The following is a 56,375-nucleotide window of genomic DNA, read 5'->3' on the forward strand; positions in this document are numbered from 1 at the left end:
CCACCACGGCGTGATGTCCGGCGGCACGCCCTTGCCGCGCGGCGACGGCCGGGCGCGCACGGCGAACCGGCCGTCGAGGTGGGCGCGGGCCGTGCTCGACACGCACACCTCGCCGGGCCCGGCCACGTCCGTGATGCGGGCGGCGATGTTGACGTCGCGGCCGTAGTAGTCGCCGCCGAGCTGCTGGGGCCGCCCGACGTGCACGCCTGCGCGCAGGTGCAGGTGGTGGCCGTCGACCTCGAGCCCCTCGACCGCGTCGCGGGCCGCCAGCGCCGCCTCGACGGCGTCCTCCGCGGTGGGGAGGACGGCCATCAGCCCGTCGCCGAGGCGCTTGACCACCCGGCCGCGCCGGCGCACGAGCGGCTCGACCTCCGCACCCACCCGGCGCAGGGCCCGCACCGCGACGTCGTCGCCGACCTCGAGCGTCCAGTCGGAGAAGCCCGCGAGGTCGGTGAACAGCACGGCGAGGTGCTCGTCGCTGGGTCGCTCGTCCACCCCGGCGTGCGCCTGCCACACCTGCAGCGCGGTGAGCCCGAGCTCGCGCAGCACGCTCGGGCGGGTCGCGGCCAGCGGCGCGAGCTGCGCGGCGAGGCGGCCGACGGCGTCGTCGCCGGTCGACAGCGGGTCGCCGTAGCCGCTGTCGCCGGGCAGCCACGCGCGGGCCCATTCGAGGGCGGCGAGCAGGCGCGGGTCGCTGTCGAGACGGTCGGCCAGCCGGAAGCGGCGGCGCACCGGATCCCCGTGGCGACCGATCACGTTACCGACGGTAACAGCTACTGCCGGGCGAACCGGGCCACGACGGGGGCCTCGTGAGGGAGGACACCCGGCATCAGGTGGCGTCCGGGTCCAGCGGGGCGACCTCGCCCGGGCCGAGCGGGCGGCGGTCGCGGGCGGGCGGGGACGCCGGGGTGGTGGCCGGTGCCCCGGGTCCCGAGGTCGCCGGCAGGGAGGTCACCGGCGTGCCGGTCGTTCCGGGCGTGGGCGACCCGCTCCACGTGCCGTCGTCGGGCGGCTCGGTGAACAGGTGCTGGCGCACCGCGCGCCGGGGGTCGAGGTCGCGCACCGACCGCAGGTCCTCCAGCGGCTTGCGCAGGTCGTCGAACTCGGGCCCGAGCTCGGAGCGCAGCTGGTCGCGGGCGCCGGTGGCGTAGTCGCGGATGGTCCGCACCGTGTTCGCGACCCACGCCGCGGCCGCCGGGAGCCGTTCCGGCCCGAGGACGAACAGCCCGACGAGGGCGAGGACGAGCAGCTCCGGCCAGCCGATGTTGTCGAACACCCGACCTCCTAGAGCGTGACCTGCAGCGCCAGCGGCCGGCCCTCCCGCACGACGCCGAGCGTGACCACCGACCCCGGCCGGTGGTCGCGGACGGCGACGACGAGCTCGTCGGCCGAGGCGATCGGGCGGTCGTCGACCCGAAGGACCACGTCGCCCTCCAGCAGCCCGGCGCGCGACGCGGGTCCACCCTGGCGCACGTTGAGCACCTGCGCACCGTCCGCGGCTCCGTCCGTGACGGACTTCGCGTTCACGCCGAGGTCGCTGTGGGTGTAACCGCCGGTGCGGATGATCGACTCGGCGATCACGCGGACGTCGTCGATCGGGATCGCGAAGCCCAGCCCGATCGAGCCGCCCTCGCCGCCGCCGAGCGTGCGGATGGCGGTGTTGATGCCGACGACCGCGCCCGAGGTGTCCACGAGCGCGCCCCCGGAGTTGCCCGGGTTGATGGCCGCGTCGGTCTGGATGGCGTCGATGACGGGGTTGGCCTCGGCGGACTCGGCGTCGAGGCGCACCGGGCGGTCGAGCGAGCTCACGATGCCCTCGGTGACCGTGCCGGCCAGGCCCAGGGGCGAGCCGATCGCGATGACGCCGTCGCCCACGCGCAGGGCCGACGAGCGGCCCAGCTGCGCCACGACGGGGTTCGCCAGGTCGACCTTGACCACGGCGATGTCGGTCTGCGGGTCGCGCCCGACCACCCGCGCCGGCGCGCGCAGACGCGAGGCGAACACCGCCTCGAGCCTCGCCCGCGGGTCGGTGGCGGCGAGCTCGACGACGTGGTTGTTGGTGACGATGTAGCCGTCCGGGCTGAGCACGACTCCCGAGCCGGTGCCGCCGCTCGTGCCGGCCTGCAGCTCGAGGGAGACGACGGCCGGGGCGACCCGCCCGGCGACCTCGGCCACCGACCCCGGCGGGCGCTCCCGCCCGGGCTCGACCGGTGTCAGCGTGGCGCCCGGGTCGACGAGGCTGTCCGCGCCGCCCGCGACCGCCCAGCCGGTGACGCCGCCCACCGCGCCCAGCAGCAGCGCGACGACGGCGAGCAGGGCCAGCGCGGTGGGCTGCACGCGCCGGCCGAGGATCAGCTCCCGCGCGGAGAGCCGGGGCCCGACGGGCGGGGTGCTGCTGCGGGTCCGCTGCTCCCCCAGCGCCGGGCCGCCGAGCTCGGCGGCCGCGTCGGGGTCGCGCCACGGGTCGGCGGACGCGGTCCCGCCGTCCCAGAAGTCGCCGGGCTCGTCCTCGCGGTCGGCCCGGCGGTCGGCACGACGGTCGGCGGGCCGGTCGGGGCGCTGCAGCGAGGTGGCGGCGCCGCCCTCGGGCCGCCCGAACGCGGCCACCAGCGCCGGGGCCGGGGGCTCGCGGCGGACGGGCGGTGGGTGGCGCACCGTGTCGCTCGGGGGCCCGCCGAAGGCGCCCTCCACGCCCGCCGGGCGCCCGAACACCGCGGCCAGCTCACGCTCGCCGGCGCCGTGCCCGTTGGTCTCGTGCCCGTTCGTCTCGTGCCCGTTCGTCTCGTGCCCGTTCGTGAGGGCACCGTTCGCCTCGTGCCCGTTCGTCGGGGCACCGTTCGCGGAGCCACCGTGGGCGGGGACACCGCCCGCGACCTGCCCGGTCGCGACGTGGCCGTTGCGGGACGGCCGCGCGGGCGTGCCGTGCCCGTTCGTCGCCTCGCCCCGGTCGTCGGTGGGTCCGGTCATCGCGCCTCCCGGACGTCACCCGGGGTGGACAGGCTCGTGGTGCTCATGGCCCCTCCACCGTAGAGCCTCGCGGCCGGACCCGCGTCGACACGGTCACAGCCTGCGACCGTGGGGGTGAAGGAGCCGTCAGCGGTGTGCCGGTCTCAGGGCGCGCCGGGTCCGTGCAGCGCCGGGCCGGACGCCGGTGCCGGGGCGGGCGTGGGGGTCGGGGCGGGCGTCGGGGCCGGCGCGCCGGCGGACACCGGGGCCACCGGCGCGGCGCCGCCGTCCCGGCGCACGGTGAGGTCCGTGGCGGCCGCGGTCGAGCTCGGACGCACCGACGCGCCGGCGGGCGCCCCGTTGCTCGAACCGCCGGCCACCACGGCCGGCCCGGTGATCGCAACCAGCGCCGCAGCGCCGACGACCACCCCGGAGCCGACCGCGACCGGGACGCCGAACCCGCGACGGCGACCGCGGCGGCGCCGGCGGGCGTCGGCGCTCCCGTCGGGGGCGCCGACCGGCACCACGAGCGAGCCGTCGGAGTCGACCGAGAGACCGGCGGGCGGCTCGGGCAGCGGCGCGGCGTCGGGGATCGAGCGCAGGGCGGTCAGCAGGCCGCTGGGCACGGACGGGCACTCGGCGGTGCGCACACGGCGACGCGCCTGGCGCTGGGCGGCGACCTCGCCGGCGCAGGACAGGCACCGATCGACGTGCGCCGCCGCGCGGTGGGCCGGCCCGGGCGGGAGCTCGTCGTCGACGAAGGCCACGACGGCGTCGAGCGCGAGGTGACCCGCATCGGTGAAGCGGCGCGACCAGCCGGAGCCGCCGCGTCCGGCGATCACGTCGCGCTCCCCGGTGCGGCCGACCTCTCGGCGGCGCGGGCCTCGAGCGCGGAGCGCAGCGCCTGGCGCCCACGGTGGATTCGGCTCCTCACGGTCCCCAGTTTGACACCGAGCGTCGCTGCGATCTCCTCGTACGAGAGCCCTTCGACGTCACAGAGCACGACGGCGGCGCGGAACTCGGGGGCGAGCGCGTCCAGGGCGCCCTGCAGGTCGGGGTCGAGGTGGGCGTCGGACCACACCTGCTCGGGGTCGGGCCCGCCGCCGGGCAGCCGGTCGGTGTCCTCGGGCAGGCCCTCCATCCGCAGGCGCGCGCGGCGGCGGACCATGTCGAGGAAGAGGTTGGTGGTGATGCGGTGCAGCCAGCCCTCGAACGTGCCGGGCTTGTAGCCGGCCAGCGAGCGGAAGACGCGGATGAAGGTCTCCTGCGTCAGGTCCTCCGCGTCGTGGGCGTCGCCGGTGAGGCGGAAGGCGAGACGGTAGACGCGGTCGGCGTGCTGCCGCACGACGTCGTCCCAGGTGGGCGGCACCCAGGGGGTCTCCGCCTCGGGACCGTCGTCGGCGTCGACCGCGTCCTCCCGCTCGAGGAGCGCGGTGGCCGTCCCCCGCGCGGACGGTCCGTGCCCCTCCGGCGCGGTGCCGGGGAGCGCGTCGGCGGCAGGGGCGGGGCGGTCGGCCATCGGCGTACGGGCTCCTCGCTCGTGCGGGCGTCGGTCGGGGCGCCGACGTGGCCCCCACCCTCTCGGGCGGGCATGTCACCGAGGTGAGGTCGGCCTGAGAGGCGGCTGAGTTTCCGGAGGAGCCGGGGTGTGGCCCGACCGGGTCATCGGCGTGTCGGCGCGGCACGCCGCCCCGGGCCCGGGGACGATCTAGCCTGCCCTGATGGCGACGGGACGCCCGGGCGGGCGCGGGGGGCACGGGGGGCGAGGCGGGAGCCTGCGCGGCACGCCCCGGGCCCTGCGCGCGGTCCGCCGCCCTGCCGACGCCGACGACCCCGCGGACGTCCCGGCCCCCGAGGTCCCGGTCGGCGACGACACGCGGGCGGCCACCCGCGTCGCGGAGCGCGCGTCGTCCTTCGTCGAGGAGGACGAGCTGCTCGCACGCCTGCGCGAGCGCTCGGTCGCGGCGGGGGTCGTCCCCGTCGCGCCCGCGACCGCGGCCGCGCTGACCTTCCTGGCCGCGTCCACGCGGGCGCGCGCCGTCGTCGAGATCGGCACCGGACTAGGGCTCGGCACCGTGGCGCTGCTGCGCGGAATGCCCGCCGACGGCCTGCTGACCAGCATCGATCCCGACGGCGAGCGCCAGGCGCAGGCCCGGGCCGCGTGCGTCGAGGCGGGGTTCGCCGCCGGGCGCGTGCGCATGATCGCCGGCTCGTCGCGGCAGGTGCTGCCGCGGCTCTCCGACGCCGGCTACGACCTCGTGGTCGTCGACGGTGCGACCACCGACTTCCCCCGCGACCTCGAGGCCTCGCTGCGGCTGCTGCGCCCCGGCGGCGTGGTGGTGCTCGACGACGTGCTCTGGCAGGGCCGCGTGGCCGACCCGGTGCGCCGCGAGGCCGTCTTCGGCGCCCTGCGGGAGACGGTGCGCGCGGTGCGCGAGGACGAGCGCCTCGTGCCGCTGCTGCTGCCCGTGGCGCACGGACTGCTCTGCGCCGCCCGCCGCTGACCCCGCCATCGCCGGCCGCCTCCCGCCGACGGTCCTGTGGCTCGGGATCGCCGGGGCCGGGCTCGTCCCGGCGGGCCGCTGCTCCACCGGGCCCTGACGACTTGATCCCGGCCCGCGGCGTCGGAGTCCGGCGGACCTATGCACAAGATCGCGTCGGGGCCGACGTCCTCGCGGCGCACGCCCGGGGAGGCGGCCCCGCCGGTCCGGCGGGAGCTCGGCACAAGATCGCGTCGAGCTCGGCACCGCGCGAGCGCCCCGGAGCGAGCAGCGAAGGCGTCCCTCGCTGCGCGCCGAGCAGCCAAGGCGTCCCTCGCGGTGCCCGACGCGGCGAAGGCGGCCCTTGCTCCGCGCTCCCAGTTGAGCGAACGTGCCGTTCGCTGCATACGGTGGAGCGAACGGGCCGTTCGTGGCCTCGGTCGGCGGGGGCGAGCGCAGGCGCGCCGGCCCGGAGCTGTCGCTCTCGATGCGATCTTGTGCCTAGCTCCCGGGACCGTCGAGCAGCCACCACGGCCCCACGAGCTCGTCGGCCGCGGCGCGATCTTGGCCATAGGTCGGCCGGGACGCCTCGGCCCGGCAGGCAGACGGAATCGTCGGCGCGGCCGGCACGTCGAAACCCCGTGACCACCTCACCGCCCGAGGACGGCGCGCGGACCCTGATGGCCCGGTGCCGGGACCTGCTCGGGGGCAGCGCCGATGCTCGTCCTGCGACTCGGCGAGTGGACGCGTCAGGCGCGGGAGGCGCAGAACTCGACGAGGGTGCGGGCGGCGAAGCCCGTGGCGCCCTTGGCGACCTCCTCGTGGGGGCTGTCACAGCGCGCCGGGCCCGCGATGTCGAGGTGGATCCACGGCCGCCCCGCGGTGAAGCGGCGCAGGAACAGCGCGGCCGCGATCGCCCCGGGCCCGCCCGGGGCCTGGCGCACGTCGGCGATGGTCGAGTCGACGTCCGGGTCGAGGTCGGCCGACAGCGGCATCGGCCACCACGCCTCGCCCGTCGCGTCGCCGGCGTCGACGAGGGCCGTGCGCAGGGCGGGGGCGCTGGCGAACACCCCGCCGGTGCGCACGCCGAGCGCGACCTTCATCGCCCCGGTGAGCGTGGCGACGTCGACCACCACGTCCGGCGCGAGCTCGTCCAGGGCGTAGGCGATGGCGTCGGCGAGCACCATGCGGCCCTCGGCGTCGGTGTTGGTGACCTCGGTGGTCGTGCCGCCGCGGTGCCGCACGACGTCGCCGGGCCGGTAGGACGAGCCCGACACGTGGTTCTCGGCGAGCGGCACGAGGCCCGTGACCCGCACCGGGACGCGCAGCCGGGCCAGCGCGCGCAGCGCGGCCACGACCGCGGCGCCGCCGGCGCAGTCGGTGCGCATGTCGGCCATGCCCGCGTTCGGCTTGATCGAGATGCCGCCGGTGTCGAACGTGATGCCCTTCCCGACGAGCACGACGTGCTCGCCGCGGGCGTCGTCGGGCGCCCAGCTCAGCTCGAGCAGCCGTGGGGGGCGGGACGACCCGCCGCCCACGGCCAGCACGCCGCCGAAGCCCTGCTCGGCGAGCCAGGTCTCGTCGCGGACCATGACCCCGAGGCCGTCGGCGTCCGCGACCAGCGCCGTGGCGGTGGCGGCGAACCAGGCGGGCGACTTGGTGCCCGACGGGGTGTCGGCGAGGTCGCGGGCCCGGGCGGTGGCGTGCGCGAGCTCGACGGCGCGGTTGACGACCCCGAAGTGCTCGGCGGGGACGTCGAGGTGCACGCGTAGCGCCGGGCGGTCCCCCGCCCGGACGGTGAAGCGGTGGGAGCCGAGGACGACCCCCACGGCCAGGGCGGCCCACTCGTCCGCCGTGGCGGGGGCGTCCTCGGGCCGGTCGGGACGCAGGGCGGCGACGCGGCGCTCGGCACCGTCGCCGTCGGACCTGCTGTGGGAGCCGCTGCCGTCCAGGGCCGCGGACGAGGCGTCGCGCAGGGCCCGGACGGCCGCGGCCCCGGCCGCGCGCCAGTCGCGGCCGCGGCCCTCCCCGACGCCGACCAGCCAGTGGCCGGGCGCCGGACCGGGCAGCGCGACGACCGCGCCGGCCGACGGCTTCCAGCCGGGCGGCGCACCCTCGACCGCAGGGCCGGGGTCGTCGGTGGAGGACCCGGTGGAGGACTCGGCGGCGGGCTCGTCACGGCGCCGCCAGCGCAGGGTGGCGACGGCCTCCGGCGGCGGGGCGGGGGTGAGCTCGGCGAGCGGGGTGGGCAGGGCGGGGGCGGCGAAGGGCACGGTCTCGGCCGCGGTGGCGGACACCGTCTCGCCCCCGCCCGGCGTGGGGGCGCTCAGCCGATCACGCCCTGCAGGGCCTCCCGCAGGTCGCCCGCCTCGTCGGCGGTCATCTCGACGACGAGGCGCCCCCCACCCTCGAGCGGCACGCGCATCACGATGCCGCGCCCCTCCTTGGTGACCTCGAGGGGACCGTCACCGGTCCGGGGCTTCATGGCCGCCATAGCGTGCTCCCTCCGCGAGCTGCGTCGTCCCCGTCCCCCGGGTCACCCCGGGGAGCGAGCGCCGTGTGACAGGCGACGATTCTTCACCATGCACCCGACCGGCACGACACCGGAGCGATCACCCGGGCGTGTCCGCCCCCGGTCAGGGGCCGCTGCGCGGCCCCGCGGCGTCCACCGCGCGGAAGCACCCGGCGACGTGGTCGTCGACCATCCCCGTCGCCTGCATGAGCGCGTAGCACGTCGTCGGGCCCACGAACCGGAAGCCGCGGGCGCGCAGCGCCGTCGCCATGGCGGTCGATTCCGCGGTGGTGGCGGGGACGTCGGAGAAGTCGGCCGGCGGCGCCTCGCGCGGGGGCGGCGCGAACGACCAGAGCAGGGTGTCCAGGTCCTCGCCCCGCTCGGCGAGACCGAGGACCGCCCGGGCGTTGGCGATCGTCGCCGCGATCTTGGCGCGGTTGCGGACGATGCCGGCGTCGGCGAGCAGGCGGGCGACGTCGTCGTCGCCGAACGCCGCCACGGCCTCGGGGTCGAAACCCGCGAACGCGGCGCGGAACGCGGGGCGCTTGCGCAGCACGACGAGCCAGGAGAGCCCCGACTGGAACGCCTCGAGGCTGATGCGCTCGAACAGCGCGTCGCGGCCGCGCAGCGCCCGGCCCCACTCGGTGTCGTGGTACTCGGCGAGCAGGCCGTCCCCCGCGCCCCAGGGGCAGCGGCCGACGCCGTCCGGGCCGACGACCGCGGCCGTCACGGGGTCACCGTGCCGCCCGTTCGCAGCGGCGGGCCAGCTCGTCGAGCGAGCGCTGCAGCCCCCAGGCGAAGACCGGCTTGACCAGCGGCCAGCCGGCGGCGCCCAGGGGACCCAGGGGCAGGTCGAGGTACTCGCTCATGGTGAACGTCGACCCCTTGCGCCCGTCGGCGGTGGTGCGCTCGGCGACGGTGAAGACCCCGCTGCCGCGGATGATCCGCCCGACGTGGCGGACGGTGGCGCGGTGCGGCGGCTCCCACCCGACGAGCTCGATGTGGTCGGTGACCCCGACGGGCCCGACGCCGGTGAAGGCGGCCACGCGGGTCCCCGGGCTCACCCCGTCGCCGTGGGTGACGCGCACGCGGGTGCCCATCATCCACTCGCCCTGGGACTCCCAGTCCATGACCTCGCGCCACACCGTCTCGACCGGGGCGTCGATGTCGACCGACACCGCGATCTCTGCTCGTGCCACGCCGGGCTCCTGCCTGCCGCGTCTCCCCCGCGGCTCAGCGCCGCGGGCCCTCGACGCCGGTCATTCCCCGCAACGCCCCCGACGACGCGCCGGAGCCGCCGGCATCACCACCGTCGGCCCCCGCGCGCACGGTCGGGTCGGTCGGGGACGGGTCGGCGAGCCCGCCGGACGAGGGGGCGGACGACGGAGCGGCGTGCCCGTTGCGGGTCGTCGGCGTCGCCTCGGCCGCACCCTCCATCGCCTCCAGGCGGGCACGCAGGGCGTCGACCTCGGCCGCGAGGCGCTCCAGCGCCCAGTCGACCTCGCTGCACTTGTAGCCGCGCAGGGCCTGCTGGAAGCGCAGGTCGCGGACGTCGCCGCCGGTGAGGTCGCGGGCGGGCAGGCGCGTCGGCGTGGCGCCGGGCGGCATGGGCGCCAGCTCCTCGCCGCGACCGAAGACGAAGGCGGCGACCAGGTAGACCGCGGCGGCCACGAGGCCGACCACGATCACGTACACCAGCGCGCTGCCCATGGCCCCCGATCGTAGGGGTGAGGGCGTCAGGCGCCGGTGGCCCGCAGGGTGGCCAGGGGCGGGCGGTCGGCCGTGGCCACGTGCTGCTCGTCGGGGAGCCAGTCGCCGTCGACGGGCACGAACTGGGTCAGCGGGTCGCTGCCCGGGTGGGCCGGCACACAGCGGCGCAGGACGGCGTCGAGCACCTCGGCCGCGGTGGCGCCCAGGGCGCGCAGGCCGCGGTGCCGGTGCTTGCGGACGCCCAGGTCGACCTGCGCGATGGCATCGAGGCCCCGCTCGCGGTGGGTGTCGAGCAGCAGCCCGATCTCCACGCCGTAGCCGGCGGCGAAGGGCAGGGACTCGAGCAGCTCGCGGGTGGCGGCGTACTCGCCGCCGAGGGGCTGGATGACCCCGGCGAGCTCGGGACGCAGGGCGGCCAGGGCGGGGCGGGCGGTGAGCTCGGTGACCCGCCCGCCGCCGGTGAGGGCGGCGTCGTCCTCGGTCCTACCGGGAGCAGGGATCCGCAACGGTCGGTGGTAGAAGCCCTTGACCAGCGCCACCCCGTCGGCGGTCAGCAGCGGCCCGAGCAGGTGGACGACGAAGCCGGGGCCGAGGTCGACGAGGTCGGAGTCGAGGAAGACGACGAGGTCGCCGGACGTCGCGGCCAGCGAGCGCCACAGCACCTCGCCCTTGCCCGGGCGCACCGGGACGTCGGGCAGCACCTCGTCGCGGGCCACGACGCGCGCGCCGGCCGCGCGGGCGCGCTCGGCGGTGGCGTCGGTGGAGCCGGAGTCGACGACCACGAGCTCGTCGACCAGCGTGCCGAGCAGCGGGCGCACGGCGGCGACGACCCCGCCGACCGTGGCCTCCTCGTCGAGGGCGGGGAGCACGACGGAGACCGTCCGCCCCCGCTTGGCGGCGACCAGCTCCCCGGCGGTCCACGGCGGCCGCGGCCACGTCCGCCGCGCGAACCACTCCTCCGTCGCGGCCCTCACTTTGCGCTCCGCGCTCGTGAGTGCTTGTCCGTGCCCCGGCACGGACAAGCACTCACGAGGCCGCTAGGCCAAAGCACGGACGGTCCGGACCGGGGCGCGGTCGCCGCGGATGGCGGAGACCATGTCGACGACCCGACGGGTGGCGGCGACCTCGTGGGCGCGGAACATCCGCGCGCCGGCGCGGGCCGCGACGGCCGTGGCGGCCAGGGTGCCCTCGAGGCGCTCGGTGACCTCGCTGGTGCCGAGGGTCTCGCCGATGAAGTCCTTGTTCGACAGCGCCATGAGCACCGGGCGCCCGAGCGCCACGATCTCCTCGAGGCGACGCAGCAGCTCGAGACCGTGGAAGGTGTTCTTGCCGAAGTCGTGGGTCGGGTCGACGAGGATCCGGGACGGATGGACCCCCGCGCGCTCGTGCGCCTCGGCCTGGCGGGTCACCTCGGCGACCACGTCGGCCACGACGTCGACGTAGCGCACGCGGTGCGGGCGGGTACGCGGCACGGCGCCGCCGGTGTGCGAGCACACGATGCCCGCCCCGAACTCGGCCGCGACCTCGCCGAGGCGCGGGTCCACGCCCGCCCAGGTGTCGTTGAGCAGGTCGGCGCCCGCCGCGCACACCTCGCGCGCCACCTCGGCGCGCCACGTGTCGACGCTGATCGCGACCTCGGGGTACCGGGCGCGCACGGCCTCGACGGTCGGAAGCACCCGGCGCAGCTCCTCGGCGACGCCCACCCCGGGCCCGGGGCCTGCCTTGACCCCGCCGACGTCGATCACGTCCGCGCCCTCGGCGACCGCGCGGTCCACCGCGTGCAGCGCCGCACCGGGGTCCCACGCCGAGCCCCGGTCGTAGAACGAGTCGGGCGTGCGGTTGACGATCGCCATCACCGCGATCCGCCCGTCGTCGGGCAGCAGCGGCCGGTCGGGACGAGCGGACATCACCCCGATCCTGACACGCGCGACGTGCTGACCGCCGGGTCGAGCGCGTCGAGGGCGGCCCCGATCCCCGCGACGCGCACCACGCCCGCCATTCCGCGCGCGGAGACGAAGCCGGTGCCACGAAGCCCGTCGAGCCAGGCGAACAGCGGGTCGTAGTGACCCTCCGGGTCGAGCACCACCACCGGCTTGTCATGCATCCCGAGCGCGCGCGAGGTCCACGCCTCGAACAGCTCCTCGAGCGTGCCCAGCCCGCCGGGCAGCGCGAGGACGGCGTCGCAGCGCTCGTCCATCTCCCGCTTGCGGATGCGCATGTCCGCGACGACCACGAGCTCGTCGGCCTCGTCGTCGGCGACCTCGTGGGCCACCAGCGCCTCGGGGATCACGCCCACGGTCCCCGCGCCGCCCGCCCGGGCGGCGCGGGCGACGGCACCCATCATCGACACCCGCCCACCGCCGGAGACCAGGCTCCAGCCGCGCGCGGCGATCGCCGTCCCCACCTCCGCGGCCAGGTCGAGCGCCGCGTCCGGCACCGGTCCGGACGCGCAGAACACGCAGATCCTCACGACCCCACGACCTCGCGGAACCCCTCCTCGACGATGGTCACGACCTCGTCGATGTCGTCGGTGAGGTGGATCAGCTCGACGTCGCCCTTGCTGATCGTCCCGGCGTCGACGGCCGGGCCGGCGAGCCACTCGACGAGCCCGCCCCAGTACTCGGTGCCGAGCAGCACCACCGGGAACCGGGTGACCTTGCCGGTCTGCACGAGCACCAGCGCCTCGAACAGCTCGTCGAGCGTCCCGAACCCGCCGGGCAGGCAGACGAAGGCCTGCGCGTACTTCACGAACATCGTCTTGCGCGCGAAGAAGTAGCGGAACCCGACGCCGAGGTCGACCCACGGGTTGAGGCCCTGCTCGAAGGGCAGCTCGATCCCCAGCCCGACCGACAGCCCGCCAGCCTCGGACGCGCCGCGGTTGGCGGCCTCCATCACGCCGGGTCCCCCGCCGGTGATGACGGCGTAGCCCGCCCGCGCCAGCGCCCCGCCGAGCGCGACGCCGCGCTCGTAGTCGGGATGTCCGGGCGAGGTGCGGGCCGAGCCGAACACCGTCACCGCGCGCGGGATCTCGGCCAGCACGCTGAAGCCCTCGACGAACTCGGCCTGGATGCGCTGGATGCGCCAGGCGTCGGAGTGCACCCAGTCGGCCGGGCCGCGCGAGTCGAGCAGGCGCTGGTCGGTGGTGGACGACAGCCGGGCCGGGTCGCGGTGCTCGGCGCGCCGGCGGTCGATCGTCGTCGGGCGCGGCGAGGTCGCGTCCCGGCCGGCGGGGTCGTCGTGCAGCAGGTCCGGTCGCTCGCTCATCGGGGCGGCTCCGCGCGCCGGATGGGTCGACCTCCGCTGCGTCTCCCGGTCATGCCCCGGAGCCTAGGAGCCCGACCCGAACGGGGCCCGGCCGTGGGCCCACCGCGCGGGGAAGCGCAGGCCTCGGACCGGCGGGACCGGGCTATCCTGCCCACCCGCGTCACGGTCGCGGCGGAGGACGGGGATGGCGACGGCACGCACGCTGGGGCTCGCGGCCCTGCTCGGCGCCGCCGTCGGCGCGCTCGCGGGGGTCTACCTCCTGCTCGTGCGCCTCGGCATCGACCTCGTCTGGGACGGCTACCGCCCGCGGCTGCCGGGGCCGGTGTGGCTCGTGACCCCCGCCGTGTGCGTCGCGGGCGGGCTCGTCGTGGGCCTCCTGCGGCGGCGCCACGACGCCGACACCCCGCACGACCTCGACGACGCCCTCGCCCGCCTCGACGCCGACCTGAGCGCTCCCGAGGCCGACGCGGGACCGCCCCCGCTACGCAAGCCGACCTGGCTGCTGCGCGCGGGGGTGCTGGGGATCGTGTCGTTGAGCGCCGGCGCGTCGCTGGGCCCCGAGGCACCGCTGCTGCTGCTGGCCGCCGGGGTCGGCGAGCGTGTGGCGCGAATCCTGCGGCTGTCGCGGGCCGAGGCGGTGACGATCTCGGCCGCCGGGGCGCTCTCGGGGCTGTTCGGCGGGCCGCTGGGGGCCGTGGCGCTGGCGGCGGAGCCCGGCGGGCGCGCGCGGACGGTCCGCCTGCTCGGCCCCGGGCTCGTCGCCGCGGTGACCGGTCTCGTCGCCCTGCTGCTCGTGCTGCCCGACGGGCACGGGCTGCGCTACGACCTGCCCGAGCTGCCGTCGGGATCCGCGAGCGCCCTGCTCGGCATCCTGGGGTGGTCGGTGGTGGCCGCGCTGCCCGGCCTCGCCGTCGGGCTGGCGGTGGCGCTCGCGACCGGCCCGCTGCGTCGCCTGGCCGCCCGCGCCCTCCCCTCCCCGGTGCTGCGCGCCGCGGTCGCCGGCCTCCTGCTCGGCGTCTGCGGGGCGGCGGTGCCCCTGACCCTGTTCTCCGGCGAGCACGAGGTGGAGGCGCTCGTGGCGGCCGGTGCCGGCGCCGGCGCCCTGCTCGGGCTCGCCCTGCTCAAGATCGTCGCCACCCTGTCCTGCCTCGCCGGGGGCTGGTTCGGCGGGCAGATCTTCCCGGTCGTCCTCGCCGGGATGGCGACGGGCCTGGCCGTCGGGGCGCTCGCGCCCACGGCCCCGGTGACCGCGCTGCTCGCCGCCAGTGCCGCCGCCGCCGTCGGGGTGGTGCTGCGCCGCCCGCTCGCGGTCGTGCTGATCCTGCTGGTCTTCCTGCCGCTCTCGGCGCTCGTCCCTCTCGTCGTCGGGGCGGGGGCCGCAGCTGCGGTGACCGCGCTCGCGGGCGAGCACCTCCCCGCGCCGGAGCACGAGTGAGCCCCGCGTCCGGCTGATCGCCGGTTTCGCGCCCGGGATCCCGTGGCACCCGTTGTTGAACGCACAACAGTTCTCGACTCCGGGAGGCACCCCCGTGGCCACGGTCACGCCCAAGGTGGCGATCATCTACTACAGCTCCACCGGCACGATCCACGCGCTGGCGCAGGAGTACGCCAAGGGCCTGGAGAACGCGGGCGCCGAGGTGCGCATCCGCAAGGCGCGCGAGCTCGCGCCGCAGGAGGCGATCGCGTCCAACGAGGCCTGGCAGCGCCACCTCGAGGAGACCGCCGACGTCCCCGAGGCCACGGCCGACGACGTGCTGTGGGCCGACGCCGTCGTGTTCGGCACGCCGACCCGCTACGGCAACGTCACCGCGCAGCTCAAGCAGTTCATCGACACCCTCGGCCCGCAGTGGGCGCAGGGTCAGCTGGCGGACAAGGTGTACTCCGGGTTCACCTCGACCGCGACCGCCCACGGCGGTCAGGAGTCGACGCTGCTCGCGCTCTACAACACGATCCACCACTTCGGCGGCGTGCTCGTGACCCCGGGCTACACCGACCCGATCCAGTTCCGGACGGGGAACCCCTACGGCCCCTCGCACGTCGACGGCCAGGGCTCGATCCCGATCTCGGACGAGACGCGCCAGGCCACGCAGTACGCCGGCGAGCGCATCGCGACCGTCACGCGCCAGCTCGTCGCCGGCCGCAGCGAAGTCGCCGCGGTCTGAGCCGTTCGGCCGAGCCCTCGATGTCAGCGGTGTGGCACCACGGACACTGAACGTCTGCGGTGCCACACCGCTGACAACTCCAGGCTGCTCCGTTCAGCCGCGGCCGAGGTAGGCGCGCAGGACGTCCGTCGCGGCCGTGACGGCCTCGACCGGTACCGACTCCTCGCGCGTATGGGCGAGGTTCGGGTCGCCGGGGCCGAAGTTCAGCGCCGGGATCCCGAGGGCCGCGAAGCGGGACACGTCGGTCCAGCCGTACTTGGCCACCGGGGTGGTGCCCGTCGCCGCGACGAAGTCGGCGGCCGCGGGCTCCGCGAGCCCCGGCAGCGCCCCGGGCGCCGCGTCGGTCTCGGTGACGTCGAACCCGTCGAACACCTTGCCCAGGTGCGTGCGGGCATCGTCGAGCGACCGGTCCGGGGCGAAGCGGAAGTTGACCGTCACCTCGCACGTGTCAGGCACGACATTGCCCGCGACGCCGCCCGCGATGCGCACCGCCTGCAGGCCCTCGCGGTAGACGCAACCGTCGATGTCGACCTCGCGGGCGCGGTAGCTCTCCAGCCGCGCCAGCACCGGCGCCGCGGCGTGGATCGCGTTGGCGCCCAGCCACGACCGCGCCGAGTGCGCGCGCCGCCCGGACGTGCGCACCACGACGCGCATCGTGCCCTGGCACCCCGCCTCGACCTGCCCGTTGGTCGGCTCGCCGAGCAGCGCGAGGTCGGCGTCGAGCCAGTCGCGATGCTCGCGCTCGAGGCGCCCGAGCCCGTTGCGCGCGGCCTCGACCTCCTCGCAGTCGTAGAGCACCAGCGTCACGTCGAGGGCGGGCTCGGCGAGTGCGGCGGCGAGGTGGGTCATCACGGCGACGCCCGACTTCATGTCGCTGGTCCCGCAGCCGTAGAGCGTCGCGCCCTCCCGTCGCGAGGGGACGTTGTCGGCGATCGGGACGGTGTCGAGGTGCCCGGCCAGCAGCACGCGCCGCGCACGGCCGAGCCGGGTGCGGGCGAGCACCGCGTCCCCGGAGCGCAGCAGCTCCAGGTGCGGGGCCTGCGCCGCGAGCGCGGACTGCACGGCGTCGGCCAGCGCCGCCTCGTCGCCCGACACGCTCGGCACGTCGACCAGGGCGGCGGTCAACGACACCGGGTCGGCGAGCAGGTCCAGGGTGACGGGCGGGGCGCTCACGGGGCGGGAGGCTAACGGGGCGTTCGGTCGGTGTGCGTGGTGTGTCGCCCGCCCTCACCCGTCGGCGTCGGCGGGCGGGCGCCCGAGCACGAGCAGCGCGGCGACCACCAGGGCCACGGCGAGCAGGGGCACCGACCATCGCGCCGCCCCGAGCAGCACCGCCGCCACGGCCGCCCCGAGCACGAGCGCGACGAGCTGGCGCAGCGCCAGGACGCGCCGCGGCGGGCCACCGGTGACCAGCACGGCCACCGCGCCGGTCAGCGTGCCGGTGAGGTAGGTCGTCGACTCGCCGAGCCGCAGCGCCGTGCTGCTCTGGGCCCCCATCGCGAGCGCGGCGCCCGCCAGCAGGACGAGCAGCACCGTCGGCCCCGGCACGACCAGGGGCCAGGCGACCGCGAGCCCGACGAGCACGACGAGCTCGGCCGCCAGCGGCCGGGCGAGCGCCGCGGGTCGGCGGCGTCCGGCGAACGACCACCCCGCAGCACCGAGGGCGAACCCGAGCACCGCCACCAGCGGCGACACGAGCGCCGTCCCGTCACCGCGCCCGGCCGCGCCGCCGAGGGTGACGAGGTTGCCGGTCACGACCCCGGCGAACGGCCCGCCGAGGCTCGTCACCGCCCACAGGTCGACCACGCCGGCGGCGGCCGCGAGCAGCGTCGACGCCGTCGCCACCCGGACCGGCCCCCGCTGTCCCGCGTGAGGATGCGCCACCGGGATAGCCTGACGGGCGATGAGCACCCCCGCCCCGCGCCCCACCCGCGCCCTCGGCGTCGGCCTGGCCACACTGGCCCTCGACGGCACCGTCCTCGACACCTGGTACCCGCTGCCCGAGCTGACGGAGGCGGGCGGTGACGTCGGCGGGGGCATGGCCGAGGAGCCGGGCACCGTCGTCGTCCCGGCCGGGGAGCTCGAGCCGTCGCTGGTCGACGCGCTGGGCACCGACCAGGACCGCGGCGTCGAGGTCGTCGCGGTGCGCACCGTCGCCGACCTCACCGGCCCGCCCGCCACCGCCTACGACGTCTACCTGCGCCTGCACCTGCTCTCCCACCGGCTGGTGCGCCCGCACGAGGTCGACCTGTCCGGCATCTTCGGCCACCTCGCCAACGTGGTGTGGACCAACCACGGCCCCTGCCCCGTGCCCGACTTCGAGCGCGTGCGCGCCCGCCTGCGCGGCCGCGGGCCGGTCACGGTCTACGCGGTCGACAAGTTCCCGCGGATGGTCGACTACGTCATCCCGTCCGGCGTGCGCATCGGCGACGCCGACCGCGTGCGCCTCGGCGCGCACCTCGCACACGGCACCACCGTCATGCACGAGGGCTTCGTCAACTTCAACGCCGGCACGCTGGGCACCTCGATGGTCGAGGGGCGCATCTCCGGCGGGGTCGTCGTGGGCGACGGCTCGGACGTCGGCGGCGGCGCGTCGATCATGGGGACGCTCTCGGGCGGCGGCAAGGAGGTCGTCTCGGTGGGCGAGCGCTGCCTGGTCGGCGCCAACGCCGGGCTGGGCATCTCGCTGGGCGACGACTGCGTCGTCGAGGCCGGCCTCTACGTCACCGCCGGCACCCGGGTCACCCTCTTTGATGATCAGCACGCCGATACGGGTGCCGTGGTGAAGGCCGTCGAGCTCTCCGGGCGCTCCGGACTGCTCTTCCGCCGCGACTCGGTCAGCGGCGCCGTCCACGCCCTGCCGCGTACCGAGGGCGCGAAGGTCGAGCTCAACACCGCCCTGCACGCCAACGACTGAGTCAGTCCCGCCAGACCAGGGCGAGGGTCAACCGGGCCCGGACCTCGGGGTCGTGGAGCGCGTCGCCGTAGAGATCGTGCAGGCGTCCGAGCCGGTAGCGGATCGTCTGCGGGTGGACGTGCAGCTCCTCGGCCATGGCCCGGCGGTCGCCCATGTGCCACAGCCACGACCGCAGGGTCTCGCGCAGCCGGTCGCGCGAGGAGGGCGGGCAGGCCTCGAGCGGGGCCAGGACCTGCTCGCCGAGCGCGTCGAGCAGCCGCCGGTCGCGGTGGACGATGATTGCGTCGAGGTGGTCGGCGACGAAGACGGGGTCGTCGCAGAGCAGGTGCTCCTTCGTCAGCCGCGCGGCGATCTCGGCCAGCTGCAGGCTCTGGGCGAGGCGCTCGGGCGGCACCGGGGCGCCCACGGTCGCGTGCGCGCCCCGCAGCAGTCCCGCGAGCGCGGCCCGGCCGCCCGCGCGGGAGCGCGCCGGCACGACCGCCCCGACCAGCGGCGGGCGGCGGATCGGCAGGGCGTCCGGGTCGAGCCGGGAGAGCGCGCGGCGCCCCGTGGCGTCCTCGGGCTCGACGAGGACCACCGCGACCTTCTCCGGCACCGGCCAGTCGGCGCGCCGGGCCGCGGCGCGGACCGCGGCCGGGTCGGCCGGCTCGGCGAGCATGACGTCGACGAGCTCCTCGCGGTGGCGCTCGCGCAGCGCCCCGGCCTCCTCCTGCTCCAGGACGTAGCCGTGTGCCGACGCCGACGAGAGCCGGTCGACGAAGAAGAAGACGGTCTCGGCGAGGGCCGCCACGGCGTCCGGCGTGAGCCCCACCTCGAGGGCGGCCGCCGAGACGTGGTGCCAGAAGACCCGGACCCCGATCTGGTAGACGGCGAGCAGGTCGGGCAGGTCCCGGCCCTCGCGCCACTGCGAGCGGCCGAGCTCCTCGAAGAACTCCCGCTCCTCCGCGCGCTCGGCCTCCCCGTCCTGGGCCCGCGACAGGACCCGGCCCAGTACCGCGAGGACGCCCGCGGTCACCTCCTGCTCGTGCTCGACGAGGAAGCGCGCGTAGTCGGGCACCCGGCACGCGAGCGCCTCGCGGGCCTCGGCCAGGAGCTCGGGCACGCGACGCTCGATCGCGGTGGTCAGGGCCGCGGAGCTCACGATCACACACCACCTCTGGCGTGGCGGCCGCGCGGTGTCGGCGGCGCGGCCACCCCGGACGACGGTTCCCGGGGTCATTGGTGTCGCGACGACAAGAAGCACTAGCCGGATCTGGCCGTCCGGGTCAAGAGTTGTCCTGCCTCCCACACGCAGCATCGGGGCGTGCGCCACGACGTCGAGGCCCGCGACGCGGTGACGTCCGGCGACGACCGGCGGCTGCGCGATGCCGAACGCTCCGAGAACTTCCCCGTCGCCCTCCGCGCGCTCCCGGCCGCGCGCCGGGCGACCCTGCGGCGCGTCTACGCCGTGGTCCGCACGATCGACGACGTCGGCGACGAGGGCGACGTCCCGCCCGCCGAGCGGCTCGCCGCCCTCGACGAGCTCGACGACGACCTCGACGCGGTGTTCGCCGGCCGGCGTCCGCGCTCGCCGGTGGTCGCGGCGCTCGCGCCCGACACGGGCCTGCTGAGCGCGGAGCCGTTCCACGATCTCGTGACCGCGAACCGCCGCGACCAGACGACGACCCGCTACGCCACACGGGACGACCTGCTCGACTCCTGCCGGCTCTCCGCGGTGCCGATCGGGCGGCTGGTGCTCGCCGCGTTCGCCGTCGACGTCCCACCGGCCGCCGTCGCGGAGTCCGACCGGATCTGCACGGCGCTGCAGCTGCTGGAGCACCTCCAGGACGTCGCCGAGGACCGCCGTCGCGGCCGTGTCTACCTGCCCGCCGACGCCCGCGCGGCCGGCGGCGTCGCCGAGGAGGACCTCGACGCCCGAGCCGCCTCCCCCGCCCTCGCGCGCCTCGTCCGCGCGGAGACGGCCGCGGCGCGGGCGCTGCTGGTCTCCGGGATTCCGCTGGTCGGGCGGCTGCGGGGCGCGGCGCGTCTGGCCGTCGCCGGTTACGCCGCCGGCGGGCTCGCCGCCGCGGACGCCCTCGACCGCACCGGCGGCGACGTCCTCGCCCACACGGCTCGCCCGCGCCGCCGCGACGTCGCACGGCACCTGGCCCGGCTCGCGATCCGTCCGCCCGGAGGGAGACCAGCACCGTGACGATGGCCACCACCGACGTCCGGGTGTCCCGGGCCTACGCCACCTGCGAGGCCATCACCCGCACCCAGGCCCGCAACTTCCACTACGGCATCCGCCTGCTGCCCCCGGAACGCCGCGCGGCCCTGTGCGCGGTCTACGCGCTCGCCCGCCGCATCGACGACATCGGCGACGAGCACGGGGAGACCGCGGCGAAGCGCGCCGCGCTCGCGGCGCTGCGCGCGCAGGTGGGCCTGCTGCCGGACGGGCCGGGCGGCGTCGGCGACGACCCGGTGCTCCTTGCCGTCGCCGACGCCGCCCGCCGCCACCCGGTCCCGATCGCCGCTTTCGGCGAGCTGGTCGACGGGGTGGAGGCCGACGTCACCGCGGACGAGACCGCCGCCCGCACCGGTGCCCCCGCGGCGCCGTACGGGAGCTTCGACGACCTGCTCTGGTACTGCCGCTGCGTCGCGGGCTCGGTCGGGCGGCTCTGCCTCGGGGTCTTCGGCACCCGGACGGACCCCGCCGGAGACGCGGCGCGCCTCGCCGACACCCTCGGGCTCGCCCTCCAGCAGACCAACATCCTGCGCGACATCCGCGAGGACCTGGTGCACGGGCGGATCTACCTGCCGGCCGACGAGCTCGCCGCAGCCGGCGTCACGCTGCGCCTGCGCGGCGACGGCGCCCTCGACGACCCCGACGGGGCGCTGGCCGACCTCGTCCGCGACGCCGCCCACCGTGCCCGCGCCTTCTACGCGGAGGGCCTGGAGCTGGTGCCGCTCCTCGATCGCCGCAGCGCCGCGTGCACCACCGCGATGGCCGGCATCTACCGGCACCTGCTCGACGACATCGCCGCCGACCCCCGTCGTGTCTACGACCGGCGGCTGAGCCTGTCGGGGCGGCAGAAGGCGCTGGTCGCAGCCCGCGCGCTGACGGGGTGGGGGCGGTGACATTCGTGGGGACATTCGTGGGGACATTCGTGGGGACACCCGGGGGGACCCCCGTCGGGACATCGGTGGTGGTGCTCGGCGGCGGGCTCGCGGGTCTGGCCGCGGCGCTGCGGTGCGCCGACGCCGGGCACGAGGTGACGCTGGTCGAGCGCCGGGCGCGTCTGGGCGGGCTGGCGGGCTCGTTCCGCCGCGGCGACGCGACGGTCGACACCGGCCAGCACGTCTTCCTGCGCTGCTGCACCGCCTACCGCGGGCTGCTCGACCGGCTCGGCGTCGCCGGTTCGGTGACCCTGCAGGACCGGCTCGACGTCACGGTCCTGCGCCCGGACGCCCGGCCGGCCCGGCTGCGCCGCGACCGGCTGCCCGCGCCGTGGCACCTCGGGCGCGCCCTGCTGCGCTACGACCCGCTGTCCTGGCGCGACCGCCTCGCCCTGCCCCGCGCCGCGGCCGCCCTGCGCCGGCTCGACCCGGCCGACGTCGCGGTCGACGCGCGGTCGTTCGGCGACTGGCTGCGCGACCACGGGCAGGGCCCGGCGGCGGTCCGCGCGCTGTGGGACCTCATCGGCACCCCGACCCTCAACGCGCGCGCCGACGACGCCTCGCTCGCGCTCGCCGCGACCGTCTTCCGCCTCGGGCTGCTCTCCGACGCCGGCGCCGCCGACATCGGCTGGGCGGCCGTGCCGCTCGGGGCGCTGCACGACACCGCCGCGCGCCGCGCGCTGGAGGACGCGGGCGTGCGGGTGCGGCTCGGGACGACGGTGCTCGACGTCGGGGCCGACCGGCGGGTGACGGTGGCGGGCCGCGACCGGAGGCGCGACGTCCTGCACGCCGACGCCGTGGTGTGCGCGCTGCCGGCCGAGGTCGCCGCGTCCGTGCTGCCCGCCCCGCTCGGGCCGCGGCTCGCGGCGTCGGCCGACGCGCTCGGAGCGAGCCCGATCGTCGACGTGCACCTCGTGTGGGACCGCCCGGTGCTGCCGGTGCCGTTCGCCGCCGGGCTGGACACCGAGGTGCAGTGGGTGTTCGACCGCTCGGCGGCGCACGGCGCGCTGCCCGAGGGCGCGCAGTACCTCGTCGTGTCGCTGTCCGCTGCGGACGCCTACCTGCCGGTGGGTGCGACGGCGCTGGTCGAGCGGTTCCGCGCCGAGCTCGCCCGGCTCCTGCCCGGAGCGCGGGAGGCCCGGCTCCTCGACGGCTTCGTCACCCGGGAGCCCCGGGCGACGTTCCGGCCGGCTCCGGGCACCGCCGCGCGGCGCCCGGTCGCCCGCACCGCGCTGCCGGGCCTGGCGCTCGCCGGCGCGTGGACCGACACCGGCTGGCCCGCGACGATGGAGGGCGCCGTGCGCAGCGGGGAGGCCGCGGCCGCGGTCGTGTCGCACCACCGGGACCGTGCGGAGGTCGCGGCGTGACCGCCGTCGTGGGCCCGACGCGCCGGCCGCCCGGGACCGATCCGGCGCTCGTCGACGTCCCCGCCGTCCTGCGACGCTGCCGGGCGCTCGTCGACCCGGCGCTGCGCGCGGCGGTGGCCCGGCTCGACCCGACCACCGGCGCGCAGGCCGGCTACCACCTCGGCTGGACCGGCCGGGACGGCGCGCCGGCTCCCGGCGGGGGCGCGGGGGGCAAGGCACTGCGCCCGGCATTGGCGCTGCTGACCGCGCGCGCGTGCGGCGCCGACGAGCGCGTCGCCGTGCCCGGCGGTGTCGCGGTCGAGCTGGTGCACAACTTCTCGCTCCTGCACGACGACCTCATCGACGGTGACACCGAGCGCCGCCACCGGGCCACGGTCTGGGCGCTGTGGGGCGCTCCCTCGGCGATCCTCACCGGTGACGCGCTGCTCGCGCTGGCCCAGGAGGTGCTGCTCGACGGAGCAGGGGACGCGGCGGGAGACGGGACCGCGTCGAGCTCGACCCGTCGGGGGAGCCCGGAGGCGGCGCTGCTGCTGAGCCGCACGGTGCGGGAGCTGGTCGGCGGCCAGGTCGCCGACGTGGCCTTCGCCGACCGCGACGACGTCGGCGTCGACGAGTGCCTGGCGATGGCGCACGGCAAGACGGGGACGTTGCTGGGGACGAGCACCGAGATCGGCGCCGTCCTCGCCGCCGCGCCCGCGCCCGCGCGAGCGGCCCTGCGGACGTTCGGGGCGGAACTGGGCCTCGCGTTCCAGCTGATCGACGACCTGCTCGGCATCTGGGGCGACCCCGCCGTCACCGGCAAACCGGTGCTCGCCGACCTGCGGGAGCGCAAGAAGTCGCTGCCCGTGACGTGGGCGGTCGTGCACGGCGGCGACGCCGGCCACGAGCTCGCCGCCTGGCTCGCCCGCCCCGACGACCCCGACACCGGCCCCGACGACGAGCTGGTCCTGCGTCGCGGCGCCGCCCTGGTCGAGGCGGGCGGCGGGCGCGCCTGGGCCGGCGCCGAGGCCCGCCGCCGGCTCGCCGCGGCCGAGGCCGCGCTGGCGACGCTCGACGAGCACCTGCCCGCCACCGACGCCCCGACCCACCGGGCCCGGGCCGAGCTGGTCGCGCTCGGTCGCCATCTCGCCGACCGGGAGGCCTGAGGTGACGCTGTCCCTGCCCACCCCGTCGGGCACGCGCACCGCCGCGGACGCCCTCGCGGCGGCGGTCGCCCACCTCCGCGGCCGCCAGGACGCCGCCGGCTGGTGGAAGGGCGACCTCGACACCAACGTGACCATGGACGCCGAGGACCTGCTCCTGCGCCACGTCCTCGGCATCACCGACCCCGACCGCACGGCCGGCGCCGCTCGCTGGATCCGCTCGCAGCAGCGTGCCGACGGCACCTGGGCGACCTTCCCCGGCGGCCCGGGTGACCTCTCCACCACCGTGGAGGCCTGGGTGGCGCTGCGGCTCGCCGGCGACGACCCCACCGACGGCCACATGGCGCGGGCGGCGTCGTTCGTCCGGGCCGACGGGGGCGTGGAGGGCACGCGGGTGTTCACCCGCATCTGGTTGGCGCTGGTGGGGCTCTGGAGCTGGGACGACCTGCCCGCGATGCCGCCGGAGCTGATCGGACTGCCCCGGTGGTTCCCGCTCAACGTGTCGGACTGGGCGTGCTGGGCCCGCCAGACCGTCGTCCCGCTGACCGTGGTCTGCACGCTGCAGCCGTCCTTCCCCGTGCCGTTCGGGATCGACGAGCTGCACGCCGGCACCCCGGCGCCGCCGAGGGACCCGATCCGGACCTGGTCGGGGTTCTTCCAGCGCCTCGACGTCGCCCTGCACGCCTACGCCCGGGTCGCGCGTCGCGGCCCGCTCGCCGTGATCCGCCGCGGCGCGATGCGCAAGGCCGGCGAGTGGATCCTCGCCCGGCAGGAGGCCGACGGCGGGTGGGGCGGCATCCAGCCGCCGTGGGTCTACTCGGTGATGGCGCTCGTGCTGCTCGGCTACCCGCGCGACCACCCCTCGGTCGTCGCCGCGATCTCGGGCCTCGAGGGGTTCACGCTCACCACCGGGTCGCCCGACGGCCCCGTGATCCGGCTCGAGGCCTGCCAGTCGCCGGTGTGGGACACGTGCCTCGCGGTCAGCGCCCTGCGCGACGGCGGGGTCGCCGCCGACGACCCCGCCGTCGTCGCCGGTGTCCGCTGGCTGCTCGACGAGCAGGTCACCGCCGACGGCGACTGGCAGGTCCGACGGCCGGACCTGCCCTCCGGCGGCTGGGCCTTCGAGTTCGCCAACGACGTCTACCCCGACACCGACGACACCGCCGAGGTCGTCCTCGCCCTGCGCCGCGCCGAGCACCCGGGCCTCCCCGACGCCGAGCGGGCACGCCTGCGCCGCGCGGTCGAGCTCGGCCTCGACTGGGCCGCCGGGATGGCCTCCGCCGACGGCGGCTGGGGCGCGTTCGACGCCGACAACACCCGCGCGCTCGTCACCCGGCTGCCGTTCTGCGACTTCGGCGAGGTCATCGACCCGCCCTCGGCCGACGTCACCGCCCACGTCGTGGAGGCCCTGGCCGCGGAGGGGCGCGACTGCGCGCGCGGGGTGCGCTGGCTGCTCGACCACCAGGAACCCGACGGGTCGTGGTTCGGTCGCTGGGGGGCCAACCACCTCTACGGCACCGGCGGGGTGGTCCCCGCCCTGGTCGCCGCCGGGGTCGACCCGTCGAGCCCACCGGTCCGCCGGGCCGTGCGCTGGCTGCACGACCATCAGAACGACGACGGCGGCTGGGGCGAGGACCTGCGCTCCTACCGCGACCCCGCCTGGATCGGGCGGGGCGTGTCCACCCCCTCGCAGACCGCCTGGGCCCTGCTCGCGCTCGTCGCGGCCGGCGACCGCTCGGCGGCGGCCGAGCGCGGGGTGCGGTGGCTCGTCGAGCACCAGCGCGCCGACGGCGGCTGGGACGAGGAGCAGTACACCGGCACCGGCTTCCCCGGCGACTTCTACATCGCCTACCACCTCTACCGCGTCGTCTTCCCGATCTCGGCCCTGGGCCGCTGGGTGCACGGGTGGGACCCGTGAGGCCCGCCGTCGTGTGCGCCCCGCTGCGGGTCGAGCGGCGCGCGCTGGGGCGTCACGTGGGCCGGGCGGCCGTCGCGCGCTCCGGCCCGGGCCCCGCCCGGTCCGGCGCCACCGCGCGCCGCCTCGCCGCCGCGGGGCCCCGCCCGGTGCTCGTGGCCGGCGTGGCGGGCGGCCTCGACGCCGCCCTCGCCCCCGGGGACCTCGTGGTGGCCGACGAGGTGCGCGCCGAGGGCCGCGCGCCCGTCCCGGTGCCGTCCGCCACCGCGCTCGCCGCCGCACTGCGTGCTCTCGGCCTGACCGTGCACGTCGGCCCGGTCCACTCCGCGCGGCGCCCGGTCGTGGGGGCCCGTCGTCGGGCCCTGGCCGCGCAGGGCGCGCTCGCGGTCGACACCGAGTCCGCGTGGCTCGCCGCCGGCGCGGCGGGCGGACCGTTCGCCGTGGTCCGCGCGGTGGTCGACACACCGGCTGCGCCCCTGGTCCACCCGGGCACGGTGCGGCGCGGCGTCGCGGCGCTGCGCGTGCTGCGCCGGTCGGTGCCCGCCCTTGCCACGTGGGTGGCGGCCTGCGGCGCCCGCGAGGTGCTGCTCGCCGAGCCCCGCTCGTTCTGTGCGGGCGTGGACCGGGCGATCGCGACCGTCGAGCGGGCCCTCGAGCGGCACGGTCCCCCGGTGTACGTGCGGCGCCAGATCGTGCACAACGGCCACGTCGTCGCCGACCTCGAGCGCCGGGGTGCAGTGTTCGTGCGCGAGGTCGACGAGGTGCCGCCGGGCTCGGTGGTCGTCCTCGCCGCCCACGGTGTGGCACCCGCGGTCCGAGCCGCGGCGAGCGCGCGGCGCCTCGCCGTCGTCGACGCGACGTGCCCGCTGGTCGCCAAGGTCCACGCCGGGGTGCGCCGGCAGGCCGAGCGCGACGCGACCGTCTTCCTCATCGGCCACGCCGACCACGAGGAGGTCGAGGGCACCCTCGGTGAGGCGCCGGAGCGGGTGGTCGTCGTCGGCAGCGTCGCCGAGGCGGAGGCCGTCAGCGCGCCCGACCCGCACCGGGTGGCGTCCGCCGTGCAGACCACGCTGGCGCTCGACGAGGCCGAGTCGATCGCCGCGGTGCTGCGCCGGCGCTTCCCCGCGCTCGTCGAGCCGCGGTCGGCCGACATCTGCTACGCCACCACCAACCGGCAGGCCGCGGTGCGCGCCGTCGCCGCCGAGGCCGACCGGCTCGTGGTCGTCGGATCGCCGAACTCCTCGAACTCGGTGCGGCTGGTCGAGGTCGCCGCGCGCGCCGGCGCCGACGCCCGCCGCGTCGACCACGCGGACGAGCTCGACCTCGCCTGGCTCGCCGGCGCCCCGCGCGTCGCCGTCACCGCCGGGGCGTCCGCCCCGGACCGCCTGGTCGACGGCGTCGTCGACCTCCTGCGCGGGCTCGGCCCCGTCACCGTGACGCCCCGGTCGGCCACGACCGAGGACGTCCGCTTCACCCTCCCCAAGGAAGTGAGCTGAGAAGTGGGTTTCCCCCTGCGCCAGAGCATCCGCCTCGGCACCTACCTGGCGGCGCAGAAGCTGCGCGGGAACGAGAGGTTCCCGATCCTGGTCGAGCTCGAGCCGCTGTTCGCCTGCAACCTCAAGTGCGCGGGCTGCGGCAAGATCGCGCAGCCGGCGGCGCTGCTCAAGCAGCGGATGCCGGTCGAGCAGGCCGTGGGCGCGGTCGAGGAGTCCGGCGCGCCGATGGTGTCGATCGCCGGCGGCGAGCCCCTGATGCACCCGCAGATCGACGAGATCACCCGCCGGCTGCTGGACCGCAACAAGATCGTCTTCCTGTGCACGAACGCGCTGCTGCTGCCGAAGCACCTGCACCGGTTCGCGCCGCACAAGAACTTCGCGTGGATGGTGCACATCGACGGCCTGCGGGAGCGTCACGACGCGTCGGTGCGCAAGGCCGGCGGGTTCGACGCCGCGGTCGAGGCGATCAGGCAGGCGCAGGCGGCGGGGTTCAGGGTGGCCACGAACACCACGTTCTTCGACACCGACACCCCGCAGGACGTCGTCGACGTCCTGGACTACCTCAACGACGACCTCGGCGTCGACTGCATGCAGATCTCCCCGGCCTACGCCTACGAGCGGGCGCCCGACCAGGAGCACTGGCTCGCCGTCGACCAGACCCGCGAGCTGTTCCGTGCGGCGTTCGCCGACGGACGGCGGGAGCGCTGGCGGCTGAACCACTCGCCGCTGTTCCTCGACTTCCTCGAGGGCCGCCGCGACTTCCAGTGCACCGCGTGGGCCATCCCGTCGTACTCCCTGCTCGGCTGGCAGAAGCCCTGCTACCTGCTCGACGACGGCTACACGGAGACCTACCAGCAGCTCCTCGACGAGACCGACTGGTCGTCCTACGGCCGGGGCCGCAACCCCAGGTGCGAGAACTGCATGGCCCACTGCGGGTACGAGCCGTCGGCCGTGCTCGCGACGATGGGCTCGCTGCGGGAGTCGATCCGCGCCGCCAGGGACACGGTGGGGGCGTGAGCGGCCGCGGCCCGGGGTACAGACCCCGTGCCCCCGGGACGGCCCGGGAGCCGACGGTCGGCCGCGACCGGAGCCGGTACCGTCGCGGGTGTCCGCTCCCCGGTCGGAAGGCGCACGAACGTGGCCCGACACCACCGCACCACGATCCACCTGCCGCACTGGCGGGACACGGCGCGACACGCGGTGGTGCCGCTGTGCGAGTCCACGCTCATCCCGCTCGGGCTCTTCGCGCTCCTGCTGCACACGGTCGGGTTCGAGGCGGGCCTGTGGGCGGCGCTGTCGTGGTCGGGGCTCGCGGTGGCGGCGCGCCTGCTGCGAGGCCGTGCCCTGCCGGCGATCCTCGTCATCTCGACGTTGATCCTCCTCGTGCGCACGGCCGTGGGGTTGTGGACCGGCAGCGCGCTCGTGTACTTCCTGCAGCCGTCGGCCCAGAACTTCCTGTTCGCGGCCGCGCTGCTGGTCACGCTGGCCGGCGGGGGCCGCCCGCTGCTGGCCCGGCTCGCCGACGACTTCGTGCCCATGCCCGAGGCGCTGACCTCGCGGCCGAACGTGCAGCGGTTCTTCCGGCGCGTGTCGCTGCTGTGGGCCGCCGTGTTCATGATCAACGGCGTGATGACGGTGACGACCCTGGCCGTGGCCACCGTCGACGACTACCTCGTCGTGACCACCGCCGGCTCGTACTCCGTGGTGGCGCTGGGCATCGGCATCTCGCTGTGGTGGTTCCGCGCCTCGCTCGCCGGCGAGGGCGTGCGCCTGCGCTGGGCCCCGCGGCGCGCGCTCGCCTAGACGGTCCGGCGCGCGAGCGCCGCCAGCTCACCGTCCAGGTCGCGACCCGAGAAGCCCCGCGCCGCCGCCGCGAGACCCTCGCGCCGTGCCGGGTCGGCCAGCAGGTCCGCGACGACGCGGGTGGCGTCGGCCGGTCGCGGGCAGACGAGGGCGAGGCCCGCGGCGGCCAGGGCGGCCGCGCAGGCCCGGCCGTGGCCCCGCACCGGGGTGACGAAGAGCAGCGGCCGGCCCACCGCCAGCGCCTCGCTGGCGATCATGCCGCCGCCGGTCGTGACGACGACGTCCGCGGCGGCCATCTCGGCGGGCACGGCGTCGGTCCAGCCCAGCGCCCGCACGCGGGGATCGCGGCGGGCGGCCAGCGCCTGCCGCAGGGCCTCGTGGCGCCCGCAGAGCACGACCGCCCGCACCCCGTCGCCCGCTGCCAGCACCGCGTCGACGACCGCGTCGAGCCGCCCGAAGGCCAGCGAGCCGCCGGTGACGAGCACGGTGAGGCCCGGGTGCCCGACCTCGCGCGCGGGCGGCGGCGCCGGGGTGAAGCGCGGGTCGACGGCCGGGGGGACGACGCGGACCGCGGCGTCCGGAGCCAGCTCGCGCACCGCGTCGGCGGCGGCGTCGAGCATCGTCCAGGTCTCGTCGACGTCGGGCCACACCCAGAACGGGTGCACGGCGGCGTCGGTGACCACGGCGACCGTCCGCGCGGTGAGCTCGCCGCGTCGCCGCAGCAGGGCGAGCCCGCCCGAGGTCACCGGGTAGGTGCAGACGACGAGGTCGGGCGCGTGGCGGCGCAGCACCGGGCGCAGCGCGCGGGCGGTCGCGGGGGCGCCGAGGCGTTGGAAGACCGCGGCGACGCGGGGCCGGCGGCGCAGCACGTCGTAGGCGACGCCGTAGAGCACCGGCGCGCGGCGCATCACGACGCGGTAGGCGACCTCCAGCAGGCGTGTGCGCCGCGGGCTCCCGGCGACGGTCTCGACCTCGGTGACCTCGGTGTCCGGCCACACCGCGCGCATCCGGGCCGCCATCGCCCGCGCGGCACCGACATGGCCCTCACCCACCGGCGCGGAGAGCAGGAGGACGCGGCGTGGTGACGGAGCAGGCGCTGTCACGACGACACGCCGGCGAGCACGCGGATGGCCCGCACCGGGTCCTGCTGCTCACCGGCTCGATCGGCGCCGGTCACGACGCCGCCGCGGCCGCCGTCGGCGAGGCGCTCGCCGGACGGTGGCCCGACGCCGAGGTGCTCACGCGCGACGTCCTGGCGGGCATGGGCCGTGGGGCGCCGCAGGCGTTCTCCGGTGTGTACGCCGCCTGCGTGCGGACGCTGCCGTGGCTCTACGGGTCGTACTACGCGCTGCTCGTGCACGCCGCGTTCTTCCGCGCCGGCACGCGGGCGGTCGTGGGGCGGTGGACCGCCCGCGCGATCGCCCCCCTGCTCGCCGAGCACCGCCCCGACCTCGTCGTCGCCACCGTGCCCGAGGGTGTCCAGGGGCTCGCGCACCTGCGCCGGGCGGGGCGTCTGCCGGCCCGCGCCGTCGTGGTGCTCTCCGACCCCGCCCCCCAGCCGCTGTGGTGCGACGCCGACCTCGACGTCCACCTCGTGACCACCGACGAGGCTGCCCGCCGCGTACGCCGCGCCGCCCCCGGTGCCGAGGTCCGCGTCGTCCGCTGGCCCGTGGTCTCCGCCTTCCACCCACCCCATGTGAGCGATGTTCCCGGTGATGGCCGGGAACATCGCTCACACGGGGTGCTGGTGGCCGGCGGGTCGCTGGGGTTCGGGGACCTGCCGGCGCTCGCCCGCGCCGTGCTCGCCGCGGGGTGGGACGCGGTGGTGGCGGCGCCCGACCCCCGGGTCCGGGCCCGCCTGGACACCCTCGCCGCCGCCCACCCCGGCCGGCTCGAGGTCCGCCGGCGCATCGACGACCCCGCCGCGGTCACCCGCGCCGTCGACGCCGTCGTCACCACCGGCGGCGGGGCCAGCGCGTTCGAGGCCCTCGCGTGCACACGGCCGCTGCTGGTCGCCGACCCGATCCCCGGCCACGGCCGGGACGGCGCCCGGCTGCTGGCCCGCGCCGGCCTCGCCGAGCTCTGCCCCCGGCCCGCCGACCTGACCGCCGCGCTGCGCCGCCTCGCCGACCCCGCCGTCCACGCCGCACGCGTCGCCGCGCTGCGCGACCGCCCGCCCGGCGAGGACCTCGCGTCCGCCCTCACCGGACCGGCCGGTGTGACCCGGGTGCGGCCCGAGGACGCCCTGTTCTGGCACGCGTCCACCGCCCGCGTGCCCCAGGTGCTCGGCGCCCGGATCGTGCTCGCCACACCCGCCGACGACACCACCGACTGGCCCGCCCTCGTCGCCGGCCGCGTCCGCGAGCGGGCCGGCGGCATCGAGGTGCTCGCCCGCCGCCTCGACGACACCGGTCCGCTGCGCTGGGTGCCGACCGTCCCCGACCCCGCCCGCCACGTCGACCCCGCCCTGCGCGAGGCGTCCGACCCGGATGCCGCGACGACGGCGGCGGTGGTCGGCGCCCCGCTCGACCCTCGCGACGTCGGCTGGCGACTGACCGTCGTGCGCACCGGGCCCCGCGAGGTGTCCGTGCTCGCCGCGGCGCACCACGTCCTGGGGGACGGTCTGGCCGTCACCGACGCGCTGACCCGCCTGCTCACCGACGAGGGCACGGGGACCCCGGTCGCCACGCGGACGAACGGGGGCACGCCGGCGGACCGCGTCCCGATCGGGCGCCGGCTCGCCGGGATCGCCGGGATCGCCGCGCTCGCACGGCGAGGCGTCGCACGGCGCGGGGCGCTCGGCGATCCCACCCGCGGGGGCGCGGCCACCACCCGCCTCGTCACCCGCGTCCGGGACGCCGCCGAGGTCCGGGCCGCGGCGCGCACGCACGGGACGGGCACGACGGTGCTCGTGCTCGCGGTCGTGGCCGAGGCGCTCGCCGGCCCGGGCACCCGGCCGGTCCGTGCCATGGTGCCGCTGACGACCCGGCTCACGACCGGGCCGGGCGCCGGCTCGAGGGCGGCCGGCAACCGCACCGCGGCCGTCGCCGTCGACCTGCCCGTCGGCCCGCAGGACGTCGACGCGCGGGTGGCCGCCGTGCACGCCGCCGTCGAGCGCGCGCGGGCCTCCGGGCAGGCAGACGGGGCGGCGGCGGTGCTCGCGGCGCTGGGGTGGGCGCCGGGGGCCGTGTCGCGGGCCTTCGCGCGGCTCACCTACCGCGCGCGCTTCTTCCACCTGATCGTCTCGGTCATGCCGGGGCTGGGCCGCCCCGTGCACGTCGGAGGCGCCCTGGTCCGCGAGGTGGTGCCCGTGCTGCCGCTGGCCGAGGGGGTCGGGCTGGCCGTGGGCGCGATCCGCTGGAACCGCACGCTCGGGATCGGGATCACGCTCGACGACGAGGTCCTCGGGGACGAGGGCCTCCCCGCGCGGGTGGACGAGGCGTGGGACGCCGTCGTGCGGGGAGCGCGCCCGGCGCGGGCACGGCAGGATGGGCACCGAAGGTAGGGCTCGACACGGCCCCCACCGCCCGGTGGGTCCGCCCGTCGGAGGCGCATCGCGATGACCGGAGCCGTCTCGCTGATCGTGGCCGTCCCCGCTGCCGTCGTGGGGGCGGCGGGTTTCGGGCTGGCCAGTGCCGCTCAGCAACGGGCCACCCACGAGGTCCCGATGACGGCGACGCTGAACCCCCGGCTCCTGGTCGACCTCGTCCGCCACCGGTGGTGGCTGATCGGGTTGGTCGCGACCGTGCTCGCGCTGGCGATGCAGCTCGTCGCGCTCGCGTTCGGCCCGCTGGCCGTCGTGCAGCCCCTGCTGGTCACGGGCGTGGTCTTCGCCGGCGTCTTCGCCGCGCTCCTGCACCGCCGCGCCCCCGACCGCTGGGTCGTCCTCGGCGGCCTGGTCACCGCCGCAGGCCTCGCCGCGTTCCTGCTCCTCGCCCGCCCCTCGACCCCCGCGCAGGGCGGGCGCCTCGACGTCACCGCCTCCCCCGCCTTCCTCGTCGTCCTGGTCGTGGTGGTCGTGGGGTGCCTGGTCTACGCCAGCCTGACGTCGCACTCGACGCGCGTGCTCGCCCTCGCCCTCACCACGGGGGTGCTCTTCGGCATCACGGCCGCGCTCATGAAGTCCGTGACATCGGCGGTGCGCGCCGGGCTCGGCGAGCTGGCGACCTCCCCCGCGCTCTACGCCGCCTGCGTCGTCGGGCCCGTGGGCTTCCTCCTGAGCCAGAACACGTTCCAGCAGGGCCGGCTCGTCTCGCCGTCCGTCGCGATCATCACCTCCGCCGACCCGGTGGTCAGCGTGTTCGCCGGCATCGCGTGGCTGGGCGAGGACCTCGAGACCTCGGGCCCGGCGATCGCCGGCCAGGTGGTCGCCGGCCTCGTCGTCCTCGCCGGCATCGCCGCGGTGACCCTGCGCGGCGAGGTGCTCCTGCGGCGCGGCGACGCCCCGGAGGACGCGGCGGTCTGGGAGAAGCCGTCGTCCGCCGACCCGGGCACGCGGCCGCCCACGGATCGCGGTCGATGAGGCCCGACGGCGCGCCCGCGCTCGTCACCGGCGCGTCCTCGGGCATCGGTGAGGCCATCGCCCGCCGGCTGGCCGGCCGCGCCCGCCCCCTCGTCCTGACCGGGCGCGACCGGACCCGCCTCGACGTCGTCGCGGCGGCGACCGGCGGGCGCGCCGTCGTCGCCGACCTCACCGACCCCGCCGGCCGGGCCGCGGTGACCGATGCCGTCGGCGTCGAGGTCGGCCTCGTCGTCCACGCCGCCGGGGCCGGCGTCGCCGCGCCGCTCGACGGCACCTCCGCGGCCGACGTCGACACCGTCCTCGCCACCGACCTCGCCGCGCCCGTGCAGCTCACCCGCGCGCTGTGGCCGGCGCTGCGCGCTGCCCGCGGTCACGTCGTCGTCGTCTCCTCGATCGCGGCGCTCGGCGTCGCCGACGAGGCCGCGTACTCCGCGGCGAAGGCGGGCCTGCGCGCGTTCGCCGACGCCCTGCGCCTCGAGGACGGCGCGGTCGGGGTGACCACCGTCCTGCCCGGCGCCGTCGACACCCCGTTCCTCGCCCGCCGTGGCTACGCCCGTGCCGTCCCGCGCCCGGTGCCGCCCGGCCGGGTCGCGGAGGCCACGCTGCGCGCGGTGGAGCGCGGCCGGGCCGAGGTCTTCGTCCCCCGCTGGCTGCGCGCCGCGTCCGTCGTCCACGGCATCGCGCCCGGTGCCTTCACCGCGCTGTCCCGCCGCTTCGGCGGCGCGTGACGGGTCGCTCCACGGGGCGGGGACGTGCCCGGCCCCGGGGCGGCACCCCCCGTGCGTGGGCCTCCCCGCGGGCCGTGGACGCGCGCACCGGGTCGTAGGCTGGTCATGTGGACGTCGAGGTCACCCGGCTGCCGGGGATCGGCACCAAGCAGGAGTTCACCACCGCGTCCGGGCGGCGCCTCGGGGTGTTGACCCACCGCGACGGTCACCGCGAGCTGCTCGTCTCGGGTCGGGACGACCCGGACGCGTGCAGCGCCTCGGTCGGGCTCACCGATGCCGAGGGCCAGGCGCTGGGCACGCTGCTCGGCGCGCCCAACCTCGTCGCGCAGCTGCAGGACCAGCAGCGCGAGGTCGAGGGCGTCTCGACCGCGCAGTTCCCGATCGGCGCGGGCTCGCCCTACGACGGGCGCACCCTCGGCGAGACCGCCATGCGCACGCGCACCGGCACGTCGATCGTGGCCGTCGTGCGCGACCACGTGGTCTCCCCGTCGCCGGGACCGGATTTCGTGTTCCGGGCGGGCGACCTCGTCGTGGTCGTCGGCACCGGCGAGGGTCTCGGCCAGGCCGCGACGATCCTCGAGGACGGCTGACCGTCCCGTGCACTCGGTCGCCCTCTCGCTGATCGAGCTGGGCGCGCTGTTCTTCGGGCTCGGGCTCCTCGGGCGGCTGGCGGACCGGCTCGGCATCTCCCCGGTGCCGCTCTACCTGCTCGGGGGCCTCGCGTTCGGTACCGGGGGACTGCTGCCGCTGGAGGGCATCGAGCCGTTCACGACCGTGGCCAGCGAGGTCGGCGTCGTCCTCCTGCTCCTGCTGCTGGGACTCGAGTACTCGGCGTCGGAGCTCGTCGGCGGCCTGCGGCGGTCGTGGGCGGCCGGGGTCGTCGACATGGTGCTCAACGCCGCGCCCGGCGCGATCGCGGCGCTGGTGCTGGGCTGGGGTCCCCTGGGCGCGCTGGCCATGGCGGGGGTCACCTGGGTGTCGTCCTCGGGGATCGTCGCCAAGGTGCTCGCCGACCTGGGACGGCTCGGCAACCGCGAGACCCCCGCGGTGCTCTCGGTGCTCGTCATGGAGGACCTCGCGATGGCCCTCTACCTCCCGATCACCACCGCGGCCCTCGCGGCGCTCGGGTGGGTGGCGGGCCTGCGGACCGTGGCCATCGCCGTGCTGCTCCTGGTCGTGGTGCTCGTGGTGGCGCTGAGGTTCGGCCGGGCGGTGTCGGCGATCGTCGAGTCGCCGACCACCGAGGTGTTCCTGCTGCGGATGTTCGGCATCGCCCTGCTCGTCGCGGGCGTCGCGTCGCAGCTGCAGGTCTCGGCCGGCGTCGGCGCCTTCCTGCTGGGCATCGCGATCGCCGAGGACACCGCCGAGAACGCCGTGCGGGTGCTCGCCCCGCTGCGGGACCTGTTCGCCGCCGTCTTCTTCGTGGTGTTCGGCCTCAACACCGACCCGTCGCAGGTGCCCGCCGTCCTGCCCGTGGCCGTCGTGCTGGCCGTGGTGTCGACCGCCACGAAGCTCGCGGCGGGCTGGTTCGCCGCGCACCAGATCGGGGTCGGCCCGCCGGGACGCTGGCGTGCCGGGGCGGCGTTGGTGGCGCGCGGCGAGTTCTCGATCGTCATCGCCGGCCTGGCCCTCACCACCGGCGCGGTCGACCCGGGCCTGGCGCCGCTGGCCACCACCTACGTGCTGCTGATGGCGGTCCTCGGTCCCGTGGCGGCCCGGGTCGTCGAGCCCGTGCACGGGGCGCTCACCCGCCGCCTGCGGTCCACGCCGGCCTGAGCGCCGCCGGGGCCTCAGGAACGGCGCGTCACGTGGGAGGCCGCCTCGCCCTCCCACGTGACGCGCCGCGGGCCCAGTCGCACCACCGACACGCCCTGCACCACCACGCCCACCGCGACGACGACGAGCGCGGCGCGGAAGCCGGCGAGGTCGATGAGCACGCCCATCGCCGGCGGGGCGAGCGCGGCGACGACGTAGGCCGCGCCCAGGGTCAGCGCCGAGACCGACGCCGAGGTCGCGCCGTCCGGGGTGCGCCAGGCGACGACGGCCAGGCCCAGCGGGAAGCCGGCTCCCACCCCGATCGCGGTGGCCACCACCCAGGGCCACGGTCCCAGCCCGGGCAGGACCGGCGCGGCCAGCATCCCGCCGACGCCGACCCCGCCGGCGACCACGCACAGTGCGGCCCACGGGCCCCAGGCGCGGCGGCGCTCGGCCAGCGCCGGGACGAGCAGGGCCGCGGGGATCTGCACGACGTTCCACATGCTCAGCACCACCGCCGCCGCCGCGGGCGAGAACCCCTGCGCCTCGTAGAACGGCGCCAGCCACGTCAACCAGGCGTAGAACTGCACCGACGACATCGCCTGGAACGCGAGCGCCAGGCGGGCGAAGCGGCTGCGCCACGGCAGGGCCACGGGCGTCACGGGCACGGCGGAGGTGTCGTGCAGCCGCCGCGTCACGGGCCACCACACGACGAGCGCCAGCACCGCGGGCAGCGCCCACGCCGCCAGCGCCCACCACCAGCCGCCGAGCACGTCGCGCAGGGGCAGCGCGGTCAGCGACGCGACGGTGGCACCGCCCATCATCGCGACGGTGTAGAGGCCGGTGGCCACGCCCGCGCGCTCGGGCAGGTGGTCGCGGACCACGCCGGTGATCGCGACGCCGGTGACCCCGATGCCGAGCCCGATCACCAGGCTGCCGCCGATGAGCGTGACGGCGGCCGGGAGCCCGCGGGCGAGGTTGCCGAGCGCGACCGCGGCCACGCCGATCGCCGCGGCCCGCTCGCGGTCGACCCGGCGCGCGAGCGCGGGCGCGGCGAACGAGCCGGCGCCCATCATCAGCACCGTGCCGGCCTGCACGACCCCGGCGAGGCCCGCGGAGAGCCCGAGGTCGGCGCGGACCGTCTCGAGCAGCGGCGGGTACACCGAGAGCGCGGCCCGCAGGTTGATCCCGAGCGCCAGCACCGCGAGCAGCACCACGGCCGGCCGGACGGGCCGGTCGGCGGCCCTCACGCGGCACCCCGGCTGCAGCGCCCGCCCGATCGGCGTGCTCCCCTTCTTGCTGCGTCGATGCGCGCGAGCCCCCCGTTCGCGAGCCCCGGAGGTCACGGGGCGGTCACTCGGCCAGACGGGTCGCGGCCGCGGCGACGCGCTCGTCGGACGCGGTGAGCGCGACGCGGACGTGCGAGGCCCCCGCGGGCCCGTAGAACTCGCCGGGCGCGACGAGGATGCCGCGCGCGGCGAGACGGTCGACGGTGGCGCGGCACGGTTCGCCCGCGGTGGCCCACAGGTAGAGCCCGGCCTCGGAGTGCTCGACGTGCAGCCCCGCGGCCTCGAGTGCCGGGCGCAGCACGGCCCGCCGGGCGTCGTAGCGGGCGCGGGTGGCCGCGACGTGCTCGTCGTCGCCCAGCGCGACCGTCATGGCCTCCTGCACCGGGCGCGGCACGATCATCCCGGCGTGCTTGCGCACGGCCAGCAGGTCGGCGACCAGCGCGGGGTCGCCGAGCACGAGGCCCGCGCGGTACCCGGCGAGGTTCGACGTCTTCGACAGCGAGTGCACGGCGAGCAGGCCGGTGAGGTCACCGCCGTGGACGGCGGGGTCGAGCACCGAGGTCGTGAGGACGCCGGGGCCGGGCAGGGCGAGGTAGCACTCGTCGGAGGCGACGACCGCGCCGAGCGCGCGCGCCTCGGCGACCCTGGCCGTCAACGCGGGCGCGTCGAGGACCCGGCCGGTGGGGTTCGACGGCGAGTTCAGCCAGACCAGGCGCGTCCCCGCGGGCAGCGGCTCGTCGTCACCGACGGCCGCCGTGCCGGCGCCGGCGAGCCGCGCCCCGACCTCGTAGGTCGGGTAGGCGAGGTGCGGGAACGCGACGACGTCGTCGGCACCCAGCCCGAGCAGGGTGGGCAGCCAGGCGACCAGCTCCTTGGAGCCGATGGTGGGCAGCACCGCGTCCGGGTCCAGGCCCTCGGTGTCCGAGAGCCCGGCCCGGTGGCGACGGGCCAGCGCGCCGACGGCGGCCTCCCGCAACGCCGGGGTGCCCCACGTCTGCGGGTAGCCCGGCGAGTCCCACGCCGCGCGCAGGGCCTCGCCGACCGCATCCGGCACCGGGTCGACGGGGGTGCCGACCGACAGGTCGACCACCCCGCCGTGGTGCGACCGGGCGACGGCGGCAGCGCCGGCCAGGCTGTCCCAGGGGAAGTCCGGCAGCGCCCGCCGCGTCCCGGTCGAGCTGCTGGTCACTCCCCCTGCGGCGGCAGGTCGGGCACGGGGCCCGCGTCACGGTCGACCTTGCCGACCTTGGAGGCGCCGCCCGGGGAGCCCAGCTCGTCGAAGAAGTCGACGTTGGCCTGGGTGTAGACCGACCACTGGTCCGGGACGTCGTCCTCGTAGTAGATGGCCTCCACCGGGCAGACCGGCTCGCACGCCCCGCAGTCGACGCACTCGTCGGGGTGGATGTACATCATCCGACCCCCTTCGTAGATGCAGTCGACAGGGCACTCCTCGATGCACGCCTTGTCGAGCACGTCGACACACGGTTCGGCGATCACGTACGTCACGTCTGCTCCTGCTCCTCACTCACGTCGTCGGCGGACCGGCCCTGGCCGCGGTGGTGTCACGCGGGCCCGGTCCGCCCCGGCGAGTATCCCGGTCGCGTCGCCCGAGCGCCCGTGCGGGGGCGCCCCGATCGGCCTCGCGTGCCATGGCGGCCGTCACACCCGGCCCAGGTCAGCGCCTGCGGCCCTGCTCCCGCGCCACCCAGGCGGCCGCCGCGCGGGCCGCCCGCTTGAGCCCCGAGCGCTCGCTGCGGTAGCTGGCCAGGGCGCCGACCACGGGCAGGTTGGCCAGCACCCGCCAGAACGTGCGGCCCTGCGGGCGCCGGTCGAGCTCCTGCTGCAGGCCCCACAGGGTGCGACCCATCCGCCACACGGCGCGGGCCAGGGCGGCGAGGCGGCCCCGTTCCTCCTCGTGCTCGCCGGACCCGACACCGCCGCTCAGGTCGCCGGCCTCCCGCTCGACGTCGGTGCCGTGCGGGTCGCCGTGGCGGGTCGGGTCGACGTCGCGGCCGAACAGCACGGCGGCCAGCAGGCGCACCTGCTCGTCGCGGCCGTCCACGCCGTGCTCGCTGGCGATGGCGCACACGACCAGGCCCTGCGCGCCCAGCCCGAGGATGTCCGAGACGGGCAGCCGGCGCGCCAGGGCGCCGCCGATGCCGGGGATCGAGGCCACCGCGGAGGTGAAGCGCCCGACCCGCGAGACCCACCAGCGGTCGCGCTCCTCCGGGCTCATCGCCTGCCAGCGCGGGGTGCCGGGCAGCTTGGAGGTGGCCAGGCGGTCGAGCACCCGCGCCCGCGCCGCGCGGAAGGCGCGCCCGATCCTCCCGCGGCGCGTGCTGGGCGCGGGCAGGCGCTCGGTGTCGCCCGCGCCGTCCTGCACCTCGATCGCGCGCCGCCGGGCCAGGCGCCCGAGCCGGAAGGGGTCGGCGTCGCGCAGTCCGCGCAGCACCGGCCCCGTGGCGGCCACGAAGGGGCGCAGGACGCGGACGACGTGCTCGTCGGGAATGGCGGGCATGGCGCCACGTTTCCCGACGCGGCCGTTCCTCAACCGCGCGCGCTCATCCGGGGGCGCCGTGCACCCGGTGCCGGGCGCCGCGCCACGACAGTGCCAGCGCGCCGGGCACCACCCCGGCCGCGAGCAGCAGGACCGCCCGCCAGTCCGGCGGCAGCACGCCGGCACCGGCGGGGCTCCACAGGCCGGCGACCAGGACGGTCAGCGTCCAGACCGCGAGCGGCACCAGCGGCGCCCGCGACCCGGGCAGGACGGCGTCGGCGCCGAGCACCAACACCGGTGTGGTCAGGGCCGCGACCAGCGCCGCGATCGGCAACGGGACGCCCCCGTCGCCGACGCGCAGGGTCAGCCACGCCATCTCGGTCCACGCGAGCAGCACCGCGTCCACCGCGAGCACGGCGACGGCGATCGCGGCGAGGACCGTGCGGCGGCGGGGGGGCGTCGGGGAGGAGCGAGGGTCGCCCTCGCTGCTTCCCACGCAGCCAGGGCGTCCCTCGCTCCCCACCTCGGCCCCGTTCACGTCGACCCGACCAGCGCGTCCAGGCCGCCTTCGGGGCCACGCAGGTGCACGAAGCTCTCGACGCCCAGCACCGGCTGGGCCAGGCCGTTGGACAGCGCGAACACCGGCGGCTCGTGGCCGTCGTCGTGGACCTCGATCTGGGTGGCGTGGGCGCGCAGGGCCGCGAGCTTGGCGACGCGGGCGCCCGCGAGCTCGACCCGCGTCGTGATGGTCGCGTCGGGCACGGTCGGCAGGTCCTCGACCGGCGGCACCGGCCACGGCAGCCCGCCGCGGCGCCGCAGCGCCTCCAGCCCCGCGGCGACCTCGTCGCGGGGCGCGGCGGTGGCCACCACGGTGATCGTCGCCGCGTCGGGGTCCACCGCGGTGACGGCGGCCATCGTCACCTCGTGGGCCCGCACGTGGTCCGGGTGGCCGTAGCCGCCGTCCCGGTCGTAGGTGACGACCACGCCCGGTGAGACCTCGCGCAGCACCGCGACCAGCGCCTCGACCTGCGCGTCGGCCGTGCCGGGGGCGGCGAAGGCGTCGGGGGAGATCGTGACCGGCGCCGCGGCGTGGATGCCCTCGCCGACCCGCACCATGCCCGAGTCGTGCCAGGTCCCCGCGCCGCCGAGCCAGCGCTGGTCGGTGACCCCGAGCGCGTCGCAGGCCCGGGCGAGCTCGCCCTCGCGGTACCTGCCGAGCGCGTCGCCGGACAGGTGCTGCAGGCCCGGCGGGATCACCTCACCCTGCTCGCCGCGGTTGCCCGTCACGAGCGTCACCGGCACCCCCGCGGCCGTGGCGAGGGCCATCAGCCCGCCACAGGTGATCGTCTCGTCGTCCGGGTGTGCGTGGACGAGGAGCAGCGGACCGGGGCTCACGAGCACGCAACGGTAGGTGTTCGACGGGTCGGGGCCGCCCACCGGGTACGGGCACGACATGGACGACCTGACCTGGTCGGTCTCGTGGGAGACCGAGCTGGACGACGCGGAGCACCCGGCGCTGGCCGGGCTCCTGGCCCGGGCCTACCCGCACGAGGCCCACCGGTTCGGCGCGGGGTGGACCTGGACCGGCGCGCGACCCGAGCTGCGTGTCGTCGCCCGGCGCACGGGCGTCCCCGTGGCGCACGCGGGGATCATCCGCCGGTTCCTGCGGGCGCTCCCCGACGAGGGCCCGGCACGCGAGGTCCTGGTCGGCGACGTGGGCCTCGTCGCCGTCGACCCCGACCAGCACGGGCGGGGGCTCGGGCGGGCGCTGCTGGCTCGGGTGGTCGAGACGCTCGTGGGTCTCGACACCCCCTTCGGCTTCCTGACCTGCGGCCCCGACGTGGAGGGCTTCTACCGCGCGGCGGGCTGGACGCGCCTCGACGACGTCGCCGTCCGCACGATCACCCTCGACCACCGCGGCGTGACCGACCACGACCCGGCGATGGTGCATGCCGCGGGCCGCCCCCTCGCCGACTGGCCGGCCGGGCGCACCGTGGCGCGCGACGGGCAGATGCCCTGACGCGCCCTACTCGGCCCGCACCAGGCGCGGGGGCTCGGCGAAGTGGCAGGCCGTGGGGTGGTCGGTGGCGTGCCCGGTGCCCGGGCGGAGCCCGAGGGCCGGGGGCTGCTCGGCGCAGACCTCCTGGGCCTTCGGGCAGCGGGTGCGGAAGCGGCAGCCCGACGGCGGGTCGGCCGGGCTCGGGACATCGCCCTCGAGGCGTATCCGCGCGCGCCGCACCGTGGGGTCCGGCACCGGCACCGACGACAGCAGCGCCTGCGTGTAGGGGTGGCTCGCCCGCGCGTAGATCTCCTCCGCCGTGCCGGTCTCGACGATCGAGCCCAGGTACATCACCGCGACGCGGTCGCAGAGGTGCCGCACGACGCCCAGGTCGTGGGCGATGAACAGGTAGGCCAGCCCGAACTCGCGCTGCAGGTCGGAGAGCAGGTTCAGCACCTGTGCCTGGATCGAGACGTCGAGGGCCGACACGGGCTCGTCGCACACGATCACCTTCGGCCGCAGCGCGAGCGCGCGGGCGATGCCGATGCGCTGACGCTGGCCCCCCGAGAACTGGTGCGGGTAGCGGCGGATGTGCTCGGGGTTGAGCCCGACCACCTCGAGCAGCTCCTGCACCCGCCGACGGCGGTCGCCCTTCGGCGCCACCTCCGGGTGGATGTCGAAGGGCTCGCCGACGATGTCGCCGACCGTGCGACGCGGGTTCAACGAGGTGTACGGGTCCTGCAGGACGATCTGCATGTCCCGTCGCCACGCCTTCAGGGCCGCGCCCCGCTTGGCGAAGAGGTCCTCGCCCTCGAACTGCGCCGTGCCGCTGGTCGGGGGGATCAGGCGCATGAGGACCTGGGCCAGCGTCGACTTCCCGCACCCCGACTCCCCGACCACGCCGAGCGTCTCGCCCGGCGCCAGGTCCAGCGAGACACCGTCGACCGCGCGCACGTGCCCGATCGTGCGGCGGAACAGCACGCCCCGCGTCACGGGGAAGTGCTTGACGAGGTCCCGGACGGAGAGCACCGGCTCCCTCATCCCGACACCACATCCTGCGTCGCGGGACGGTCCGGCCCCTCGGCCACGAACTGCTCGGCGAAGTGGCAGGCGGCCCGGTGATCCGGCGCGCCCACCTCCCGCAGGGGTGGCACCTCGTCGGTGCACACGTCCTGCGCGTACGCGCACCGCGGGTGGAACGGGCAGCCGTGCGGGATCGCCGACAGGCTCGGCGGCAGCCCGGGGATCGGCCGCAGCACGGCGCCCGCTCCCCCGACACCCGCGTCGTCCACGCGGGGCACCGAGTCCATCAGCCCGCGGGTGTACGGGTGCCCGGGGCGGGCGTAGAGCGTCGCGGCGTCGGCGTGCTCGACGATCCGCCCGGCGTACATCACCGCGATCCGGTCGGCGACCTCGGCGACCACGCCGAGGTCGTGGGTGATCAGGACGAGGCCCGTTCCCCGCTCGCGACGCAGCTCGTCGAGCAGCTCCATGATCTGCGCCTGCACCGTGACGTCGAGCGCGGTGGCGGGCTCGTCGGCGATGAGCAGCTCCGGGTCCAGCGCGAGCGCCATCGCGATCATGGCGCGCTGCCGCATGCCGCCGGAGAACTGGTGCGGGTACTCCTTCACGCGCTGCTTCGCGTTCGGGATGCGCACCAGGTCGAGCATCTCGGCGGCCCGGACCATCGCGTCCCGGCGGGACATGCCGCGCCGGAACCGGAACTGCTCGGCGATCTGGAAGCCGACGGAGTAGACGGGGTTCAGCGCCGACAGCGCGTCCTGGAAGATCATCGCCATCGACTCGCCGCGCAGCAGCCGCCGCCGTTCCTCGTCGGCGCCGAGCAGCTCCTCGCCGCGGAAGCGCACCGCGCCGCCGGTGATCCGCCCCGGCGGCGTGTCGAGGATTCCCATGATCGTCTGGGCGGTGACGCTCTTGCCCGAGCCGGACTCGCCCAGCACGGCCAGCGTCTCGCCCTCGTCGACGTGGCAGCTCACGCCGTTGAGCACCGACGCGGTCCCGCGGCCCCGGCCGAACTCGACGCGCAGGTCGTCGACCTCGAGGAGGTGCTCGTCCATCGCCGTCACCGTCCCCTCGGGTCGAAGGCGTCGCGGACGGCGTCGCCGAGCATGACGAACGCGAGCACCGCGACGACCAGGAAGGCGGCGGGGAAGAACAGCGCCTGCGGGATGTCCGCCACGCGCTCCTGCGCCTCGGAGATCATCACGCCCCAGGAGACGACCGGGTCGCGCAGGCCGATGCCCAGGAACGACAGCGCGGCCTCGGCGCCGATGAACACGCCGAACTGGATGGTCGCGAAGACCAGCACCGGCGCGAGGGTGTTCGGCAGGATGTGCCGCCCGACGATGCGCAGCGGGCCGGCACCGAGGGCGCGGGCGGCCTTCACGTAGTCCTGCTGGCTGATCTCCAGCGCCGCCGCCCGCATGATGCGCATGGCCAGCGGCCAGGACAGCACGACGATCGTGAGCACCACCTGGGTGACGATGCGGACCTCGCCGACGATCCGGCCGGGCTGGTTGAAGGTCGTGAGGATGACGATGCCGCCCAGGATGAAGGGCAGCCCGGCGAAGACCTCGCCGACCCGGGAGACCAGGCCGTCGACCCAGCTGCCGCGGTACCCGGCCACGAGACCGGCCATCGCCCCGACCAGCACCGTGCCCAGGCTGGCGAGCAGCCCCACGGTCAGGGTGGGGGCGGCCCCGTGGATCGCGCGGGCGTAGATGTCGCGCCCCTGCAGGTCCCGCCCGAGGACGGCGTCCGGCGAGGGGTCGGCCCCGGAGAGGGCGAGGTCGGCGACGCGGGGGTCGACCGAGGTGAACAGCGACGGCCACAGCGCCATCACCAGCAGCACGAGGATGAGCGTCGACGCGATCCAGAACAGCGGCCGCCGACGCAGCTGCGCCCAGCCGTCGACCCAGAGGCCGCCCCTCCCGGCGGACTCGTCGACCGCTGCCGCCTCGTCGGGCTCGGCGCCCCGCGCCCGCAGGGCCGGTGCGGTGTCAGTCATATCGGATCCTCGGGTCGAGCACGGCGTAGAGCAGGTCGACGACCAGGTTGGCGAGCAGGAAGACGATGACGAGCAGGGCGACGATGCCCACCACGGTGGCGATGTCCTGCTGCTGGATGCCGCGGAACACCAGCCCGCCGATGCCGCGGATGTTGAACACGCCCTCGGTGAGGATCGCCCCGCCCATGAGCGCCCCGACGTCGTAGCCCAGGAAGGTGACGACCGGGATCAGCGAGTTGCGCAGCATGTGCACCCCGACCACGCGACGCCGGGTCAGGCCCTTGGCGACCGCGGTGCGGACGAAGTCGGCGCGGCGGTTCTCCATGAGGCTCGTGCGGGTCAGGCGGGCGATGTAGGCCATCGACAGCGCGCCGAGCACGAGTCCCGGGACGAGCAGCTGGCCGATCGTCGGGTCGCCCGGGACCGACGGCCGGATCCAGCCGAGCTCCACCCCGAGGACCTGGCGCAGGACCAGGCCGGTCACGAAGACGGGCAGGGCGATGAGCACCAGGGTCGAGACGAGCACGAGGTTGTCGACGAACCCGCGCCCGCGCAGGCCGGTGAGCACCCCGGCGGCGATGCCGATGACGGCCTCGATGGCCACGGCGACCAGGGCCAGCTTGATCGTGATCGGGTACGCGTCGGCGATCAGCGTCGACACCTCGGTGCCCGAGAACGTCTGCCCGAAGTCGCCCGTGAGCAGGGCGCCCAGGTACTTGAGGTACTGGACGACCAGGGGGTCGTCGAGGTTGTAGCGCTCGGTCATCTCGGCGATGTACGCCGGCGAGCAGGCCCGCTGGCCGCACTTGCCGGCGAACGGGTCGTCGGAGATCCCCCAGACCAGGAAGTAGACGAGGAACGTCGTGCCGAGGAAGACGGGAACGAGTTGCAGCAGGCGCCGCGCGGTGTAGCGGCCCATGAGGGGGCGCCTCAGTCCTGCGGCGCGAGCTGGAACGACGTGGTGACCAGGCGGTCGAGCGGGTTGCGCTCACCCGAGACGAGCCGCTGCGAGTCGCCGTAGAGGATCGGGCGGGTGTAGATCGGGATGACGGGCATGTCCGCCAGGATCATCCGCTCCGCCTGCTGGTAGCCCGCGACCGCGGCCTCCCGGGTCGGGGCCTGGTCGGCCGCCGACAGCTGGGCGTCCACGGCCGGGTTGGAGTAGCCGCCGTCGTTCGAGGACGCCCCGGTGCGGTAGAGCTGCGTCAGGAACGTCTCCAGGTTCGGGTAGTCCCCGATCCACCCCGTCCGGAAGAGCCCGGTGAACCCCTGGCTGTTCGCCAGTCGGCGCAGCTCGGAGAACGACGGCACCGGGGTGTAGCGGGCGTCGATGCCGAGGTTCTGCCGCAGCTGGTTGGTCACCGCCTGCATCCACACGTCGTGCCCGCCGTCGGAGTTGGCGGTCAGCGTCAGCGGCCCCGGGAAGCCGCCCGCCTCGGCCAGGAGCTGCCGGGCGCGCTGCGGGTCGAACCGGCAGGCCACGCCGCACTGGTCGGGCAGGTAGCCCTCGGCGGCCGAAGTGGCCAGCCCGTCCATCGGGTTGTACACCCCGTTGAACAGCTGGTCGACGATCAACCGGCGGTCGATGGCCATGGAGAAGGCCTGACGGATCCGCGGGTCGGCGAAGCGCGGGTCGTAGAGCGGGAAGGTGAGCGTGGTGGTGCTCAGGCCCTCCTTGAGGTGGGCGCGGTCACCGAGGTCCTGGCGCCACCGGCCGCCGGAGAGGGCCGACGAGGGGATCGCCTTGACGTGGTCGAGGTTGCCGGACACGAGGTCGTCGTAGGCGGTCTGCAGCTCGCTGTAGACGCGGTACTCGAGCCGGGACACCGTGGGCTTGATGTCGCCGGCGTACTGGTCGTTGCGGACCAGCGTCAGGTTCTGGTTCGGCGTCCGCGCCTCGAAGCGGTACTCGCCGTTGCCGATGGGCCGCTCCTCCCAGGCCTGCTGGTTCTGGAAGAACGCGGTCGGCAGCGGGTAGTAGGCCGAGTACCCCAGGGTGGTCGGGAAGATCGTGAAGGGCTGCTCGAGCGTGACGGTGAAGGTCTGCGGGTCGACGACGCGCAGCCCGCTCATCGTCCGCGCCGTCGGCGCCTCGGTGCTGACCTCGTCGTAGCCCTGGATCTTCTCCATGAACGACTGGGCCTGGGCGGCGTTCGGGCCGTACGCCGTCCAGTTCCACGCGTCGACGTAGTTCTGGGCGGTCACCGGGGTGCCGTCGTGGAACGTCCAGCCGGGCTCGAGCCGGATCGTGAACGTCGTGTTGTCCGTGGTGTCGATCGCCGCCGCGGTCTCCAGCTCGGGGCGCGCCGTGTCGACGTCGTAGCGGACGAGGCCGGCGAACAGGGCGCCGATGACGTCGCCGCCGTTCTGCTCGGTGGTGTTCCCGGGGACGAGCGGGTTCTCCGGCTCGCCCCAGTCGAGCGTGACGGTCTCGGAGGACCGGTCGTCCCCTCCCCCGCCACAGGCGCTGGCGACCAGCACCACGGCCAGCAGCGCGGCCACGGTGGTGGCCAGGCGGCGCAGCGACAACGTTCCTCCTCGTGGTGTCGGGACTCCGGGTCCCTCGCGGGGGCCACGCTTCGGAGGCACGTGTTCACCGCGTGTGATCCGGCGCGGGAAACCTAGGGACAACCTGAGAAGTCGGCAAGACGTTCGCCCGTTGCCCACAGGACGACCGTCGAAACGTCATCTTCTCGTCAGGTGGAACCGGACGAAGGAGTCAGTTGAGGCCGTCGTCGCCGCGCTGGGTCGGGGGCGGCGGGACCCAGCGGTCGGCGCCGGCGAACGGGCTCGCGGTGAGGGGGCCGACGACGACGTCCGTGCGCTCGGCGGGCCCCACCAGCACGGACGCGGCCTGGAACAGCGGGACGGTGGGCAGCGCCGACCACAGCACGGGCTCGGCGAGGGCGAGCGCGGTGTCGGTGGAGACGGCGCCGGCCGAGGCGGCGTCGAGCAGGGACTGCAGTGCCGGGTCGCAGAAGCCGGTCGCGGTCAGGGCCTCCGAGGCCTGGGGGTCGGTGAGCTCCTCGAGGTACTCGGTGGTCTCCTCGGCGGCGTCCTCGGGGTCGGCCGGGGCGCCGTCGGCCGTCGGCGCGGAGGCGTCGGTCGACGTCGGCGCCGCACCGGTCGCCGAGGCCGCGGGCGCCGCGCTGGTCGGGGGCGAGGTGCTGGTGGGGGCGGCCGGGGTGCTGGGCGCGGCGGCGGTGGCGCCCGGGGCGGCCGGGGTCGCCGCGGCGGCCGCGAGGTCGACGGCGGGGTCGTCGCCGGTCTGACCGGAGGTGGACGGCGCGCGCCCACCGGGACAGCCGACCATCGACGCGAGGTCGGTCAGGGGGTCCTCCCCGATCGGCAGGGCCACGACGGTGATGTCGGCGACCGCGAGGTCCGACGGCGAGTTGGGCGTGGGCGGCACGGTCGTCGAGGTGGTGCTCGACGTGGTGCTCGACGCCGTGGTGCTGCCCGCCGGGAGGGGCACGCTGGGCGTGGTCGGCGTGGTCGGCGTGGTCGGCGTGGTCGGCGTGGTCGGTGTGGTCGGCGTCGTCGGGGTGACCGGGCGGGGTCCGGTGGTGGTCGTCGACACGGGCCCCCGTCCGGGCGGGAAGTCGGTGGTCCCGGCGTCGGCGACCACCACCGACGGGATGCCGGCGGCCCGCAGCTGCGTGCCCAGGGTGGCGACGAGGCGGCCGAACGGCGCCACCTGCGCCGGCGCGGCGAGCCGCAGGACGAGCGGGCGGCCGTCGCGGGTCCACGTGCCGTCCTCGCCGCGGGTGTAGCCGGCCTCGGTGAGCAGGCGCGCGGCCTCGCCGAGGTCGCGGCCCGCGGCCGGCGAGTCCGCGGGCAGGGTGGCGCGGTAGCCCGGCTGCGACGGGGCGCGGGAGAAGGCGTCGGCCGGGAGGTCCGCGGCGGGGCCGCCGTCGGTGCCCACCCTGCGCAGCGCGTCCCGGTCGATCGACGCCGCCACGGCCTGGCGGACCCGCAGGTCGGCCAGCGGTCCGTCGTCACTGCGCAGGGCGAGCTGCACGAGCGCGGGCTCCGGCAGGGTACGGACGGTCAGCTCGGAGCCGGCCGTGGCCAGGGCGGCGAGGTCGTCGGCGCCGGCGCGGAACTGCGTGGCCACCACGTCGCCGGAGCGCACCCGGTCGATGAGCGACGTGGCGTCGGCGGCCTGGAAGACGATCTCGTCGGGCACCGCGGGCGTGCCCCAGTAGCGGTCGTTGCGGGCCAGCGTGACCTGCCCGCGGATGCGGTCGACGACGCGCACCACGAACGGCCCCGCGGAGACCGGGATGCTGTCGGTCAGCGCGCCGCCCCACGAGCCCGGCGCGTCCTTGAGCAGGTGTGCCGGGAGCAGGTGGTCGAACAGCGTCGGCCACGCCGGGAAGGGACGGTCGAACACCACGTCGACGGCCTTGCCGCCCGCGCGGGAGCGGACGTCGCTGATCGCGCGGTATCCCGCGGCGCCGACGACGCCGGGCTGGCTGCGCATCTGCTGCCAGAGGTAGACGAAGTCCTCGGCCGCCACCGGGGCGTTGTCCGACCAGCTCGCCGCCGGGGCGATCTCGTAGGACACGGTGTACGGGTCGGTGTCGGTGACACGCGCGGAGGTCACCACGGTGGTGTCGAGGCGCGGCTCGCCGTCGGGTCCGGGGCGGAACGCCGAGGGCAGCACGAGCGAGGCCATCGCGCGGGCGGTCGGGGTGTCGTCGGCGACGCGGTGCGGGTTGAAGCCGACGCCGAGGTCGTCGACCCCCAGGCGCAGCTCGGTCGGGTCGGGCTCGAGCTGGGGCGTCGGGGCGGGTGCCGGGGTGGGCACCTGACCGACCACGGGCGGCGGGGCGCCGGAGCAACCCGCCAGGATCGCGAGGGCGAGCAGGAGGGCGGGGAGGACTCCGACGGCGCGCCGGGGACCACTCACAGCCTTCGTCCGGGCCCTTCTTCCTCGAGGATCGCCTGGGTCGTCCACGGCCGGGCGCCCCGGGAGGGGACCGCCCGTCCGGCGACCTCATCGTGGCACGGTCGCCGGGCGCACAACGCCGAGGGGTCTGGTCCCGGAGCGGAGCGCGAGGTTAGCCTCACCTTCGTGGGCAGGAAGAAGGACAAGGACTCCGGTGAGCCGAAGGCACCGAAGGTGCCGGGTCACCTCGCCGCGTACGCCCACGCCGCCCCGCTCACCGGCGCCAAGAAGATCAAGAAGCAGTGCTGCCGGTCCTCGCCCCGCTGCAAGGGCTGCCCCGTCCTGCTCATGCGCGCGGCACGGCTGGCCGACGCCGGCGTCAGCGGCAAGGACCTCAAGAAGGCGTTGAAGAAGGCCCGGGCTGCCTGAGCAGGTCCCCGAGGTCGGGCAGGACCGCGCGGTCGGCGTCCAGCCAGTCCAGGCCCTCGAGCTCCTCGGGGGCCACCCACCGCAACGCGTCGTGCTCGAGCGCCGTCGGCTCGCCGCCGGTGCGGCAGGCCCGGATCCGCAGCACGCGCTCGCCCGGCAGCGCCACCTCCGGACCGACCCGGTCGCCGACCACGACGTCCAGATCCAGCTCCTCACGCAGCTCGCGGGCCAGGGCGGCCGCCTCGTCCTCGCCGGGCTCGACCGCGCCGCCGGGCAGCTCCCACCGGCCCGCGGCCGCCGCCGGCCGGGTCCGTCGCGCCGCCAGCACCCGGCCGTCGCGCACGACGGCGGCCCCCACCACGATGCGCGCCACGTCGATCAGTGTGCGGCCCCCCGAGCCCGTGCCAGGATGCGGGTCATGGCCGATCTGCTGGACGAGGACGCGATCAGCGAGGCCCTCGGGCGCCTGCCCGGCTGGCAGCGCGAGGACGAGGCGACGATCGTCCGGTTCGCGAAGCTGCCGAGCTTCCGCGAGGCGATCGCGACGGTGGACGAGGTGGCCGACCTCGCCGAGGAGCACGACCACCACCCGGACATGGACATCCGCTTCAACAGCCTGAAGTTCAAGCTGTCGACGCACTCCGAGGGTGGCCTCACGGCGAAGGACACCGACCTCGCGGGGAAGATCTCGGCCGTCCTCGACCGACGCGGCGCCGACTGAGCGCCGCGCCGCCGGAGTCCCTGCGTTCCGGCCCCTTCGTCGCGGTCCTCGCCGCGACCGTCCTCGCCTTCGGCGGCTACGCGCTGATGCTGCCCGTGGTGCCGCTGCACGCCGCCGCGGGCGGGGCGTCGCCCGCCGCCGCGGGCGCGACCACCGGCGTCTTCATGGCCTCCACGGTCGCCGCGCAGCTCACGGTGCCGGCCGTCCTGCGCCGCATCGGACCGCGCGCCGGGCTCGTCGTCGGCGTACTGGCGCTCGGCGCGCCCGCGGTGCTGATGGTGGTCACCGCCGCCCTGCCGGTGCTCTTCGCGGTGGCGGTCGTGCGCGGGCTCGGGTTCGGCCTGGTGACGGTGACCGGTGCGGCCCTGGTCGCCGACCTCGCCCCGCCCGCGCGACGCGGGCGCGCCACCGGCCTCTACGGCCTCGCGGTCGGCCTGCCGCAGCTCGCCCTGCTCAGCGGCGGGGTGTGGGCCTACGAGGCGCTCGACGGCGCCTGGGTGCTGCTTGCGGGCGCGCTGCTGCCGGTGGCCGCGGCGCCGGCGTGCTGGCGCCTCCCGGGGCGCTCCGTGGCGGCGACGGACGGGACGCCGTCCCGGCGGGCGCTGCCGGCGGATGCGGTGACCGGGCCCTGGACCGCGATGGTGGTGTCGGCCGCCGCGGCCGGCGGGGTGATCACGGTGCTGCCGCTGTGGACCCCCGCGCCGGGGACGCCCGGGCTCGCAGGCGGCACGGTCGTCGCCGCCGTCGCCCTCGCCGTCCTCACCGCCGGCCAGCTCCTGGGGCGCGGGATCTCCGGGGAGATCGCGGACCGCGCGCGGCCCGCGGGTCCGGTGATCACGCTCGTGGGGCTCGGGGTCGTGGCCCTCGGCGCCGCCGTGGTGGGACTGGGCGGGACGAGCGCCGGCTGGGTCGTCCTCGCCGGTGCGGGGCTCGTCGGGCTGGGGTTCGGCGCGGTGCAGAACGACACCCTGCTCTCCCTGTTCGCCCGTGCCGGCCCCGAGCGGTCGAGCACCGCGAGCACGTGGTGGAACACCGCCTACGACGCCGGCACCGGCCTCGGTGCCGCCGCCCTCGCCGCGGTGCTCGGCGGCCTCAGCGGCGCGGCGGCGTTCGTCATCGCCGCCGGCGCGTGCCTCCTCGTCGCGCCCATCGCCGCCCGGCGGCCGCGCAGGGAGGGGACGCGGGCGAGGTGACGGTGCTTCGGTGACCGCAGCACCCGTGCATGTGCTCCGGGTGCTCGCGGGGTCTCGTCATCTGGCGCAGACTCGGGGCGCATGGAGGCGGTGGAATCGAGGAACGCGCTGCGCGGCGCCGTATACCGAGGCGACGGGGCGGTGATCGTCGCCGGGCTGGCGGCGCTCGATCGTTCACCCGGTGGACCTCGACGAGCTCGCCGGCGTCCTCGAAGGCGACCCAGTTGAGCTCCCGGTGCTGCGGCGGGACCGAGGTGACCTAGGTTCAAGATCGCATCGAGACGGACATGGCCTTGTCGTCATGGCCTCGTCGTCATCGTCTCGTCGTCGCTGGTGGGTGGTCGCCGGCGGCCTCCGCCGGGAAGTTCTTCATGATCCTCGACGGGCTGCCGTGGTTCACGCCCCCACCCTGGATCGACCCCGAACGACAACGAAGACCCGGCGGACGACCCCGCATCCCCACCCGATCACGATGACACTGCCGTCCTCACCCGACAGCGGCGCTACCGGATCACCCGGACGGACGCGAGTGGCACCCACGAGTGGCGGGAGGACACCTACTCGAGTGGTCTCCGCGGGCGTTCGGGCGAGTCCGCGTCGTCGCTGCTCACGGGCCCAGTGACGCTCGCGATGAGCGCGTGCCGGCCCGCGGCGGGTCGGCGTCCCGGTGACGGAGGCGGGCGTGCTCAAGAAGGTGCTGTTCTCGGCGCTGTTCGGCGCGGTGGTGATGATGGGCTCCGCGCAGGCGGGTTACCTCACGCCGTCCACGCTGCCCACGCCGTCGGGACAGGCGCCACCCCCCGCGCTCTCCGGCGTGGTCACGCCGGTCGTCCCCCCGCCTCTCGCTCCGGGCGCTCCGGCCGCCTCCGCGCCGCTTCCCGCCGGACCGGTGGGCGCGACCACGCCGGGCGCGGTCGGCCCGGTGGGCACCGCGGGCGGCACCGACGGGGGCGCGGCAGCATCCCGGTCGGCCGGGCAACCGACGCCCGAGGGCGCGTCCGGACGCGGCTCGGGCGGATCCGGCGGCTCTCCTGCCGGCTCCGGTGGCTCCGGCGACCCGGGCTCGTCCGGCGGATCGAGCGCGTCGGGCGGGTCCGGCTCGTCCACGAGCTCGGGTGGCTCCTCGGGCGGGTCGGGCTCGAGCGGCGCCTCGTCGAACGACGACGGCGGCGTGCGCGCCGGGGTGTGCGTCGAATGGCTGCTCGGGAAGTGCGTGCGCGTCGGGCTGGGGTGAGCGTCAGGACGTGGTGACGCGCTCCCGCGCCGACGGCGTGGCCGCACGCTCGGCGTCCCGCACCGCGGCGATCGTGTCGTCGAGCAGGGCGATCAGCATGCGGTCGCGGGCCGCGCTGTCGAGGTCGGCCACGCGGGCGGCCACCAGCAGGTGTGCGCAGGCGTGATTGACCGGGCCGACGTGCAGCAGCGTCGCCATCCGTCCGCCGCGCCCGTCCTCGCCGCGTCCGCGACGTCGGGGCCCGGCGGCCGCGCGCCGCTCGAGGCGGCGCAGCAGACGGGGGAAGAAGCGGTTACCGGGGTCGATGGCCAGGCCGGCGCGCGCGATGGTCTCGAGCACGATCGGCCGCACCTCGACCTCGGTGCTGCGCCCCAGCCCGATCAACGTCACCGCGCGGGTGGCGAGCTGCTGGCGTGCGGTGGACGAGACGGCGTCGTTGACCTGCCACGCGACGGCGGCGAGGGCGGGATGGGTGCACCGCGGGCGATCGGTGAACCGTTCGCCGGCGAGCACGGAGACGTACTCCATGAGGCAGCTGCCGGCCTCCGCATCGCGGTGGGCGCCGGCTTCGAGGACGGGCAGGCCCTCCGGAGGGCGTGTGGACGTCATGGGAAGCTCCCTTCCCGGCCCCGGGCCCTCTCGCCCGGTCGGATGGTCCCACCGTAGTCCGATTCCGCCGCCATGGCAGGGGGTCCGGACGAGCGAATCGGAGGACGGGCTCGCTCAGCGCTCCGAACCGATGACGGTGGTGGCGGTCAGAGCGGCGAGGACGGCGCCGACCGTCGGCGACACCAGCCGGCGGATGTCCTGGGAGACCCCGAGCGGGACGTGGTGGCCCATCGCGACGGCCCGCGCGCGCTTGGCGGCCAGGACGGGGTCCGCGGGGCTCAGGGCGCGGACGCGGCGCCCGTGGTGCAGCAGGACGACGAGCATCGCCACCGCCTCGTCGGGCTCCTCGCCGTCGAGCACGGCGCGGACGGCGGCCCGGTCGTGGTGCAGCGCGTCGACCTCGTGCACCCGCAGGGCGGAGCCGAACACCGGCATCGCGAGGTAGCCGAACACCCGCCGCGGTTCTCGGCCGGCCAGCCCGCGCTCGACCAGGCGGTCCATCGTCCGCCGGATCATCTGGGCGCCGCGGTTGCCGGTCACCGCGTGCTGCAGGTCGGACTTCGCGCCGCCGTGCGCGAGCAGGCTGTCGGCGACCCAGGAGAGCAGCGGGTCGTCGATCCCGACCGGCCCGCGGCGGTACGCGGTGCCCGCGTCCAGCAGGGACGCGTCGAGCAGCAGCTCCACCATCGCCGCGGCCACGAGCAGGCCCGCGGGCTCGGTGAGCGTGGACACGGGGCGGCCGTCGTCGTCGCCGAGGACCCACGCGACCCGCTCGGGCAGCGTCAGGTCCGCGGTCCGAGGCGACCACCGCTCCGAGCGCACGGCGACAGCCTAGGCAGGACCGTCCCCCACCCGAGCGAGCAGTCCCCGGACGGCAGCACACGGCGTCGAACGGTGCGCCCGGCCGGGTCAGGGATCTACGCCGAGCGGAGCGACCGCCCGTCGCGCCTGGTCACCGGCCCCCGTCGTACGCACCGACGGGGCAGACTCGACGCCCATGGACGAGCCCGGCACCACCACGCGCGTCACCTCCGCGGACGGGCCGACCGACGACCTCGAACGCGCGCGGACCGGCGACCGCGCGGCGTTCGACCGGCTCGTCGCCCCGCTGCGCCGCGAGCTGCACGCGCACTGCTACCGCATGCTCGGCTCGGTCCACGACGCCGACGACGCGCTGCAGGACGCGCTGCTGCGGGCGTGGCGCGGGATCGGGCGGTTCGAGAGCCGGCCGGGGCGGGGCTCGCTGCGCGCGTGGCTGCACACGGTGGCCACCAACGCGAGCCTCGACACCGTCGAGCGCCGCGGGCGGCGTGCCCTGCCCATGGACCTCGGGCCTGCGAGCGAGGGACCGACCGACGAGCCGCCGCGCACCGAGGTGGCCTGGCTGGGGCCCTACCCCGACGACCCGGACGCCACCGTCGCCGAGCGCGAGTCGGTCGAGCTGGCGTTCGTCGCCGCGCTCCAGCACCTGCCCGGCAACCAGCGGGCGGCCCTGCTGCTGACCGAGGTCCTCGGGTTCTCGGCGGCCGAGGTCGCGACGACGATGGCCACCACCACGGCGTCGGTGAACAGCGCGGTGCAGCGCGCCCGGGCGACGCTCGCCGCGAAGGTCACGGCGCCGAGCCAGCAGCGCACCCTGCGGGCGCTCTCGGACGCGGCGCTCGCCGCCACGGTCACGCGCTACGCCACCGCGCTCGAGGCGGGCGACGCCGACGCGCTGGTCGCGCTGCTCACCGCGGACGTCACCTGGGCGATGCCGCCCAGCGCGGCCTGGTTCCGCGGCACGGACGCCGTCACCGCGTTCCTGCGCGACGGGCCGCTGACCGTGCCGTGGCGCCACGTCCCGGCGCGCGCGAACGGCCAGCTCGCCGTCGGGTGCTACTCCTGGGACGCCGACGAGGAGGTCTGGCACGGCATGGTGCTCGACGTGCTCGCTCTCGCCCCGGACGGGCGGATCGCCGGGGTCACCGCGTTCATCGGCACGGAGCACGTGACGATGGCCGGCCTGCCCGCGACGCTGCCCGCGGGCACACCGCCCACCTGATCGTCACGGCAGGCCGGCGTGCGGCACGTCGACGCGGGTCGCGAGCAGCACGGCCTCACGGGCGTCCCGGCGCTCGTGCTCGGCGAACGACGGCGCGGCGCAGGCGTAGAGCGTGCGCCCGTCCTCGCCGCCGAGCATGCACGCGAACACCCCGATGCCTCCCGTCGAGCGCTCCTCGAGCACCTCGCCGCCCTCGCCCACCCGGAGGAGGCGCGCGTGCAGGGCGTCGGCGACCCAGATCGCGCCCTCGGCGTCGCCGGCGATCCCGTCGGGCGCGACGGCCAGCCCGCCGAGGGCCTCGTCGACGTCGGCCGTGGTCGGCGGCGGGGAGAACCGCGCCCAGTCCCGCCGGTGGGCGAGCCCGCCGTCGGCCGCCACGTCGAAGGCGGTGAGCCGGGCGCCGAAGGTCTCGGCGACCACGAGCACGCCGCCGCGCAGCACCATCCCGTTGGGGAACAGGAGGTCGTCGGCGATGGTCTGCGGGGTGCCGTCGGGGTCGATGTGGACCAGGGTCGTGGCGGCGATCGGCGCTCCGGCCATCAGGTCGAAGCCGAAGTTGCCGA

General features: G+C 76.5%; 58 protein-coding genes (3 of these 58 cut by a window edge). 24 read left to right on the top strand and 34 right to left on the bottom strand.

Annotation, left to right across the window (positions count from 1 at the left end; genetic code table 11):
- A protein-coding gene (locus tag C8D89_RS16770) for a MarR family winged helix-turn-helix transcriptional regulator (protein ID WP_116709260.1) crosses the window boundary here: on the top strand, positions 1-14 show its 3' portion. Its footprint begins 502 nt before the window's first position; the window shows 14 of its 516 coding nt (coding positions 503-516); its start codon lies off the left edge, out of view; it ends in the stop codon at positions 12-14.
- Here C8D89_RS16770 and C8D89_RS16775 read toward each other — a convergent pair.
- The 5 genes from C8D89_RS16775 to sigE form a co-directional block, all read right to left on the bottom strand.
- Positions 1-756, bottom strand: partial view of an adenylate/guanylate cyclase domain-containing protein gene (locus tag C8D89_RS16775; protein WP_243418171.1) — the 5' portion only. 81 nt of this gene lie to the left of the window's left edge; the window shows 756 of its 837 coding nt (coding positions 1-756); it begins with the start codon at positions 754-756; the stop codon falls past the left edge of the window. The two genes, C8D89_RS16770 and C8D89_RS16775, sit on opposite strands and share 95 nt — an antisense overlap.
- A gap of 73 nt (positions 757-829) precedes the next feature.
- On the bottom strand, positions 830-1,276 hold the full coding sequence (tatB, locus tag C8D89_RS16780; RefSeq protein ID WP_116709261.1) for a Sec-independent protein translocase protein TatB: 447 nt from the start codon (positions 1,274-1,276) through the stop codon (positions 830-832).
- Positions 1,277-1,284: 8 nt separating this feature from the next.
- Positions 1,285-2,967, bottom strand: coding sequence for a S1C family serine protease (locus C8D89_RS16785; RefSeq protein ID WP_207787267.1), 1,683 nt, complete (start codon positions 2,965-2,967; stop codon positions 1,285-1,287).
- 143 nt (positions 2,968-3,110) lie between these two features.
- Entirely contained in the window at positions 3,111-3,788 is a 678-nt protein-coding gene (locus C8D89_RS16790; protein WP_116709262.1) for a zf-HC2 domain-containing protein, read from the bottom strand.
- Positions 3,785-4,465, bottom strand: a complete 681-nt coding sequence (gene sigE, locus C8D89_RS16795; RefSeq protein WP_165825750.1) for an RNA polymerase sigma factor SigE — start codon at positions 4,463-4,465, stop codon at positions 3,785-3,787. Before sigE ends, C8D89_RS16790 begins: the two co-directional genes overlap by 4 nt.
- 202 nt (positions 4,466-4,667) lie before the next feature.
- On the opposite strand from sigE, the gene C8D89_RS16800 reads away from it, so the two are divergent.
- Positions 4,668-5,450: an O-methyltransferase gene (locus tag C8D89_RS16800; protein WP_133251934.1), complete on the top strand. Its 783-nt coding sequence runs from the start codon at positions 4,668-4,670 to the stop codon at positions 5,448-5,450.
- A gap of 725 nt (positions 5,451-6,175) precedes the next feature.
- On the opposite strand, the gene C8D89_RS16805 is transcribed toward C8D89_RS16800, so the two are convergent.
- The 9 genes from C8D89_RS16805 to C8D89_RS16845 form a co-directional block, all read right to left on the bottom strand.
- Positions 6,176-7,723 (bottom strand): leucyl aminopeptidase family protein, encoded by a 1,548-nt coding sequence (locus C8D89_RS16805; protein ID WP_243418172.1) that lies wholly within the window; start codon positions 7,721-7,723, stop codon positions 6,176-6,178.
- Between the two features lie 29 nt (positions 7,724-7,752).
- Positions 7,753-7,920: a DUF3117 domain-containing protein gene (locus tag C8D89_RS16810; RefSeq protein ID WP_116709263.1), complete on the bottom strand. Its 168-nt coding sequence runs from the start codon at positions 7,918-7,920 to the stop codon at positions 7,753-7,755.
- A 142-nt stretch (positions 7,921-8,062) separates the two neighbouring features.
- A complete protein-coding gene (locus C8D89_RS16815) occupies positions 8,063-8,668 on the bottom strand; it encodes a DNA-3-methyladenine glycosylase I (protein ID WP_116709264.1) in 606 nt (201 codons plus the stop codon).
- 4 nt (positions 8,669-8,672) lie between these two features.
- Entirely contained in the window at positions 8,673-9,137 is a 465-nt protein-coding gene (locus tag C8D89_RS16820) for an SRPBCC family protein (protein WP_116709265.1), read from the bottom strand.
- A gap of 34 nt (positions 9,138-9,171) precedes the next feature.
- The gene (locus tag C8D89_RS31155; protein WP_116709266.1) at positions 9,172-9,648 is read right to left on the bottom strand and encodes a DivIVA domain-containing protein; all 477 of its coding nucleotides are present in this window, start codon (positions 9,646-9,648) and stop codon (positions 9,172-9,174) included.
- Positions 9,649-9,674: 26 nt separating this feature from the next.
- Positions 9,675-10,622, bottom strand: coding sequence for a glucosyl-3-phosphoglycerate synthase (locus C8D89_RS16830; RefSeq protein ID WP_116709267.1), 948 nt, complete (start codon positions 10,620-10,622; stop codon positions 9,675-9,677).
- Between the two features lie 63 nt (positions 10,623-10,685).
- Positions 10,686-11,555 carry a dihydropteroate synthase gene (gene folP / locus C8D89_RS16835; protein ID WP_116709268.1) on the bottom strand — a complete coding sequence of 290 codons (870 nt, stop codon included), beginning with the start codon at positions 11,553-11,555 and terminating at the stop codon, positions 10,686-10,688.
- The gene (locus C8D89_RS16840) at positions 11,555-12,118 is read right to left on the bottom strand and encodes an LOG family protein (RefSeq protein ID WP_116709269.1); all 564 of its coding nucleotides are present in this window, start codon (positions 12,116-12,118) and stop codon (positions 11,555-11,557) included. Before C8D89_RS16840 ends, folP begins: the two co-directional genes overlap by 1 nt.
- Positions 12,115-12,912: an LOG family protein gene (locus C8D89_RS16845; RefSeq protein ID WP_116709270.1), complete on the bottom strand. Its 798-nt coding sequence runs from the start codon at positions 12,910-12,912 to the stop codon at positions 12,115-12,117. Before C8D89_RS16845 ends, C8D89_RS16840 begins: the two co-directional genes overlap by 4 nt.
- Positions 12,913-13,096: 184 nt before the next feature.
- Between C8D89_RS16845 and C8D89_RS16850 the strand changes: the two genes are divergently transcribed.
- Positions 13,097-14,347 carry a chloride channel protein gene (locus C8D89_RS16850; protein WP_116709271.1) on the top strand — a complete coding sequence of 417 codons (1,251 nt, stop codon included), beginning with the start codon at positions 13,097-13,099 and terminating at the stop codon, positions 14,345-14,347.
- 94 nt (positions 14,348-14,441) lie between these two features.
- Entirely contained in the window at positions 14,442-15,074 is a 633-nt protein-coding gene (gene wrbA, locus C8D89_RS16855) for an NAD(P)H:quinone oxidoreductase (RefSeq protein ID WP_116709272.1), read from the top strand.
- A gap of 93 nt (positions 15,075-15,167) precedes the next feature.
- On the opposite strand, the gene dapE is transcribed toward wrbA, so the two are convergent.
- Both dapE and C8D89_RS16865 read right to left on the bottom strand, forming a co-directional pair.
- Positions 15,168-16,247, bottom strand: a complete 1,080-nt coding sequence (gene dapE / locus C8D89_RS16860; RefSeq protein ID WP_116709273.1) for a succinyl-diaminopimelate desuccinylase — start codon at positions 16,245-16,247, stop codon at positions 15,168-15,170.
- Positions 16,248-16,301: 54 nt separating this feature from the next.
- Positions 16,302-16,958, bottom strand: coding sequence for a DUF1275 family protein (locus C8D89_RS16865; RefSeq protein WP_165825751.1), 657 nt, complete (start codon positions 16,956-16,958; stop codon positions 16,302-16,304).
- Between the two features lie 19 nt (positions 16,959-16,977).
- On the opposite strand from C8D89_RS16865, the gene dapD reads away from it, so the two are divergent.
- Positions 16,978-17,991: a 2,3,4,5-tetrahydropyridine-2,6-dicarboxylate N-succinyltransferase gene (dapD, locus tag C8D89_RS16870; RefSeq protein ID WP_116709274.1), complete on the top strand. Its 1,014-nt coding sequence runs from the start codon at positions 16,978-16,980 to the stop codon at positions 17,989-17,991.
- 1 nt (position 17,992) lies between these two features.
- Here the strand turns inward: dapD and C8D89_RS16875 are convergent, their stop codons facing one another.
- On the bottom strand, positions 17,993-19,132 hold the full coding sequence (locus C8D89_RS16875; RefSeq protein WP_243418173.1) for a PucR family transcriptional regulator: 1,140 nt from the start codon (positions 19,130-19,132) through the stop codon (positions 17,993-17,995).
- Positions 19,133-19,294: 162 nt separating this feature from the next.
- On the opposite strand from C8D89_RS16875, the gene hpnC reads away from it, so the two are divergent.
- The 8 genes from hpnC to C8D89_RS16915 all read left to right on the top strand — a co-directional run bounded on the left by hpnC (position 19,295) and on the right by C8D89_RS16915 (position 28,870).
- Entirely contained in the window at positions 19,295-20,182 is an 888-nt protein-coding gene (gene hpnC / locus C8D89_RS16880; protein ID WP_207787268.1) for a squalene synthase HpnC, read from the top strand.
- 2 nt (positions 20,183-20,184) lie between these two features.
- Positions 20,185-21,108, top strand: a complete 924-nt coding sequence (locus C8D89_RS16885; RefSeq protein WP_116709358.1) for a squalene/phytoene synthase family protein — start codon at positions 20,185-20,187, stop codon at positions 21,106-21,108.
- A 29-nt stretch (positions 21,109-21,137) separates the two neighbouring features.
- Positions 21,138-22,514 (top strand): hydroxysqualene dehydroxylase HpnE, encoded by a 1,377-nt coding sequence (gene hpnE, locus C8D89_RS16890; protein ID WP_243418174.1) that lies wholly within the window; start codon positions 21,138-21,140, stop codon positions 22,512-22,514.
- Positions 22,511-23,659, top strand: coding sequence for a polyprenyl synthetase family protein (locus C8D89_RS16895; RefSeq protein WP_243418175.1), 1,149 nt, complete (start codon positions 22,511-22,513; stop codon positions 23,657-23,659). Before hpnE ends, C8D89_RS16895 begins: the two co-directional genes overlap by 4 nt.
- Position 23,660: 1 nt before the next feature.
- On the top strand, positions 23,661-25,574 hold the full coding sequence (shc, locus tag C8D89_RS16900) for a squalene--hopene cyclase (protein WP_207787269.1): 1,914 nt from the start codon (positions 23,661-23,663) through the stop codon (positions 25,572-25,574).
- Positions 25,571-27,067, top strand: a complete 1,497-nt coding sequence (gene ispH, locus C8D89_RS16905) for a 4-hydroxy-3-methylbut-2-enyl diphosphate reductase (RefSeq protein WP_116709360.1) — start codon at positions 25,571-25,573, stop codon at positions 27,065-27,067. The genes shc and ispH overlap by 4 nt, the downstream gene beginning before the upstream one ends.
- Positions 27,068-27,070: 3 nt before the next feature.
- Positions 27,071-28,084 carry an adenosyl-hopene transferase HpnH gene (gene hpnH / locus C8D89_RS16910; RefSeq protein WP_116709277.1) on the top strand — a complete coding sequence of 338 codons (1,014 nt, stop codon included), beginning with the start codon at positions 27,071-27,073 and terminating at the stop codon, positions 28,082-28,084.
- A gap of 120 nt (positions 28,085-28,204) precedes the next feature.
- On the top strand, positions 28,205-28,870 hold the full coding sequence (locus tag C8D89_RS16915; RefSeq protein WP_116709278.1) for a VC0807 family protein: 666 nt from the start codon (positions 28,205-28,207) through the stop codon (positions 28,868-28,870).
- Here C8D89_RS16915 and C8D89_RS16920 read toward each other — a convergent pair.
- Positions 28,867-29,922, bottom strand: coding sequence for an MGDG synthase family glycosyltransferase (locus tag C8D89_RS16920; protein ID WP_243418176.1), 1,056 nt, complete (start codon positions 29,920-29,922; stop codon positions 28,867-28,869). The genes C8D89_RS16915 and C8D89_RS16920 overlap by 4 nt on opposite strands.
- A gap of 26 nt (positions 29,923-29,948) precedes the next feature.
- On the opposite strand from C8D89_RS16920, the gene C8D89_RS16925 reads away from it, so the two are divergent.
- From C8D89_RS16925 to C8D89_RS16945, 5 genes are all read left to right on the top strand, one after another.
- Positions 29,949-32,375, top strand: coding sequence for a WS/DGAT domain-containing protein (locus tag C8D89_RS16925; RefSeq protein ID WP_116709280.1), 2,427 nt, complete (start codon positions 29,949-29,951; stop codon positions 32,373-32,375).
- A gap of 54 nt (positions 32,376-32,429) precedes the next feature.
- Positions 32,430-33,392 carry a DMT family transporter gene (locus C8D89_RS16930; RefSeq protein WP_116709281.1) on the top strand — a complete coding sequence of 321 codons (963 nt, stop codon included), beginning with the start codon at positions 32,430-32,432 and terminating at the stop codon, positions 33,390-33,392.
- Positions 33,389-34,120, top strand: coding sequence for an SDR family NAD(P)-dependent oxidoreductase (locus C8D89_RS16935; RefSeq protein ID WP_116709282.1), 732 nt, complete (start codon positions 33,389-33,391; stop codon positions 34,118-34,120). Before C8D89_RS16930 ends, C8D89_RS16935 begins: the two co-directional genes overlap by 4 nt.
- 107 nt (positions 34,121-34,227) lie before the next feature.
- The gene (locus C8D89_RS16940) at positions 34,228-34,710 is read left to right on the top strand and encodes a cation:proton antiporter regulatory subunit (RefSeq protein WP_116709283.1); all 483 of its coding nucleotides are present in this window, start codon (positions 34,228-34,230) and stop codon (positions 34,708-34,710) included.
- A 7-nt stretch (positions 34,711-34,717) separates the two neighbouring features.
- Positions 34,718-35,896 carry a cation:proton antiporter gene (locus tag C8D89_RS16945; RefSeq protein WP_116709284.1) on the top strand — a complete coding sequence of 393 codons (1,179 nt, stop codon included), beginning with the start codon at positions 34,718-34,720 and terminating at the stop codon, positions 35,894-35,896.
- Between the two features lie 14 nt (positions 35,897-35,910).
- Here the strand turns inward: C8D89_RS16945 and C8D89_RS16950 are convergent, their stop codons facing one another.
- The 6 genes from C8D89_RS16950 to mshB all read right to left on the bottom strand — a co-directional run bounded on the left by C8D89_RS16950 (position 35,911) and on the right by mshB (position 41,056).
- A complete protein-coding gene (locus tag C8D89_RS16950; protein WP_116709285.1) occupies positions 35,911-37,125 on the bottom strand; it encodes an MFS transporter in 1,215 nt (404 codons plus the stop codon).
- Positions 37,126-37,228: 103 nt separating this feature from the next.
- Entirely contained in the window at positions 37,229-38,353 is a 1,125-nt protein-coding gene (gene dapC / locus C8D89_RS16955; RefSeq protein ID WP_116709286.1) for a succinyldiaminopimelate transaminase, read from the bottom strand.
- A complete protein-coding gene (fdxA, locus tag C8D89_RS16960) occupies positions 38,350-38,670 on the bottom strand; it encodes a ferredoxin (RefSeq protein WP_116709287.1) in 321 nt (106 codons plus the stop codon). Before fdxA ends, dapC begins: the two co-directional genes overlap by 4 nt.
- Positions 38,671-38,839: 169 nt before the next feature.
- A complete protein-coding gene (locus C8D89_RS16965) occupies positions 38,840-39,682 on the bottom strand; it encodes a hypothetical protein (protein ID WP_116709288.1) in 843 nt (280 codons plus the stop codon).
- A 43-nt stretch (positions 39,683-39,725) separates the two neighbouring features.
- On the bottom strand, positions 39,726-40,157 hold the full coding sequence (locus C8D89_RS16970) for a hypothetical protein (RefSeq protein ID WP_243418177.1): 432 nt from the start codon (positions 40,155-40,157) through the stop codon (positions 39,726-39,728).
- A gap of 38 nt (positions 40,158-40,195) precedes the next feature.
- Entirely contained in the window at positions 40,196-41,056 is an 861-nt protein-coding gene (mshB, locus tag C8D89_RS16975) for an N-acetyl-1-D-myo-inositol-2-amino-2-deoxy-alpha-D-glucopyranoside deacetylase (protein ID WP_243418178.1), read from the bottom strand.
- Positions 41,057-41,072: 16 nt separating this feature from the next.
- On the opposite strand from mshB, the gene C8D89_RS16980 reads away from it, so the two are divergent.
- Positions 41,073-41,681 carry a GNAT family N-acetyltransferase gene (locus C8D89_RS16980; RefSeq protein ID WP_116709289.1) on the top strand — a complete coding sequence of 203 codons (609 nt, stop codon included), beginning with the start codon at positions 41,073-41,075 and terminating at the stop codon, positions 41,679-41,681.
- Between the two features lie 6 nt (positions 41,682-41,687).
- Here C8D89_RS16980 and C8D89_RS16985 read toward each other — a convergent pair whose 3' ends face one another.
- The 6 genes from C8D89_RS16985 to C8D89_RS17010 all read right to left on the bottom strand — a co-directional run bounded on the left by C8D89_RS16985 (position 41,688) and on the right by C8D89_RS17010 (position 49,603).
- Entirely contained in the window at positions 41,688-42,701 is a 1,014-nt protein-coding gene (locus C8D89_RS16985) for an ABC transporter ATP-binding protein (RefSeq protein WP_116709290.1), read from the bottom strand.
- Positions 42,698-43,738: an ABC transporter ATP-binding protein gene (locus tag C8D89_RS16990; RefSeq protein ID WP_116709363.1), complete on the bottom strand. Its 1,041-nt coding sequence runs from the start codon at positions 43,736-43,738 to the stop codon at positions 42,698-42,700. Before C8D89_RS16990 ends, C8D89_RS16985 begins: the two co-directional genes overlap by 4 nt.
- 5 nt (positions 43,739-43,743) lie before the next feature.
- Positions 43,744-44,688 (bottom strand): ABC transporter permease, encoded by a 945-nt coding sequence (locus tag C8D89_RS16995; protein WP_116709291.1) that lies wholly within the window; start codon positions 44,686-44,688, stop codon positions 43,744-43,746.
- Positions 44,681-45,607, bottom strand: coding sequence for an ABC transporter permease (locus C8D89_RS17000; protein ID WP_116709292.1), 927 nt, complete (start codon positions 45,605-45,607; stop codon positions 44,681-44,683). Before C8D89_RS17000 ends, C8D89_RS16995 begins: the two co-directional genes overlap by 8 nt.
- A gap of 11 nt (positions 45,608-45,618) precedes the next feature.
- On the bottom strand, positions 45,619-47,217 hold the full coding sequence (locus C8D89_RS17005; protein WP_243418179.1) for a peptide ABC transporter substrate-binding protein: 1,599 nt from the start codon (positions 47,215-47,217) through the stop codon (positions 45,619-45,621).
- Between the two features lie 190 nt (positions 47,218-47,407).
- Entirely contained in the window at positions 47,408-49,603 is a 2,196-nt protein-coding gene (locus tag C8D89_RS17010) for an ABC transporter family substrate-binding protein (RefSeq protein WP_116709293.1), read from the bottom strand.
- 165 nt (positions 49,604-49,768) lie between these two features.
- On the opposite strand from C8D89_RS17010, the gene C8D89_RS17015 reads away from it, so the two are divergent.
- Entirely contained in the window at positions 49,769-50,011 is a 243-nt protein-coding gene (locus tag C8D89_RS17015) for a hypothetical protein (protein WP_116709294.1), read from the top strand.
- On the opposite strand, the gene C8D89_RS17020 is transcribed toward C8D89_RS17015, so the two are convergent.
- The gene (locus C8D89_RS17020) at positions 49,977-50,384 is read right to left on the bottom strand and encodes a (deoxy)nucleoside triphosphate pyrophosphohydrolase (protein WP_116709295.1); all 408 of its coding nucleotides are present in this window, start codon (positions 50,382-50,384) and stop codon (positions 49,977-49,979) included. The genes C8D89_RS17015 and C8D89_RS17020 overlap by 35 nt on opposite strands.
- A 45-nt stretch (positions 50,385-50,429) precedes the next feature.
- Here C8D89_RS17020 and C8D89_RS17025 point away from each other — a divergent pair, with 45 nt between their 5' ends.
- The 3 genes from C8D89_RS17025 to C8D89_RS17035 all read left to right on the top strand — a co-directional run bounded on the left by C8D89_RS17025 (position 50,430) and on the right by C8D89_RS17035 (position 53,159).
- Entirely contained in the window at positions 50,430-50,732 is a 303-nt protein-coding gene (locus tag C8D89_RS17025) for a 4a-hydroxytetrahydrobiopterin dehydratase (protein ID WP_116709365.1), read from the top strand.
- A 20-nt stretch (positions 50,733-50,752) separates the two neighbouring features.
- Entirely contained in the window at positions 50,753-51,925 is a 1,173-nt protein-coding gene (locus C8D89_RS17030; protein ID WP_243418197.1) for an MFS transporter, read from the top strand.
- Between the two features lie 667 nt (positions 51,926-52,592).
- Positions 52,593-53,159, top strand: a complete 567-nt coding sequence (locus C8D89_RS17035) for a hypothetical protein (protein WP_116709297.1) — start codon at positions 52,593-52,595, stop codon at positions 53,157-53,159.
- A 3-nt stretch (positions 53,160-53,162) separates the two neighbouring features.
- Here the strand turns inward: C8D89_RS17035 and C8D89_RS17040 are convergent, their stop codons facing one another.
- Complete coding sequence (locus C8D89_RS17040; RefSeq protein ID WP_116709298.1) at positions 53,163-53,768, bottom strand: hypothetical protein; 606 nt, start codon at positions 53,766-53,768, stop codon at positions 53,163-53,165.
- A gap of 114 nt (positions 53,769-53,882) precedes the next feature.
- Positions 53,883-54,590, bottom strand: coding sequence for a GPP34 family phosphoprotein (locus tag C8D89_RS17045; RefSeq protein ID WP_116709299.1), 708 nt, complete (start codon positions 54,588-54,590; stop codon positions 53,883-53,885).
- Between the two features lie 175 nt (positions 54,591-54,765).
- Between C8D89_RS17045 and C8D89_RS17050 the strand changes: the two genes are divergently transcribed.
- Positions 54,766-55,812, top strand: a complete 1,047-nt coding sequence (locus tag C8D89_RS17050) for an RNA polymerase subunit sigma-70 (protein ID WP_116709300.1) — start codon at positions 54,766-54,768, stop codon at positions 55,810-55,812.
- Positions 55,813-55,815: 3 nt separating this feature from the next.
- Here the strand turns inward: C8D89_RS17050 and C8D89_RS17055 are convergent, their stop codons facing one another.
- On the bottom strand, positions 55,816-56,375 hold the 3' portion of the coding sequence (locus tag C8D89_RS17055; protein WP_243418180.1) for an SMP-30/gluconolactonase/LRE family protein. It continues 334 nt past the right edge of the window; 560 of the gene's 894 nt are visible here — the last part of the coding sequence; the start codon falls outside the window, past its right edge; it ends in the stop codon at positions 55,816-55,818.

Source organism: Actinomycetospora cinnamomea, assembly GCF_003096675.1.
Classification (GTDB): Bacteria; Actinomycetota; Actinomycetes; order Mycobacteriales; family Pseudonocardiaceae; genus Actinomycetospora; species Actinomycetospora cinnamomea.

What these genes read in the sequence shown, in the direction of transcription:
- C8D89_RS16930 (WP_116709281.1), top strand. Translation starts at nt 32,430, where the DNA reads ATGACCGGAGCCGTCTCGCTGATCGTGGCCGTCCCCGCTGCCGTCGTG.
- C8D89_RS17040 (WP_116709298.1), bottom strand. Translation starts at nt 53,768, where the DNA reads ATGACGTCCACACGCCCTCCGGAGGGCCTGCCCGTCCTCGAAGCCGGC.
- C8D89_RS16845 (WP_116709270.1), bottom strand. Translation starts at nt 12,912, where the DNA reads ATGAGCGAGCGACCGGACCTGCTGCACGACGACCCCGCCGGCCGGGAC.
- C8D89_RS16995 (WP_116709291.1), bottom strand. Translation starts at nt 44,688, where the DNA reads ATGACTGACACCGCACCGGCCCTGCGGGCGCGGGGCGCCGAGCCCGAC.
- dapD (WP_116709274.1), top strand. Translation starts at nt 16,978, where the DNA reads ATGAGCACCCCCGCCCCGCGCCCCACCCGCGCCCTCGGCGTCGGCCTG.
- C8D89_RS16935 (WP_116709282.1), top strand. Translation starts at nt 33,389, where the DNA reads ATGAGGCCCGACGGCGCGCCCGCGCTCGTCACCGGCGCGTCCTCGGGC.
- C8D89_RS16785 (WP_207787267.1), bottom strand. Translation starts at nt 2,967, where the DNA reads ATGACCGGACCCACCGACGACCGGGGCGAGGCGACGAACGGGCACGGC.
- C8D89_RS17050 (WP_116709300.1), top strand. Translation starts at nt 54,766, where the DNA reads ATGGACGAGCCCGGCACCACCACGCGCGTCACCTCCGCGGACGGGCCG.
- C8D89_RS17000 (WP_116709292.1), bottom strand. Translation starts at nt 45,607, where the DNA reads ATGGGCCGCTACACCGCGCGGCGCCTGCTGCAACTCGTTCCCGTCTTC.
- C8D89_RS16850 (WP_116709271.1), top strand. Translation starts at nt 13,097, where the DNA reads ATGGCGACGGCACGCACGCTGGGGCTCGCGGCCCTGCTCGGCGCCGCC.
- C8D89_RS16800 (WP_133251934.1), top strand. Translation starts at nt 4,668, where the DNA reads ATGGCGACGGGACGCCCGGGCGGGCGCGGGGGGCACGGGGGGCGAGGC.
- C8D89_RS31155 (WP_116709266.1), bottom strand. Translation starts at nt 9,648, where the DNA reads ATGGGCAGCGCGCTGGTGTACGTGATCGTGGTCGGCCTCGTGGCCGCC.
- C8D89_RS16985 (WP_116709290.1), bottom strand. Translation starts at nt 42,701, where the DNA reads ATGAGGGAGCCGGTGCTCTCCGTCCGGGACCTCGTCAAGCACTTCCCC.
- C8D89_RS16965 (WP_116709288.1), bottom strand. Translation starts at nt 39,682, where the DNA reads ATGCCCGCCATTCCCGACGAGCACGTCGTCCGCGTCCTGCGCCCCTTC.
- C8D89_RS17025 (WP_116709365.1), top strand. Translation starts at nt 50,430, where the DNA reads ATGGCCGATCTGCTGGACGAGGACGCGATCAGCGAGGCCCTCGGGCGC.
- C8D89_RS16810 (WP_116709263.1), bottom strand. Translation starts at nt 7,920, where the DNA reads ATGGCGGCCATGAAGCCCCGGACCGGTGACGGTCCCCTCGAGGTCACC.
- folP (WP_116709268.1), bottom strand. Translation starts at nt 11,555, where the DNA reads ATGTCCGCTCGTCCCGACCGGCCGCTGCTGCCCGACGACGGGCGGATC.
- C8D89_RS16885 (WP_116709358.1), top strand. Translation starts at nt 20,185, where the DNA reads ATGGCCACCACCGACGTCCGGGTGTCCCGGGCCTACGCCACCTGCGAG.
- C8D89_RS16990 (WP_116709363.1), bottom strand. Translation starts at nt 43,738, where the DNA reads ATGGACGAGCACCTCCTCGAGGTCGACGACCTGCGCGTCGAGTTCGGC.
- sigE (WP_165825750.1), bottom strand. Translation starts at nt 4,465, where the DNA reads ATGGCCGACCGCCCCGCCCCTGCCGCCGACGCGCTCCCCGGCACCGCG.